A 50,076-nucleotide genomic window follows, 5' to 3' on the forward strand; every position below is an offset into this window, starting at 1 on the left:
CGCAACAGGAGCCCAACGCCATGACCACCCTCACCCTAAATCAGGCTCCGCTGCGTTGGTGGCAGAGCCGCGTGATGCGCCGCTTTATGAGCCACCGGCTGGCGCTGCTCGGGCTCGTGATGATCAGCGCGCTGACGCTGATCTGCATCATCGGACCCTGGCTGCTGCCTTATGACTCACTTTATATCGACCTGCGCGCCCGCTTTGCGCCGCCGATGAGCGGCCAGCATTACCTTGGCACCGATCCGCTTGGCCGCGACATCGCGGCGCGGCTGTTCATGGCCGGGCGCATCTCTCTGCTGGTCGGTTTCATCGCCATGGTGCTGGCAACGCTGGTCGGCACGCTGATCGGCGTGGTTGCAGGTTATCGTGGCGGCTGGATCAGCGCGGTTCTGATGCGGACCGTGGATGGTTTCCTGTCCTATCCGTCGATCTTCCTGCTGCTGGCGCTGTCGGCCGCGCTGAAGCCAAGCCCGTTGATGATCACCGTGATCATTGCTGTCACTGGCTGGATGGAGGTGGCGCGGATCGTCGAGGCAGAAGTGCGTTCCCTGAAAGAACGCGAATTCGTTCTCGCTGGCCGTATGCTGGGGCTCAGCCGGGCGCATATCATGTTCCGCGAGATCCTGCCCAACGTCACGGGCCCGATCATCGTCGCCGCCACCCTGACCGTGGCCCGCGCCATCCTGCTGGAGGCTTATGTCAGCTTCCTTGGCTTCGGTATCCAGCCGCCACTGCCCAGCTGGGGCAACATGCTGAACGGCGCGCAGCAGTATCTTGCATCGGCCCCGTGGCTAGCGATCATCCCCGGCATCGTCATCACCATCGCCGTTTCCAGCTTCAATTTCATCGGTGACGGGCTGCGCGATGCGCTGGATGTGCGCAACGACACGATCTGACGGCGGGGCAGACAGGTTTCACGAGTTTAACAGATTTGGGCCGCGCTTTCCGTGTTGGAAAGCGCGGCCCAAGGCATTTGAGGCGGGGCTGTCAGGGCGCTTAGGGCTGCCGCGTACGGGTCACCCACCCACCCGCGGCCCTGGCGCCCACCGTGGTCAGCGCCCGCTTTACAGCGGTGACAAAGGCGTCAACATGTTCGGCCTGACAGATCAACGGCGGGCGCACTTTCAGCGCATCCTCGTTGGCTCCGGTGGTGCTGACCAGAACGCCGTCGTCGCGCAGGGCATTCACCACGTCCAGCGCCATCGCGCGCCGGCCTGCCGGGTCCATCCCGTCACGCCCCATCTGGACGCCAAAAAACAGGCCGGCATTGCGGATCGCCTGAATTCCAGATTGCTGCCGCGCCACATCCTCCAGCCCGGCCCGCAGACGCAGGCCCATGGCCAGCGCGTTCTGCGCAATCTTGTCGCGTTGCAGGATGGTCAGCACGGCATCTGCCGTCGCAATGCCAATCGTGTTTCCCGCAAAGGTGTTGGAATAGCGGGCGGTGTTGCCAAAGCGGTCCATCGGCGCATGGCGACCAACCACCGCGCCAATGGGAAAGCCGTTGCCCATCGGCTTGCCAAGCGTCACCAGATCCGGCACGACGCCGTGCCGCTCAAAACCCCACATATGGCTGCCGGTGCGTCCGAACCCCGGCTGCACCTCGTCGGCGATCAGCAGACCTCCCGCTTCGCGCACCGCATCCACACCGCCTGCGATGAATCCGGGCGGGTCCACCCAGACGCCATCGCTGGAAAAGATGGTGTCGATCAGCAAGGCCGCCACGCCGATACCGCGACGTTTCAGGTCCACGATAGCGGCGCGAACCTGCGCCTCAAAGAACGCGGCGGCCTCAGCTTGTGGTACTCCCGCCGGGCCAGGCAACGCGATCATGCGCACATTCGGGCTGAGCATGACCGCGTCGCCAAGGTTCGGCGACACTGCGGCAACCGCAGCACTGGTGCCATGATAGGCATGTCCCGACACGATCACACCCTCGTTGCCACTGGCAAAGCGGGCGATGCGCAGGGCCAGATCGTTGGATTCGCTGCCGGTGCAGGTGAAAACCACCCGGTTGATTTCGCTGGGGAAGGTGGCGACCAGCCGCTCGGCATAATCGACCAACCGGGGCTCCAAATAGCGGGTGTTGGCGCTGATCCGGCCCGCCTGATCCGCCATGGCCGCGTTCACTTCGGGGTGGCAATGACCCAGCGAGGGCACGTTGTTGTAGAAATCCAGATAGGGTCGCCCGTCAGGATCATAAAGCCACATCCCCTCGCCCCGGATGAAATGCACCGGGCGGCGATATTGCAGCCGGTAGGACGCGCCCAGAACATTGTCACGCCGGGCGATCAGCGCCTCCTCACGTGGGGAAAGCGTGGCTTCGCCGGGCCGGTAACGGTTGGGCATAAGGTCTGTGGACATGTGCTTGCGCCTGTTTGGAAGGGTGTCTTGATGGGGTGGCGGATCTGCCGTTCGGTGATGTCAGGTGTGGCGCGACAGTGCTGCCTGAACTGCCGCCTCGCCAGAAACGGCCGTCAGGGCCGACAGGATGGCAAGGCCATGCTCGGCCCGCGCGACGTTCTTCTTGATATACTGGGCCTCGGACGGAAACAGGTGGGCACGCCAGTAATTGATCAGGATCAGCGCGCTTTGCCGTGCCCGCATCAGGCCGACGAGCAGTCGTGCCTCCAGTGCCGACAAGGGACTGACCGAGGCATAGCCGGAAATCAGATGTTCGGCCCCGCCAAGGGCAAGGCCAGGGTCCTGGACGACATGACTTGCCGCAATCGCCAGATCCTGAAGGCGCGGACTTTGGCAGCCATCGCCAAAGTCGATGAAGCCAAGGCCGTGATCCGTGGCCATCATGTTGAACGGGCTGGGATCGTTATGGGTGACCTGCCATTCCAGATCGCAGATCTGTGGTTCGATCGTTTCCACATAGTCGCGCATCGCATTGGCGACCTGTGTGGCAATCGGCCCGGCGGGCAGATGCGGCGCATATTCCATCAAGCGCGGCCAGCAGCCGATGTGCCAAAGGATCGGGCGGGTGGTCGCGGGCAGGGGCAGCGGTTCCAGCGCAAGGTCCAGCCGGGCCAACGCGGTGCCGGTTTGGTACAGCAGATCGGGCGTCGGCTGCGCCTGATGCAGCGCAGTGCCGTCCAGACGGGTTTGCAGATAGCCACAAATGCCGGGTTCCGCGAAGATCAGATCGCCGCCCAAAGTCGGCAGTGCCGCAGGGGCAACAAAGCCCGCCGCTCCCTGCAAACCGGCAATTGCGGCGGCCTGAAAGCGAAAACTGTCCAGCGCCTCGGGTCTGGCCGATGTTTTCAGGATCAGGCGGCGGCCATCCGCAAGGTCAACCGCAACCGTGCGCTCAACCTCAGAGGACAGGGTCGCCAAAGCTCCGGTCAGGCCATAATGGCGGTGCAGAAGGTCTGCCGAGTTATCCGGCTCTGTAACACCGACCTGCATGGCAAGGATTGCGGAAGCGGCCCGGAAATAAGCTTCGGTCGATACAACGGCTGCGGGTTGCGGGCCATGGCCCCCGGTTCCCCCAACGTCCGGAACCGTGCGGGCATTCAATTCGAACAATCCTCGTGCTACAGGAATTTGCTGTCTGTCGTTCAGAATGATGCGGCGCCCCGGCTACGGGACGCCCCAGTCTTTGCAGAGCCGGATCAGATGCCGAACACGCCGGGCAGATGCGATATGTCGGGGATTTCGGTGTATTCATAGAACGGGTTGGCGGGTTCATGGCCGCGGTTGACCCAGACCTTGCTTTTGATCCCCAGATCATAGGCCGACATCAGATCGTGCCGGAAAGACGACGACACATGGGTGATGTCCTCCGGGCCGCATCCCAGCGTGTCGAACATGTACTCAAACGCCTTGAAATGCGGCTTGTAGGCACCGGCCTCTTCGGCGGTCAGCACGGCATGGAATGGCGCACCGAGCTTGGCGATGTTCGACGGAATCTGCACCTTCATCGAGTTGGTGATGGTGACCAGAGGAATTTCCTTGGCTAGTTTCGCCAGCCCCGCCGGAACATCGGCATGCGGTCCCCATGTCGGGATGCGGTTGTAGATCATCAGCGCGTCTTCGGTGCGGAAGGCCACGCCGTTGCGGCGGCAGCTGCGTTCCAGCGCATTGTGGACGACATCGGCATAGGGCTTCCAGTCCTGCATCACCTCATCAAAGCGGTAGCCCTGAAAGTTGCGGATGAATTCCTCCATGCGCGGCGCGTCCAGAAGATGGGCGTAAAGATCCCGGGCGGCATCCGCCATCTGGAAGTTGATCAGCGTGCCGTGGGTGTCGAACGTCACGTATTTAGGGCGGAAGTGGTCCATGTGTGTGGTTCCTGTCAAGTTGACCTGTCAGACAAGAATAGGCGCAGACCCTTGGCAGAATGTGCCGCAATGCCGAAACGTGCAGCACAAGCCCCTCCAGTTGGCCGCCAAACCGGCACGGGCTTTTGCAGGCGGTTTGTGGGAAGTCCGGGCTGGCAGCGCCCGCCCACAGCCAAAGCGAGCGGGAACTGGGATTGACCACAACTGGATCGCGCTGTTGCAGGTTTGCGACATGTTTTAGGATCAGCGGGCGCGACCTGGCCCCGCGAAGCGCGGGGAACAGCCTGACGGTTGCCTACAGCTCCCTGGTCGCAGGTACCACTTGGTACCGCGTGCCCATGCGCTGCGGGAACTGGGCAGGCAACCTCAGGAATGAAAGTCGATCTGGCCTCAGAAGTCGCCAACCTGAATTTTCGACCGATCAGAAAACCGCGACAGGCGGTAGGGGGTCGGATCGGCACAGGTCGCGCCGCCTGCGACCAGATCCGCCGCCAGATGGCCAAAGCCGGGACCCGTGCCAAAGCCGTGACCGGAACAGCCGGCGGCGATAAACACACCGCCGATACTATCCACTGGCGAGATAACCGGCACCGAATCCGGTGTCGAATCTATATACCCACCCCAGGTGGACACTACGCCGGCATCGGCAACGGTTGGGAACCGGGTCTGCAGCCGGGACATGATGGTGGCCAGCGTCCGTTGGTTCGGCGCGGGATCGAGGACACGGAATTGCTCGAAAGGGGTCGGCTTGTCGAATTGCCAGCGCCGCATCGAATCCGGGCCCTCAAAGAACGAACGGCTGATGCCGACCTCTACCGCTGTCAGCCGTTTCATGAACATCGGCAGAAACGGCTTGGCATGGCGGATGGCCTGCGGGGTAATCTCAAGCGTTGCCCGAGCACTGATAGCGATCGTGTAGCCGCCGTCGAGACGGCGCGTCATGGCGAAGTCGGATGTAAAGACCGCCTCACCGAAATCCGGGGCAGGCGCGGTCCGCAACGAGGTCTGCCGGACGTTGGCCAGAGGAACCGATACCGCATGCATGCGCATGAAGGCCGATGCCCAGGCCCCGGCAGCGCAAAGCACCGCACTGGTCCGGATCAGGCCCTTTTCGGTGATGACGCCAGTGACGCGACCATTGGTGATGTCGAGGCCGCGGGCTGCGCAGTTCTGATGGATGGTCGCGCCATGCTTGCGCGCGCCTTCGGCAATCCGTGGCGCAGCGAGCGCCGGCTCGGCCTTGCCATCATTGGCCGCATGGACCCCACCCACCCATTTGCGCCCGCCCGCCGTCGGGACGGCGGCAGCGGTCTCGTCGGCGTTCATCATCCGCGTGGGGACGTCGAACTGTCGGGCCACCGGACGCCAATTGTCCCATTCGGCAAGCTGCTTGGGATTGGTGGTGGCATAGGTGAGCCCGCAGCGGCGAAAGCCCAGATCCTGGCCGATCTCGGCGGTCATATCGTCCCACAGGCGCATCGCTAGGTTGGCGACCGGCATCTCGCGGGCGTCGCGGTTCTGCCTCCGGCACCAGCCCCAGTTCCGGCTGGATTGCTCGCAGCCGACATAGCCCTTTTCCACCAGCGCGACCGACAGACCGCGCCGCGCCAGGAAATAGGCAGCGCTGGCGCCGATGATGCCACCGCCGATCACCACGACATCGGCCGATTTGGGGAGTGTTTCGTCACTGGTGATGTGGTGGATCAGGGGGGACATGGGGCCTCGGCAATCAATGAGAGGTTTCAGTATCGGTAACCGGCGCCGCAGATTGCACCGATTACTTTTTGGATTTCGGCATGATGAACTGCGTTTCGCTGCCCTACGATGCCGGTATGCGTTCTCTCCCGAACCCGCTGTAGGTGAGGCCAGAACTGTGGTGCGTGTTCAGGTGACGGTGACGTAGATCTTGCGGACCGTCTCGATTGTCTTCCAGATGCCAACCCAACCCGGTTTCAGTACGAAACTGTCACCTGCCACATAGGTCACCGGTTCGCCGCCTTTTGGGGTCAGTTCGATGTTTCCTGCCAAAAGATAGCAGAATTCGTAGATATCGGCCTTGATGGAATGTGTCACGCCGGCGGTTGCTTCCCAGACGCCAGTGTTGATGCGCCCATCCATGTCGGCATCCTGCGGCCAGCTCTTGAATTGCGGATCGCCCGAAATCAGCCGCTCTGGTAGCGCTGAGGATTTCTTCGGTGCGAAGGACGGGTTCTGTTCGATGGTCTTGAGAAAAGACATGATTGGTTCCTTCATGGCGAGATGTGAGACAAGAGGGGAAGCGGCTTTGGAACCGCTGAATCCAATGCCCGAGAAAGCAAAGACTTGCGCGTCGCTGTGGGTCAGGATCGCGCCCCGCAGACGAGGCTTTTGTGCTGTTCGTCGATGCAGGCAGCAATCGCTTGCAGCTGGCACTCCAGCGCCGCCCCCTCGGCCGGGAACTTCCCGTCCAGCGCGGATGTGCCGATGGTGAAGCCCGCGGCACCGCTGCGGCGGATCGTGTCGATCTGGTCAGGGCGGTCTACCGAACCGGCGACGATCACCGGCTTAGGGACCGCGCGGCACACCGCGTCGATCAGGGCCGGGACATTGACTGTCGAGCGGTAGGCAAGAAGGTCAAGCCCGGCGACACCGGGATGGCGAGCCAATGCCACGGCGCTGGCGACGATCTCGGCCTGCGAGCCGGCGAGGATGCTCGGATGTCCATGGATATGGCCGGGGAAGGGATAATAGCGGATCGAAGTTCCTTGCAACAGCGGCAGCACATCCTCGGCATGGGTGCCGCCAAGCAGGTAATCCACGCCAAGCCCGACCGCCGCCTTGACCGAGCGGATTTCGCTGTCGCGGTCCAGCGAGACCACTTCCAGATAGGTGCTGCCGCCGCCTTCGCGGATTTGCCGGGCAAGACCGGTTAACTCTTCGAAGGGCAGGCCGATGTCCTTGAAGCCGATATGGCGGATGCCGGCCTTGAGCGCGGTTGCGGCATGGATGGCGGCATCGGCGACGGTGCGGTCGTTGCGCGTAAGCATGAAGATGAAATCGAACTGTGTCATGGCGTTGCGGCTTTCTGCTGGGGGAGGGCGGCTTTCAGCCGGAGGGCATAGTCGAAGGCGATCTCTATGCTGGAGGGATCAGCCCTGCCGGTTCCGGCAATGTCGAAGGCGGTGCCGTGGTCAGGGCTGGTGCGCACGAAAGGCAGGCCAAGCGTGACATTCACGCCATGGTCGAGGCCCATGTATTTCACGGGGATCAGCCCCTGATCGTGATATTGCGCGACCACGATGTCGAAGCGGCCCTCACGCGCCTGCATGAACACGGTGTCACCGGGCCAGGGTCCAGACGCGTCGATCCCCTCGGCACGGGCAGCTTCAATCGCCGGGCGGATGATTTGTATCTCTTCATCGCCGAACAGCCCGCCTTCGCCGGCATGCGGGTTGAGCCCCGCAACGGCAACCCGAGGCCGGGCGATGCCGAGCGCCTTCGCCCCCGCATCGGCCAGCCGGATCGCGTCCATCTGCGCCGCGAAATCGCCGCGCCGGATCGCCTCGACCAGCGAGCAGTGGATGGTGACGAGGACCGTGCGGATTTCGTTATTCGCCAGCATCATCGCCACCTTGGTCGCGCCACCGTGGTCGGCCAAAATCTCGGTATGGCCGGGATAGTGCAGACCAGCGGCAGAAAGTGCTTCCTTGTGGATCGGCGCAGTGACGATGCCGCCGATGAGGCCGTCGCGCGCCAGCCGGATCGCGGCAACGATGGCATCATAGGCCGCCCGACCACTGATCGCAGAAACCTGACCGATGGGCGGCGGGCTGGTTAATTGCGAGGAGGCCAGCACATTCAGGCTGTTATCCGTGAAACGCGCCTCGTCGAGCGTGGAAATCCTGCGGACCTGAATCCCAGTATCAAGTGTGGCTGCGGCCTGTTCCATCACCAGGGGATCACCTACGACGATCCATCGCCGCTTGTCGGGACGGCGCTGATACATCTTGACGATGATCTCGGGCCCGATGCCCGAAGGGTCGCCCATCGTCACGGCGAGGGGATGTTCAGTCATTGGTCAGGGCCTTTCGTGAAATAGTGCCGCCCGACAGTGCGCGCGCGGCATTCAGCAGGGTCGCGGGCGTGCCAAAGCCACCCGCCTTCATCGCGATGGTCAGCAAGGTTCCGTCCATCTGTTCGGCGCGGCCAACCGGGAAGCCAGGCTCCATCTCACCGGCCAGGGTGAAACGGCGAATACCAAGCCGGTCGAGGATCGCCGCCATGGTCTCGCCACCTGTTGCGATCACCACGTCGTAGTCACGCCGGGCAAGGGCGGTGGCGGCCTGGGTGACAAGGTGGACCAGAACTGCAGCGGCATTCTGCCTTTCCGGCGGGGCGCGCAGGCACAGCACCGGCGCATCGCCGGGCGCCTCGGTAAGGTCGGTCACGACCCGCACCCCCTGCGCCTGCAGGGCATCGCATTGGCCATGCGCCACGGGGTTGGCGCTGCCGGCGACGATCAGCACGCGACATGCAATTTCGTCTTTTGTCGGCTGTCCCTTGGGCGCAGTGGCGACCAACGTGGCAAGCGCGATGGCCAGACCGGGGGAGCCGACCCAGAGAACGGTCTCAGGATCGGGGATACGCCTGACCTGCCAATTCAACGCTGATTGGCTGTCGGCATCAAGGATCAGCACAGGCGCGGTTACGTCGGAACCGACCTGGGAGAGGATCACCGGTTGCCCCAAAGACGGGTCAACCAGATCAGCGATGCGCGAGGTCAGCGCCGGATGCACCGGATCGCGCCCATACACACTGTCGCTGACGGGAACGCCGTTCACGTGCTGAATACCGCCGACGGTCAGCCGCCCTGCCTCGGGAAAGGCCGGGGCGATGACCAGCCGGGTGCGGCGGCTGGCGCGAAAGGCGGCGACGATCTCGGCGCGGACATGCCCGCGCAGTGTCGAGTCGATGGTCTTGAACAACAAACGGGCCTCGGCCAGCGCGGCGACCGCCGCCGCAGTTGCCATTTCCGCCATCTCGGTGGTCGAAGCGCGACTATGGGTGTCAATCGCGACCACGGCCCGCCGTTCAACCCCGCCGGTATCGCGGGCGATCAGTGGGGCATGGCCTTTCGCCAGAAAGGGCGCCGCACCATCGGTGGCGCTGGTCAGGTCATCGGCGATGATTCCGACGAGGAAGGGAGTGTTGTTGTCCACGTTGGTGATATTATCAGAACGGTCGGAAATGATTAGTCATATGAACTGACAGGTAATGGTGATACAGGATCACCAATGAAGAGATCTGACATCCCGTATCTAGATGATCTGCGCGCCTTTGAAACAGTGGCCCGCCTCGGCTCGGTGCGGGCTGCGGCTGGCGAACTAGCCCTGACCCATGGCGCGGTCAGTCGGCGGGTCACCAAACTTGCTGCCGATCTGAACCTGCGCTTGCTTGAAGTCGAGGGGCGCGGACTGCGCCTGACGCCCGACGGCGCAGTTCTGGCCGCTGCGACAGGCAAGGCATTCGGCCTGATTACAGGCGCCCTGGCCGACATCAGATCAGCCTCGACCCCGGTGCCGATCATCCTGTCTTGCGAACGATCTTTGGCGATGCGCTGGCTGATCCCCCGGCTGTCAGGGTTTCAGGACCGATACCCAGATGTAGAGGTGCACCTGTCGACCGGCGGCGGGGCGTTCGACTTTGCGCGTGACCGCGTGACCTTAGCCATCCGCCGTCTCGATTTTCCGGTCGACCCGGCTTGGACTGTCATCAGGCTGATGCCAGAGCGTGTCGGCCCGGTGATGGTGCCCGGCCTTTGCGAACGATTTGCGGCGGGCGACTATGTGGCGCTTGGCTCGCGCACCCGGCCCGGCGCCTGGGAGGGCTGGCTGAACACGCACCCACAGGCGCAAAGGCCGCGCAGCATCCGCCTGCTCGACCACCACTTCCTGATGACGGAAGCAGCCCTTGGTGGCCTCGGCGTCGCCCTTGCGCCGCAGGCCATCACGGCTGACGACGTGGCGAATGGACGGCTGGAAAGTCCCTTCGGCTTTGACCCGGACGGAACCGATTATGGGCTAATTCATCCCAAGGCCGGGATCGCGTCTGCCCATCTCGCGGCCTTGCGCGACTGGATCATCGCGCAGTCGGAAGTTCTTCAGACCGGGTGATATCCGGTGTCGACCGGTGCAAAAGCGCCTGTTCTGCCGTCAGCTGTCGGTCGAAGTCGATCCGAGTCGCGGCGGGCGCAAGCCCGGCCTTGCCAACATTGACCACATGTACTCCCCCACTGATTTGCGCCCCCGCCGCCGGAACTGCGCACCGGTCTCCTCGGGTCGCTGCGCTGCGTCCCGAAGTCGATAGCCGGATCGAAAGGTCAGCCGCAACTTCGCCACTGAAGGCCTGCGTTTGCGGAATCCTTGGGGCGGCACTGGCCCCAACCGCTTGATGAGCACCCCACCGGCCTCAACAAAGCGGTGGAGTGCGGGGTCGTAGTAAGAGGGGGACCAAGCTCGGCTAGGGTGGGCGATCTGCCGATAACAGGACGAAATGCCAATTGTGGAAGGCAGTTCAGAATATACTGCGCGCCTTACGCGCCAACTCAGGCTCTTTTGCCGGTGCAGAGCCGTCACATTGAGTGCATGGGTTAAGGTAGTACTTCCAGTGCCTCTGCCGCTCATCTGATCGCAAAGGAAGGTTCGCTCGTGAACGCCGCCAAGGTTGCAGAAAAGAATACGCCGTACTGGTGGGAAGCAGCGCCCGTCAAACCGCTGCCGAAGCGACCGCTGGCCAAGACACTGGATGTGGCGATTATCGGCGCAGGCTATGCCGGTCTCTCGGCCGGGCTGGCGCTTGCGCGCGAGGGACGTTCGGTGGCCGCCTTCGATGCGATGAACCCCGGCGAAGGTGCCTCATCGCGCAATGGCGGTGTCACCAGCGGCACGATCCGCCCGGACTATGCGACCATCACGCGGCGTTTTGGCGAAGCGAAGGCGATGGCGATTGAGGCCGAAGGCAAGATCGCCCGCGAGTTTCTGTATGATTTTATCAGGACGGAAGGGCTCGACTGCGACTTCCGACTGGTTGGCTCGTTTAAGGGAGCCCTTGGCTACAATCAATACGAGACGATGGCTCGCAACGCCGAAACGCTGGTGAAGCGGCTTGGGATTGACGCCTATGCCGTTCCGTACGCCGAGCAGCACAACTTCATTGGCACCGATTTCTACCGCGGTGGCGCGGTACGGACGGACATCGGCGGGTTGCACCCGGCCAAGTTCCACGCCGAACTGCTACGGGTTGCACTGGCCGCAGGTGTGACGGTGCATTCTCACACACCCGTTACTAATATCGAAAAGGACGGCGACGGGTTTCGCGTCACGACATCGGCCGGAACGGTAAGGGCGCGGCAGGTGCTGGTCTGCACCAACGGCTATACCGATGGTGCCAATCCCTACCTGCGCCGCCGACTGGTGCCGGTTCGCGCCCGGATCATCGCCACGGAACCGCTCCCGCCCGAGGTGATGGCGCGACTGATGCCGAAGCGGATGACGATAGGTGAGAACCGCCAGTTGGGCTTCTACTATCGCCCTACGCCGGACGGCAGCCGTATTTTGCTCGGGGGCCGCGACAGTTCGCGCGTGGGCGACCCGGCCGAGCCGACCTTGCGTCTACTCAGCGGGCTGGCCGAGATCTTCCCGGAACTGGCAAAGGTTGGCCTGTCGCACAGCTGGTACGGCAATGTGGCGATGAACCGCGACATGATCCCCCGCATCTTCGAGAAAGATGGCGTGGTCTATGCCACCGGCTTCTGCGGCTCGGGCGTGGTCTGGGCCCCCTGGGTCGGCATGCGGGCGGCGCACAAGTTGCTCGGCCATGCTGAACAGGCCCGCTCGGCATTCGATTTCCGCCCTCCGGCGGCGGTGCCATTCTATAACGGCAACCCCTGGTTCATGCCGGCGGTGATCAAGGGTTATGGCCTGCAGGACAAGATCGCCTGGTGGAAGACCCGCCGCTGATGACCAGAGCCGATTGTCCGCACACCAAGCGGCACTGCTGAACGATTGCAGCCACAAGGAAGCGAAGCCAATGCATTACCTCTCGACCCGCGGCCATCCAGAACGCAGAAAATTCTGCGATATCCTGCTGGAAGGTCTGGCGCCGGATGGCGGTCTTTATATGCCAGAATCCTACCCGCAGGTGGATGCCTCCAAGCTTAAAAGCTGGCGGGGTCTGGCCTATCCCGACCTCGCCTTCGAGATCCTTTCGCTTTTCATCGACGACATTCCCTCCGCTGACCTGAAGACTATCTGCGCGAAAAGCTACACGGCTGAGGTCTTCGGCACCGCTCAAATTGTACCGGTGCGCGTGCTTGAACCGGGTCTCCACATCGCGGAACTGTCAAACGGCCCGACGCTGGCGTTCAAGGACATGGCCATGCAGTTGCTCGGCAATCTACTGGAATATGAGCTGGCGCGGCGCGGCGAAGAGCTGAACATCCTCGGCGCCACCAGTGGCGATACCGGCAGTGCTGCGGAATATGCCATGCGCGGCAAAAAGGGCATCCGCGTCTTCATGATGTCGCCGCACGGGCGCATGAGCGCGTTTCAACAGGCGCAGATGTTCAGCCTGCAGGATGAAAACATCCACAACATTGCGATCGAGGGCGTGTTCGACGATTGCCAGGATATCGTAAAAGCGGTTTCGGGAGATCTGGCATTCAAGGGGCGCTATCGGATTGGTGCCGTCAATTCGATCAACTGGGCGCGGATTGTCGCGCAGGTCGTGTATTATTTCGCGGCCTATCTGCAGGTCAACGCAGAGACAACTACGGCGGTCGATGTCACCGTTCCATCGGGAAATTTCGGCAATGTCTGCGCCGGCCATGTTGCGCGCATGATGGGGCTGCCAATTGCCCGTCTTGTGGTTGCAACCAACGAGAACGACGTGCTGAACGAGTTTTTCTGCACGGGGTTGTACCGTGTCCGGGGACGGGCCGACACACATGAAACCTCTAGCCCGTCAATGGACATATCGAAAGCCTCGAACCTCGAGCGTTTCGTGTTCGATCTGGTTGGCCGCGATACAGAACGCACAAAGGCGCTGTTTGACGATCATTTGCGAAACACCGGATACTTCGATCTTGGCGGCGAACCCGCCTTCGCGCAAGCTGCAGACCGTTTCGGTTTCCGCAGCGGCAAGAGTACCCACGCCGACCGGCTGGCGACAATCCGCGACACTTGGCAGCGTTTCGGCACGGTGATTGATCCCCATACCGCGGATGGCCTGAAGGTGGCGCGCGAGCATGCCGATCCAAAGGTGCCAATGTTGGTTCTTGAGACCGCCCTGCCGATCAAGTTTGCTGAGACCATAAAAGAGGCTCTGGGCCGCGAGCCTGATCGTCCGCAGCGGTTCGAAGGCATCGAAGACCGCCCTAGACGGGTCGCCGTGCTGCCCGTCGATAAGCAGGCCGTCAAGGCCTATGTCGCCGAACGCCTTTTGTTCGCAGACCGCTGAAATCGCCATGGCCGTCTATACCGAGGTCTCCTTCGACGAGGTCGCAGCCTTCATTCAGGCGCTGGATTTGGGGCACCTGCATTCCGTTCGCGGTATCGCGTCCGGAATCGAGAACACCAATTACTTCGTAGATACCGGGGCGGGTGCCTACGTGCTCACACTGTTCGAGCGGCTCACGTTCGGGGAACTGCCGTTCTACCTCCATCTGATGCAGCATCTAGCGGCCCGAAACCTGCCGGTCCCCGATCCGGTGGCCAATCGCAAGGGCGAAATCCTTCACACGCTACAGGGTCGGCCTGCGGCGTTGGTCAATCGGCTAACGGGAGCAAGTGTAGCAACCCCGACTGATGAGCAGTGCCGTTCGGTTGGCGAGTTTCTGGCGCGCATGCATCTCGCCGGACGCGATTATCCGAGACATCAGGTCAATCCGCGCGGCCTTGACTGGTGGTGCGACGTGGTGCCGGTGGTCGGCCCACTGGTGTCGGACGAACAGCGGACACTGCTGGCGAGCGAGCTTGCCTTTCAGCAGGCGCTGACGGGTTCCGAACGCTACGGGCAACTCCCTAAAGGTCCGGTTCATGCCGATCTCTTCCGCGACAACGCGCTGTTTGACGGCGGGCGTCTGACCGGCGTTCTCGATTTCTATTTCGCCGGATGCGACGCACTTCTGTTCGATATTGCCGTGTGTCTCAACGACTGGTGCGTTGATCCAGCCACTGGACGCCCGCAGGATGCCCTGACCGCCGCCTTCCTTGGCGGCTACGAATCCATTCGTAAGCTTTTGTCCTGCGAACGGAGCATGCTTCCTGAAATGCAGCGGGCCGGCGCGTTCCGGTTTTGGTTGTCGCGTCTGTGGGACAAGCATCTTCCGCGGGAGGCCAAGTTGCTCACCGCACACGATCCCGGTCATTTCGAGCGCCTGCTGCGCGGGCTGCGGGAAAGAACAGCAACTTCATGACGATGCGGTCGAAAAGTTGGAGGTTTGGGGTAGATACTATAATGAGGAACGGCCACACGGCGCGATTGGGAACAAAGTCCCGATCGTGCTGACGAAATCGGGGGGTGTCACCGGCCCGTCACCCTGAACGAAGCCGGAAAACTCTGCCTTCGGGCGGTCCAAGGCAGAGCAATGTCGGTAATGGAATCCCGACTCGTGATAATGTCTGGTTATCGGAAGTGGGAGCAAGGACAACGCCGGGTCAGCGGGTCGGCAGCAGCCCCAGATCGGCAATGTCCCGCACTGGAACCCAATACGGATTAGGCCCCATCGCGGTCTGCAAAACGCCATGAAGCTCCCGCAAGGTCGACGACGCAGGCACCAAAACCCGTCGCCAGATCATCGGCGAAATCCCGAGCAACCGAACCTTCAGCTGAATAAGGTCACCAGACGCATCTATGGTCAGACCATGCCATCAATGCCCAAAATCAGCAACTGCGCCACTCTTTGCGGTACTCTCCCCGACGGCCGCCCCCATCCCTAGATGATGAAGATATCCGCCGCCGTCACCGTGGCTGCCGCATGCAGATCGGCGATCATCACCGCTGCACCTGCGTCATTGCCATCGGCATCATACCACAGCGTCCTGTCGTTGGTGCGGAAGATGAACCGGTCATCGGCGTCCTGCGCCAGGTTGTCGGCGCGGGTCCGGAACTGGCTGGCAGCCAGCGCGCCCGCCACCAGCCCGACGCCAAAGCCAGCAGCACTGAACTGGAACCGGTCGTTGTTGCCCACCGCCGAGCTGGAGAAATCCGTGATCACATCGCCGCATTCGGCAATGGTCATGTAACGGAAGGTGTCATTGCCCGAGCCGCCCGTCAGATTGTCCGCCGAGGGGCCGCCGCGCAGAGTATCACCGCCCCCTGCGCCGTTCAGAATGTCATTGCCGCCAAGGCCATAGAGGTAATTCGCCGCAGAATTGCCGCGGATGGTGTCAGCTTCGGTCGACGAGCCATAGATCCACTCAACCTGCGCATAGACATCGCCGACCGCCGCGCCGCCATTGCCGAACGCACCATCCAGCGCGATCACCACGCCCGGCCCATAGCGAAAATCCAGCACATCGGCATTGCCCGCGCCGCCGAAGAAGGTCTCCGCCAGATCCGCATCGCCGCGGAAGAGATCATTGCCCGCGCCGCCCAGAACCTCGCCCGAGACAAAGCCGTCGCGGTTGTCGAAGATGTCGTTGCCCGCACCCAGATCGACATCGCCATCAACCGCCCCGCGCCGGTTATCGAAGGTGTCCGACCCGTCTCCCATCAGCACATCGCCGATCATGTCCCCCCGGTTCGTGAGCTTGTCGATGTTCACGCTGCCAAGATAGCTGGTGACGAGGCCCGAGACCGTGCCGTGGTTTGTCACGGTGATGATGGACTGGCCAGCCGCAGCATCGTTCAGGTGTATGCCCACGCCGAGGGACGAGGTGATTATGCCATGGTTGGTGATGCTGCTGCCGCCCACAAGGTCGCGAAGGTCGATTGCAGCGGTGCGTCCGCTGATCGTTCCGCCAGCAAGGTTTGTGATCATCGTGTTCGGGCCACTGCCGGTATCGACTTCGCCAAACATCTGAACCCCGTAAGCCAAGGTGCCCGAGATCAGTCCGCCGTTCAGGATCACCGAATTGGCGCCGCCGTAGGATTCTATTGCGGTGCCGCCGCTGATCTGCCCGTAGTTCTGGATCTGATTGTTGGCGCCGCTTTCCGCCCGGATTCCAAAGGTAACGGCGCTGACGACACCTGCTTCACCGACGAAGATAGTGTTGTTGTTATAGGAGTTGATACCGCTCAGTGCGCCCCAGTAATCAATTCCTCTGCCGCCCGCGTAGACTTGGCCATAGATCTGCAAATAGCTGTCGTTGAAGGTCAAACTACCGGAGGGGATTGCGCTGAACCCATGTGTAGCGCTGGTCAGCAGCAAACCATTCGGAAGCACGACGGTATCGGTGCTGTCGACGCCATAGAACGTGCCTGGATTGCTGGTCAAAACTTCGAACGGCATGTGCCTTATCCTTTTGAAAGGGAATGTCTGGTTTCGATAAAAACTGTCGCGCAGACATGCCAGCCGCCAAACGACTCGGTCGGACAGGCAGCATCGCCTTCGCTACTGGATCGAATTTAACACCACTCGGTCTCGGGGTCGATTGGCGTGTCAAAGACATCGCAGTGATCAAAGATGCTGACCCTGCTTGCCTGCCGCGCGGGATGTGGATGGTGAGCTACTCCCCGAAGATCGGACAGTGACGCAAGCTGAACCGCCCCTTCGACGCGGCGCGCAGGCGTTCGGCCAAGCTCTACGGGGCTTCCCGTTCTTCTGATTACGTTTCTCTTTTATCTGATCGCTTATCACCGATCTCTTCTGCGACAACGCCTATAGGAAGCATCCCGCCACCTTAGGAAGTGGGAACAGGGGCAACGCCGGAGAGCCCATTCTCTGAAGCTTTTCTCAACTCAGGCGGACCCTGATCGCCATCTACAACTCATAATCCCTTCCTTTGTCCCGAAGGGCGCGGGTCTCTTTCGCCAGTTCCTCGGCCTCACGCGCCTTGTCTTGCCCTTCCACTTCCCGGCCCTGCCGAATGGCGGCAAGGCGGACGGCGATTTCTTCGTGGTCCAACCCTTTCGACGCGGCGCGCAGCCGGTCAGCCAAGCTCTGCGGGGCTGACCGTTCTTCTGACTGCGTTTCTTTTTTATCTGATTGCTTATCATCGATATCTGAACGCTGATCGCGCACTGCCCAAGCCTCACGCATCCGGGCAGCAAGATCCTGCGGGCGCTCTGGGCTATCGCCGCCACCGACATAGGCCAAGCCCTGCTCTGGCGGCTGCAATCTGTCAAAGGCACGCTCTGCCGCCCGCTCAAGCCAGGATCGCACCTGGCTCGCCAGCTCTTGGGCCACACGCGCCACCTCGGCGGCATGGGCCTTGACCTCATGCCAGACCCGGACGGCTGCAACCTCCTGCCCGCGCTCCTTCAGCTGCCACGCCCCCGCCGACAGTTGCGGCAACGGCGGGCGGTCCAGCGCCACGGCCCGGACGGTCTGGTGCAGGGCCTCAGCCTCGTCGGGAGTGGACAAAACTTGGGGGTCCTCGTTGCTACTCTTGCCCGTGCTAAGGTGAGTTCTTTGGGAGGGGAGCCGCCATGGATGTCCGGATTATGGTTGAAACGACCTTTGACAATGGTGAGAAACGCATTCACCAGCTTGACAGCATTTCTCGACCGTACCGGGTGACCTGCCCAGAGGGGTTCGGGCTGCGCCTCGAGGATGGGAAGAGGATCGTCGGACAAATTCAGAAGGCCGTCCTCAGCGATCAAATCGAGGAGATCAGTCGAGAGAGCCGCGTCTGTCCGACTTGTAGCCAGGTTCGCGCCATCCATGACTATCGCACACGGGTTCTCGACACGCTTTTTGGCCGGGTTCGGGTCAAAGCCGCACGGCTGCGCCGTTGTTCCTGTGTTTAGGCATGCAAAATTGACCCCGTAAGCGGGGTTATCGGCGTCCAAAATTGGCTCTGACTCCATTTCGATGCACTTCATGCCATGCCCACCAGCCTTGCGCGCAGGAGATCAAGGTTGGCGCGGCCGTACATCTGGCGTTTGACCAGCTTCAGCTTGGTGATCTGGCCCTCGGTCTGGCCATTGGACCACGGGCTCGTGATGGCGGCGGTCACGGCTGCCCGGTCGGCAATGATCCCGCGAGTGAAGGCGGCGAGCAATGTGGTTGCGCCTTCAATCCAGCGGTCGAGGTCTTCGGAACATCCCGTGCGGATCATGTGGTGGAAGTGTTCAACAAGGTCGCGCACCTGCCGCAGGTTTGGCAGTTCCGCCTCGATCAGTGTGACCAGCATAAGGTCGGCGCGCGACAGGCGTTCCGAGCCAAGCATAAGCAGCCTGGCGATCATGCGCGAACTTGGGCATCTGCGGGGCAACTCCGCCGCCTCATCTCGGCGTCGCCGAGTCGCCCATTCCGCCACGACGCGCAGGGATCCAGCATAGCCTCGGGCGCGCAGTCGCCTCCAGAGTTCCGCACCGCTCCGGCATCCGCCATCCCATTCGTAGGACAACCAGTCGAGGTGTCCGTTAAGGGTGCTGGCTCTTGGCCGGAAGATCTCAGACTGGTCGCCACGGGCGATGGCGCGAACGCATTTGCGCGACCGGCCCGTCCGGCGCATGATCTCTTTAATCGGCACCTTGGCCATCACCATGTCCATGATGATGGCATTTTCCGCCGATCTGCGCCGCCAGCCCTCGTATTGATTGCGCTCAACGGCGGTCATCAGCTTAGGGTCAAGCCGCCCCGTGCCCACAATCCGCCGGATGTCTCGCATCGAGTTGCGGACGACGCCAAGGAAGGCCGAGCTACAATTTTCCATGAGATGCCAGCGGTCTGCGACCTGTACGGCGTCCGGACGCCCGCGTAGACCAGCAGGTCCATAGCCGCCACCGCGATCCCGCGCGATGATCTCAATGGAGGGTCGTGCCGCCAGCCACGCCTGAACCGTCGCCGTTTCGCGATCCGGCAGGACATCGATGATCCGCCGTTTTTCGAGGTCACAGACGACGGTTCCATAGCGGTGGCCCTTCCGCCAGGCCCAGTCATCGATCCCGATCACTCGGGGTGCGCCATCCGTCGGTGGTGCCCTTCGGCGCACAACCCTGAGCAAGGTATCTCGGCTGACCGGAAGGACCAGTCGCGCCGCGCTCCGCTGCCCTGGCCTGCCACCAAGCGCGAGGCCTATGTGATGGACAATGCCTTCAAGACGCTCTGTCCGCCGCCCAAAACGCTGCGCGACAGCCGGGTCAAATTGCTCGGCAAAAATCTCCACCGGGCAACCGATCGACCTGCATCGGAACCGCCGCGTTCGAAGTTGCAAGCTGACCGCAGACCCATGCGAGGGCAGATCAGCCAGAGTTCTGACGTATCGGCTATGAACCGAAACCGATACCGCCGCGCATCGCGGGCAGCACGATGACTGCGACGACGATCGCGCCACCACCGTGATCTGGCCGTCAGACATTTCGATTGCTTCAACAACCAGCCCTTCCGGGGCCTCCACACCAGTTTTGTGCATCCGCGACATTTTGTTGGCCCTCCCGGGGCCATCACAACATGTCAAGCCACCAAAGATGCATCGAGATTGAGTCAGAGCCAGCTTTGCGTGCCGATTGACAGCACGCGGGCGAAGACAGATCGGATCGATGCGGAACTCATCGCACGGTTCATGGCATTCAGACCTGAGGTTGGGCGAGAGCTGCCAAATGAGAATCTGCGTGTTCTCAGAACCTTGACGACACGGAGAGGGCAGCTTGTTGATATGCGCAAGCGGCTCAAAGCCCAGATCGGCGCGCGCAAGAAACAGGCAGTTTCTGCCGATGTTGAGGTCATGGATGATGATCTTCAAGACGTGCTTGATGCACAGATCAATGCCATCGAACGGCGGATCGAAAACGTTATCGCCCAAGTGGAGCCTCTTGCCGCAAAGGCGAAGCTTCTGCGATCAATCCTAGGAATTGGTCCAGTCTCGTCGGCTATGCTGATCGCCGAATTGCCCGAACTCGGCCGAATGACATCAGGCGAAGCCGCTGCCATGACCGGGTTGGCACCTGTCCCACATGACAGCGGGGCGGTGCGAGGCAGGAGGGCGATTGCGGGCGGACGACGGTCTCTGCGACACGTGCTGTTCCAGGCCGCGCTCGCAGCCGCCTGCCACAACCCAGTTCTCAAACCAGTCGCAAAGCGCCTCAAGGAGCGTGGAAAGCCGCACAAACTCACCATCATCGCAATCGCACGAAGGCTGATCACAATCGCTAACGCCATCATCAAAACCGGCACACCCTGGCAGGTTCAGTCCAAAGAGTAGACACAGTTGCTAGGGACCAGCAGACGTCAGATAGTAGCTTCCGTCACTGTCCGATTTTCGGGAAGGAGCTCAGTATAACGGTTGTGTATCTTATCCACCCAATCTGAATCGTTTTGGCGATGCAGAGTTTCGGGAGCGGCTGCGTCGCAAATAACCTTAGTTTTCGCGCTTCCGTTTTTATCGTGCGGGCATATCAGCATCTCACAAATGAGACCCCTATGAGGGCCATGAAAGCCTCGAATCCGGGCCAGCTTTACCTTAATCACGATAGTTCAATCGACGATATGTCCCGCAATTTTCGACTTTCTTGGTACATATCCTGTCGAGGAGAGCGAAACGATCGTCAGAATGACCCAGCTGCCAACGTCTACGAAGGCTGCGCCCGGATACCAGATAATCCAGCAGCACACGATGGAGCGAAGCGGATACATAACGCGCAGTCTGCGGAGCGCCCAAAAAAGTGCCAGATTGAACACAACGCCACCAGCTATACCTAAATACATCCATTGCCACCAGAAGCCACTCGACATTAAATCTTGCGCGCGCATCATGGGATTGTTAAACCATGGGAAAAGGGCAAAGGCTCCAGAGTCGCTCCATATCTGAACAATAAAAGGTCTTGCTGCCTCACCATTGCCTATACCAACCCCGACGAGAGGATAGATCATCAAGGTTTCAAAAGCAGCCTGCGGAGCAACAAGTATTCGCCCGAAGAAACTGCCCGTTGCCATATGGTTTCCAGATACATCTAAAAATATATATGTCAGTTCGTCCCTAAGCAAGAAAGCTGCCCCTATAGCTAATAAGCTTGTAAGCAGCAATGTAGCCAGCTCCCGGACATTCTTAGGCCAGAAGCTCCAAATCAATAGTGCAATCAGAAAGAAACCATAGGTGAAGCTCGCTGCCAGCAAGTAAGATACGGTTGCCATCGCTAGGTATTGCAGGAACGCCCGCCACGATTTGGGCTGCGGATGTAGAACATAAGCCATAAACATCAAGACTGACAAGGTATTGGCTAGAAAGGATGGCTCACTTGCAAAAACGGTAGACCTAATCCTCCCGTATAATGCAATATCACGATCGGCTGCTTCATATACCCCCCGACCGCTCGCAGCATACAGCATATCACGCACGGTGTCGAATGCGGGCTTCAGACCAAGGCCTTCCAGAAATGCTAAAGCAATAAAGACAAACCAAGTAGTGACAACCAGCCTTCGCAACCGGTTGCGAGGCATCTTTTCTAAAGCGATGTACAAGCCGATCGACGAGATGATCGAAACAAAGAATGATACGAGTGATGGTATTCTAGATATGTAACCAGCTGACGGGGCTGTCGACACTATTGGCATAAAAAGAACCAACAAAATGAGAGCAAATAATGGCTGGCCGACGCGAGCTATGAGCTCGCGCCAATACATCGTGATCATAACTCCAGTGCTAAACAGAGTTAGGTAATAGGGCAACAGGGGTACATTCCCGATGAAAAGAGTCAGTCGTAAATGAAGGCCAATCACAGCCACGACAAACAGGGGAGCAACCAACCAAGTCTTTCTTACAACCCAACCACCATTCGACCGAAGCCAAGGGCTATGACTTTTATAATGCATCATTTTCCCTTTAACTTTGGATGTATCGCAGATTGAACATCCGGAGTGAAAGATCAAGTGGTCATCACAGGACTATGGTCAGGACTTCGGTAACGGGGGCCGTCCCAGTCAATCGCGGGAGTGGGCAAAACTTGGTGGTCTAGCGGCTATCTTTGAAACGGTCAGCCCACCGTCCAGGACTGCGGCCCTCGTGACAGCGGCCCGATGCGCCCCGTGCGGAGACCATCGCATGCGCCGCGGTTTGGACCCGACCTTCGGGCAGGCGCGGCCACGATGTGGCGCGGGTGAAGTTGGTGATCTTGATCCCGCCCTGCGTAGTGCGGACTTCCGGGGACTGACCGATGTTGCCGGCGAGGATGACTGTGCTTCGAGGGAGTGGACAAAACATGGGGGTCATGCGGCGCGTTTGCTGATCGTGACTTTCAGACTACCATCCAGGACGGCAGCTCTAGCAACTGTATCTGTCAGGACGTCGGGGCTGCCCATTTCTGACGGCTCTTGCACAACGCATTAGCGATGGTGACTAGCTTTCTGGCGACGGCGGTGATGATGACCTTGTGCGGTTTTCCGGCCTTGCGGAGGCGATCTGCGAAGGATCTCAGGCTTGGGTTATGATGTGCCGCGACCAAGGCTGCTTGGAACATCACATGCCGCAGGCATGGCGACCACCGGCGATGGCCCGTTTCCCGCGAAGTGTTCCGCTGTCATGCGCGACCGGGGCCAATCCGGTGAGTGCGGCAGCTTCTTCGCCGGTGATGGTGCCGATCTCAGGCATTTCGGCGATCAGCATTGAGCTGGCAACCGGGCCTATCCCCAGGATGGAGCGGAGAACGGTGGCCATTTCCGACAGGTGATCATCGCTTGCGATGGCCCGGGTGATCTTATCTTCCAGCTCCTTGATCAGGATATCGAAACGTTGCTTCAACTCAGTGTCGATGTCCTCGAACATTGCAGCGGTGCCGAGTTTCTGATGCGCGCGGAATTGGGCCAGCAGCCGTTTGCGCATCTCAACCAGCTGGGCTCGTTTTGACGTCAAAGCTCTAAGAAGGCGCAGCTTTTCGGCGGGAAGACTGCGGCCTGCTTCGGGCCGGAATGCGAAAAAGCGGGCGATGAGTTCCGCATCTATCCGGTCGGTCTTGGCGCGCGTGCCACGGCTTTGCGCAAACGCTTTCACCTGAGCGGGGGGCACCTGGCGGGCTGCAACGCCTTCTACCTCCAGAAGCGCCCAGAGCTGCCATTCTTGACCGCCAGTCGACTCAAAACAGACGACGGCATCTCTGTCCCGGGCAAGATCCGCCACAACAGCATGACCTGCCGGAGCGTTTGGCACTCTGCAGCGATGCCCGTCGGGCAGGCAATGAAGGTCCAGCCAGTCGCGGCTAACATCTATGCCGATGATGCGGCCATGTGATAGATTATCCATGCTCTCTTCCTTCTGGTGCGCGGTCCTGAAAAGGCCGCAATCAACTGTTCGAGACGATGAAGAGAGGCGGTGCCGACAGGCTAGAAAACGTGGTCTTGCCACAAGGGTCAGACGTCGCGCACCACCCCGCCATCGGCCCTGGCCGGGGCCGGTGACGGGGCCAGTTTAGCTGAACGCAGATACAGAAGGGTCAGGACTCGCTCTCGGGTCATAGCCAGAACATCACGGTGGCAGCGAGCGCGACGGCGGAGAGGAAGACCTTCGGGCATCTGTCGTAGCGCGTGGCAACCCTGCGCCAGTCTTTCAGCCGCCCGAACATGATCTCGATCCTGTTGCGGCGTTTGTAGCGGCGCTTGTCGTATTTGACAGGCTTGCCGCGAGACTTACGGCCCGGGATGCACGGGTTTATCCCCCTGTCTTTCAAGGCATCTCTGAACCAGTCGGCGTCGTAGCCCCGGTCCGCCAGCAGCCATTCCGCTTTTGGCAAGCTGCCCAGCAGGGCAGCAGCACCCGTGTAGTCACTGACCTGGCCTGCGGTCATGAAGAAGCGGATCGGACGGCCATCTGCATCGGTGACAGCATGCAGCTTCGTGTTCATGCCGCCTTTGGTTCGGCCGATCAGACGGTCCCTCTGATCGCCGGATCCCCTTTTCTCGACCGCAGGCTGGTCGCCGTACGGTGCGCCTTGAGGTAGGTCGCGTCGATCATCACCGTCTTCGGAACAGCCGCTGCGGAGCGAGGCCTTCCATCATCCGGGCGAAGATGCCCTTGTCGCTCCACCGCTTCCATCGGTTGTAGAGCGTCTTCGCCGGGCCGTATTCCTTCGGTGCATCGCACCACCGCAACCCATTGCGATTGATAAAGATTATGCCACTCAGAACGCGCCGGTCATCAACGCGCGGCTTGCCGTGGCTCTTGGGAAAGAAGGGCTGGAGCCGCGCCATCTGCGCCTCGGTCAGCCAGAAAAGATTGCTCATCGGTCAGTCTCCTTGCGGAGGCTGAATCATGCCGAGGGTGGAAGATCAATAGGTCCTGACCCTAATGCAACTCGGTCATAAGGTTCTGCTGATCCCTCCGCAGTATGTGCGCCCTTTCGTCAAGCGGCAGAAAAATGATGCCGTTGATGCGGAGGCGATCGTCATTGCAGCGCGACAACCAGAAATGCGGTTTGTCTCTCCTAAGACCGAAGGGCAGCAAGCGCGTGCGGCACTGTTCCGGGCCAGAGAGCGCCTTGTTCATCAACGAACCGAACTCGTAAATGCCTTGCGTGCCCTTCTCTATGAGTTTGGCCATGTTTTTCCGGCAGGTATGGGACAGATCGGTCGTGTTGCTGCTGTTCTCGATGCAGATGAAGGAACGCTCCCCCTGCTGGTGAGCGAGGAATGCAGAGATTTGCTGCAGCAAATTGCGGAGAAAACAGTTCGCATCGACGCAAGGACCCAGAAGGCACATCGGCTTGCTGAAGGTGCAGAGACGGCGAAACGCCTGCAAACCTTGCCGGGCGTCGGCCCGATCACGGCATTGGCTTTTGAGGCCTTTGCACCGGACATGAGAACCTTCCGACGCGGACGGGACTTCGCAGCCTGGCTGGGGCTTGTGCCACGTCAGCACTCTTCGGGTGGAAAGGAGCGATTGGGTAAGATCACGAAAGCGGGTCAGGCGGACATCAGGCGCCTGCTCATAATCGGTGCGATGTCGCGGCTTAACCGGTTGGGACGATCACGCATCCCGCAAGGTTCGTGGTTGGAGCGGATGCTGGCAAGGAAGCCCCGCATGCTGGTGGCGATCGCCTTGGCCAATAAAATGGCGCGCGCCATCTGGGCGATGATGACAAAACAGGAGGATTACAGGATCCTTGGGCCGAATGCAGCTGCGCCTTAAAGCGCAGCCGATAGCAAGCGGCACAGGGTAAAGAGGTGTGAGAAGCCGACGACCCCATGGGCAAAAGATCGACACGATCCGAATCGGGAAAACCAGATAGCAACTGCGAGCACTCGAGCTCGAGACACAGATGTGGACCCGCTTCGCTGATCACCATCCCGGCCAGCGGCTTCATGAAAGTGCCGCATATACAGGCCTGACAGAAGACCGCACTCGATCACCAAGCCCAGAAGTCAGAGCCCCTTGCACAATGGGCGGCAACCACAGAAGTTGCTAGAGGCGACGATGACCCATCAATTGTAGAAGGCGCGGCTTGAAGGGGCCGCAGGTATCTTTGAGCGTGGGGGCAAAGCGGCCGCCACGCAGAGGTCGCCGAAGATACTGTCCGTGATCTGTATGCCAAGATCGCAACTTCCGGCACTGTCCGATTTTTGGGGGAGAGCTCAGACTGGCACCCCCGAAACAATGGCAACTGGCTCGACAGGTCATCTGGTCTCGATACGCCAAGAAAGCTGCGCGCCGCTCTTGGCGTTCTCGCGAGGTCGAAGGACAATGTTGTGTGCCGCCAGACTTTGCAAATAGTGGCAAGCCCATTGACCTGGTTCACACGATTCGATCCAGCCGTGTCCGACCTGGATGACGGCGTCTCGCGTTTCGCCCGGTGAACATATGCAACGGAAGCGTGCTTCCTCCCCATCAACCCCAAGCAACTTCCACTGTTCCGGGATCAGAAGCCTTACTACGCCATCAGACAAGCCCTCCGACCAATGATCGCAAATAGACAGCCCGGCACCGCTGCCTAAAAGATGCACCTTACGCTGCACAAGGCCTTGAGCGAGCCGCAATTCTCCCGAAACTGCTCTGCCGCCGCCCTGAGCATTTGGGACGAACTGCGCCGCTACCATACGACCTACACGAAAACATCCATGATACTCCACAGGCACCAGCTCGTCACAGGTTGGCCCATTATGGCTTTGAGCTGCGCGCTCGAACGCCCGGCGCCGACCTGTTGAATACTGGAAGGTTCCGGGATCAACGATGAATCGGTGCTTCCAGAGATCCACCTCCAGCGAGAGAAAATCGGCATGTCCATGACCAGGGTTCCAACTCGGACCGATCGGACCAGCGTCCATGAGGGCAAAGACGTTACCATCGGACAGCCGGGCATATCCCGCCGCGGGCAGCATCTCGACTGGTGCAAGCGCGGGCATGTCAATAACCTCTCTGGCCTCTGGCACTTCGCCGAACCAACTATCGTTGAAGAGTGCTATGCCGCCGTCCGGGTGGGTCATCACTGCCCAGGCACGCTCGGCCTTACCTAAGCGCTCTTCCGCGAGGCTGCGTGTGCCGGGCGACAGGAAGGATGTAGCCGAAAAAACCTGCAGTGCCATGACGGACAGGCCCTGATACATGGCTGATCGCTCGGCCAGCAATCCGTCCTCTAGGATGCAAGCGCGGATAACCCCGGCCACTTCCCGATCCAAATGCCGCGCCAATTCCGGCGAGATCGATTCTGCATGGTTGTAGTAGAGGCAAAGCGCCGCCAGATTGCGCTCAACATGATTGTTCTTCAGTTCGTGCTCAATATTCGCTAAGACGAAGCCCACGTTCCAGCACAGGAACGCCTCGATCTGTTGACAGAACGCGGGAGGCAAAAAGCGACTTTCCCGGGCAATCAGATAGCCGCTCAGCAGGCTGAGAATTCGGTGCGAGACGCTGTAGGGGAACCAGTAGGACGAAAAGCAGCCGCTCCGATCGAACCGTGCCCGAGTACCATACGATTGGATCATCTTGCCAAGTGCTGCGTGATGCTTGTCGTCGCCCGAGATAAGCATGGCACATGAAAACCCCATGTGGCCAAGCTTCATCCGCCACAGATGCAGATCCTTTTCCGCCTCAAGTTCGTGATGCCAATCGATCTTGTCCGGTCCGCCGAAATCAACGCTTTGCCCGAAGAAGGTGAAGCAGCCCCGCATGGCGTCGTCAATGTGCTCGTGATACTCATCATGATAGAAAACAGCGACCTGCCGAAGCATTTCCAACTCTGTCACGCTGTCGCCAGCACGTTGCAGGGGCGGCACGCGCGCCGCGATTCGGTCGATATAGCCGCTATACACCGCAGGAAAATACTTGACGAACCGGTTACGTGCTGCGCGCTTGAGATGATAGCCGATCATTCTCGGCGATAGCCGCGAGGCGGCTCGAAGTGTAGACGTGATCACCATCGCGACGTTCCCTGATCTGTCCCTATCACCAGGATCCTGCGGAGAGTTGGGCTCTATGCCGCATCAACGGAATAACAATCGCTCAAACATTCGCGGTCGATTTTCGCCAATGTAGTTCCTTCCCGTCGATTTTCCGCCAGGAATCGGTCCGATAGGCGCGAAGCTTGTGGTTGGCCGCAGCGCAATCCCCTCCGTTCCCGCCCTCTGAATCAACAGAGTCAGTTCGTTGACATGCAGAATGAAATCCGGTGTCAGATACGCGGGGGCCCCTGATTTAATCTCGCGTGCCATTTCTGCGATGCCAAGGAACTTATCTTGTGCATATACTTCTCGGCGGCGCAGCCATTCGATCAGGCGCTGACGCATTGATGAGCGTACCTGTTGATCGGATTCGACTGCCGCGGACTTCCAATGACGAACCAAGCGCAGCTTCTTGCCGCCGATACCGAACAGCCGCCCGAGAAATGGATTATTGCGTAGAGTCTGGAACTTCCGCGCAGTTAAGCTACCTTTGGAGTAACGCTCGAGATGCACGGGCGATTGATACTGGCGGTAACTGTCCGAAATGACTTCGCCTTCAGTGCCAATCACCCTCATCCTGTGGTCACGCGGTGCCACTACGCTGCATGTGATCCGCGCCGTTGCACCATTCGCGAAATGCAAACAGGCCACTGAGTAATCGGGCGTGCCCACACGTGCCGGCAGGCCCAAGGTTTTGTGCTCGATCAGTTCACTGGAAAAAGCAATGACAGAGACTGCCGGCCCGAGAAGGCCACAGATCCAAACCAGATGGTATCCAACGTGCTCGAATGTGCATCCCTCATAGATTTCCTCGTCGAGAGGCCATGGGGCACCGGACGGGCTCCGGACCGTTTCGAATTCCATCAAATGAATGGGATTATCGTCAAGCTCCGCGTAAACCAACATCGGCTTTCCAATTCCACCCTGCTCCACCACATCGAAAAGCGTTCGCACGCTGTCACTGTAGATGTTGCAGGGTGCGCAGTAGAGCCTCACGCCATTCACTGCAGCCAATTCGAACAATTTTCGGGATTGTGCTGCATCGGTGGTTAGCGGCTTTTCTGAATAGACGTGCTTGCCAGCTTCGATAGCACGCTTTGAGACCTCGTAATGGGCGCCGATATTGGTCAGATTGATGATTGCCGTTACTTCAGTGTCGCGGAGTATTTCTTCATAGTTGGCATAGGCCCGAAAGCCATAATGTCGACTTACTCGATCCATCCGATCAGGGTTTATGTCAAAAACTCCGGCGACTTTCAGCTCGGGATGCGCGCCAATGGTCCGCATATAGATGTCGAACACGAAGCCACATCCAACAAAGGCAATTTTCATATTCGTCCTACGCCCTTGGTTCGCCTGCCGTGTCGCAGGACAAGTATATTCAAGACCAACCCCATGGATGATCCACGTATGGGAACTTCACCAAGTGTGACTGAAGAAACAGACCGCCAGTTCCACGTCGTGGATGAGGTCTGAATCTGCGCCGTCAGCTATCAAACCAAGCTTCACTGTCAAGTCCCCGGCAAACTGTCGCGACCGTCGCGACAGTAGGTATATTTTCGCCCTCCGGGCATTTCTTGCCACAAGGCGTTGCAGTGATCCTTCGAGGCTTGCAGTCGTTCATGGACTGGTCGCGTTGTCCAACGGCACCGCGATCAGACTGGGCGAGATCTGGTCAATCACGCGGTTCCATCGTGTCACCGGCTGTTCGGCTACGAAGATCACGTCGTCGGGACGCAGTTGCAGCCGTGTCGCCAGTATCATGCCGGTCGCCGTCGTGCCATCCAGGTGCAGCGCTGTCACGCTGCCAAAATCGCGCGGGTCGGGCGAACCGCGCAGAATGTAGATCTGCCTCGGGTTGCCAGTCTTGGCGGCAACCCCGCCGCCGGAGTAGAGCGCCTCGGCCAGTGACGTGCGTTGTTCATAGGGCAGCGGCAACCGACCGGGTGCTTTGACCTCGCCGGTCAAGTAGACGTATTTCCGTTGCTCAGCACCTAGTTCCAGCCGTTCGTTAAAGACCGAGCGCTGCTCGGCCAGCTCGGCCCGGCGCAGCGCTACCTCTTGCGTGAGGATTGACGCCGCGTTGGAGCGCGCGCTCTCGCGAACTTCGACCAGACGTATCTGTTCTTGAAAATAGGCTTGCGCCTTTTCCAGATCATATTGGGTGTCTACGAAGACCGAATCTCCGTCAATCAGCCTCAGCTTCTGTTGCGTGGGCGTCGTCAGGAAAGTTTTCACCGGCACTTCATACAACGTACCATCGCGGTAGATACGGATCACCGCAGTGGCCTTGTCAGTCACTGCTAGCCCACCCGCGCCGGCGATCGCGGCATCCAGTGTCAACGGTGTGAGTGTGATTGGAGCTACGCCGGGCTTGACTACTCCGCCGCCGATTGAAACTTTGCGTGCGTTGAATTCGGCCACTTCCAGACTGAAGGATGGGTCGATCTGGCGCTCAAGCAGCCGCTGGAACACGACGGATTCGGCTTCCTCCAATGTCATGGCAGCAATCCGTACCCTACCAACATCGGGAATTGCGATGGTGCCGTCGTCCTGCACCGTGTAGCCCTGCCGCCTATTTTCTGCTGCCAGCAGTCCGGACAGTTCGGCCACAGAATTCCCGGCCGATTTGGTTGCCAGCAACACCACGTCGCCCACCCCGATACGGTAGGGGTCATCTCCTGGAGGTGGTGGCAACTGCACCTGAAGCGAGACGGGTCTGTTTTCAGGCAGATTCGGCGAATTGGGCAGCGCCCCTACACCAACCGGCGATGAGCCCCAAGTGCCGGCGGTAGTGCGGAACGCGGCGGGCAGGCTCTGTGGGCTATAGGGTTCGCGGTTCGCGGCCAACACGGTTTCCGGCGTCAGAGCGATTACCCGGACCCTCGCGCCATCGACCACTCCTTCGCGGATCGACGGCGAGTGATATACGGCACCGCAGCCCGCCAGTAGGGCCGCGAAAACAAAAGGGGTCAAGGAATGCATTGGATCTCCGGGGAATTTCGGTCAGGGCAAGAAGCGCAACTGGATGCGCCCTATCTCGGGCCCAACAAACTGGATGGTCTGGTCGATTCGACTGTTGCGCAGCCAGTGGTGGTTTCTAAAGTTGCCGCTGGGGCCATGGCAAATCTCATCGACCCGAAGCGCCTGAACGGGGTTTCCGGCCGCATCCTTATAGATGGTCTCTATTCCTACCGGCGCGATGTCACAGACGAAAGCACGAATCACCAGACGGTCTTCGCCGTCCAACACCCGGTGGATGCGGATTGTTTGGCCGGTGCCCGCCGTCAAGATCAGCTTGACCGCATCGCCGGGGTCGGCGGTTATCAGGTCAAAGCCAAGGCCACGGGTACCGATGATCATGCCGTCGCGGGTATAGATCTGGGTGTTCTCAAGGCTGCGCCAGCGGGTCACGCCGTCTCGCATACCCTCGGCCAAAAGGCGCGAGGCGACGTCAGTGGTCAGCATCCAGATCCCGGCCGCAGGTGCGCCGACCGCCGCAAGGCGGGCCATCTGGTTGGGCGCCGTGTCCATCTGGGAGCCCGCAAGCCGTGTCACTGCGCGCGACACGGTTCCGCCTGACATGCATCCAGCCAAAAGCAGCGCCGCGATCAGCGGCAGGGTCCTCCCACCTAGCCGTGTCATCGCCAGAACCGCCCCCAACGGTCGCCATCGGCGGCGTCACGGTCGTCGCGGATTAGCTCATATAGGCGGTTCCTCGAGCTCAGCTTTGCTCCGCCATCGCGCAGTACTGGGCGGATAGTCATGCCGCTCTTTTCGCGCGAGGGCTGGCCGATCAACCAGTGCAACGGTACGCTAATGGTGACGCCCTTGTCGAACGAGCCTTCGCCGAATTTCTCAAACCCGACATCTGTCAGGGTGAAAAAGGCGCCCACTTCAAAGCCGTTGCCAAAGCGGCGCGTCAGCGAGAAGGTCGCGCCCCAATCCCCCGCCAGATAGCGGCCGACGTCGATCTGTCCCAGATAACCTTCGCCGAACTCGTAGTAGCCCGAAAGGTGGCCCGTCCCAACGGAATAGTCGAGGAATCCAATGCCATCATAGTCACGCTGGGTAACATAGTTCACATCCAGCCCCATCGCGTAGCGGCGGTTTTCGGGCGCCCACAGCAATTCGGCTGAGGCACCGCCATACATCCGCTCCAAGAGGCCGAAGCTAAGCCGTCCGTAAAGATTTTTCCGGGGATGCGTGAAGTATTCGGCGGTCAGATAGGGGATCACCGTGTCGCCGCCCCGGGCGTAAAGGCCGGAATCTGACCGGACATGCGGCAGTTGGGAGTTCGACTCTCGCGTCACGCTGTCCAAATTGCCGATCAGCTTGTGCCGCAGCGCTCCAGAGAAGTAGAGTCCAGGCGTAGGGGACCATTCGCCCCGCAATTCAAGTCCTGTATCGACCCGCAGTGGGTTGTCGGGGTCGAACAGCGCGTTTGCCACATAAGGCCGCAGGCGGTAATCAAACACCCGATCAGGCGAGATCCGCGGATCCGGCAAGGCGGCGGGATCTGCGATCCCGGCCCTGACAAAGGCCAGCCACGCCCCGTCAGGCGCGAATTCCAGCGCTTCAAGATCGGCGCGCGTCATGGTCAGGTCGGTAACCGCCATACCCTTGACTTGGCTTTGTACCCGGAAGGTCTGCACTTCGGCTGGCAATTCCGCGCTGAGAACGCGCATGGTCCGGCCCCAGGCCTGAGCGGCAGCGGGCCAACGCAAGTTGGTGACAGCGACCATCGCCGTGTCCCCTTCGATCCGCAGACCATCCAGCCTAAGGCCTTGCGCGGCCAACGCCTTTTCCAGCCGTTCAGCCTTGTCTGTGCCCGGAAGTGGCCCCCAGCTTGCCGCCGCTTCGCTCGAGCCGCTCATGATCGCAGGAGGTGCCGGTTCGCGCCCAGAAGGTGCCGCTGGCCGCGCCGGGTTCAGCGTCATACTGAAACCAAGGCTGACAGCCGAACCGTTCAGCACCGCCAGATCGACAACACCGCCGTTCTTCAGCCGGTATTCCAGGCCGATGTTGATCGGCGTGCGATGTTCGAAACCCAGTTGGGCAACCTCATCCTTCATCGCGTCAGAGGAGTACTCGACCGAAAGGCGCATACGGTCAGTCGCCTGCCAGTCCATCGCAAGAAACAGCGCCGCTTCGCCGCGAAAAAACCGGTCAAAGCCGACACGACCGGTTTCTTCGATCCCCGAGATCCTGCGCCGGTTATCAAACTTGTCCGAGAACACTGATAACGGGTTGCGGAAACTGCCATAGCTGCCGAACCGACCCCAGCCGATCCCTGCGCTTGCAGTGATTTTGGGTCCGAAATGCTTGGACGCAACCAGATATTCCGCCCCAAACACGCCGGTACCCCCGAAATCCTGAAACCCAACGGCGACGCTCGGCCGCCATGTGCTGGGTACTTCATCGACAAAACGGAACCGCAGGTCAAAACTGCGGTCGTACAGCGAATTTCCCGCGCCTCTGAAATCTTGCAGATAGGAATAGCGAAAGGTACCAGTGACCCGAGGAGTGATCTGGAACACCAGATTGCCGCGCGTCACATTGCCGTCGTGTCGGTTGACCGACAGCGCTAGCGTGCCGTCCGGCAGCGAAAAGGCCGAAGGCATCTCGACATAGCCGGGCACGCCGTAGAACGACAGGGCGGGCATTTCTTCGGCCCATGCCGCTACCGTGCCAAGTGCAGCGACGCCGCTCAGGGCTGCCTTGCGCCAGAACATATTGGTCACGGTGTCACCCCCAGCGTTATTCGCTCGGCATCTGCCATCGCTGGATCAATCAGCGCATAACTGAGCCGCCCAGTCGCATAGGCTCCAGTGTCCAGCGCGATGCGACCGCTGCGTGCAAAAGCACGCTCCACAACAACATGACCATGTGCGACCCAAATCCCATCTTTGCGCGGTATATGGTCAAAGTCGGGGTGGCCCCAAGTCAGCACTTCGGTTCGCTGCGCCTTGATCGGGCGGGCGGGATCAAGTGCGGCATGGACCACCACAAGGTCGCCACTGCGCCAAAAATACGGTAGTCTGCGCAGCCAAGCCTCAGTCTCACATCCCAGTGCCGCACGCAAATGATCACGGATTTCCTGATGATCTGCGGCATCACGGGGAATTCCGCGCAAACCGAAGCTTGCCAAAGTCTCCAGCCCGCCATGCGCCAGCCAGCGCTTCGCCTGTATCGTCGGATCGTCCAAAAACGCCAAGAGCATCGCCTCGTGATTTCCCGCGATGCAAACGGCGCCTGACGTGGTCTCATTGCGCAGCAAAGCCAGTACTTCGGCGCTATTTTCACCCCGGTCGATCATGTCGCCTAGTATCACCAGCCTTGCATGCGGAAAATGCCGCTGGCGCAGCGTCATAAACCGCACCAAAAGATCAGCTCGACCATGAATGTCCCCGACAAGGCAGACGGGCTCATGCGGCGTGGGCGGTGCCTGACACAGGCCACGCAGTACTTGCAATTGATCTTGCAACGCCCCGAATTCGGAGGCACGCGTTGTGCGTTGAAGTGATGACAGGTACGCGCGCAAGGACATCCTCCGGGTGGTCCGCAACCGGTCGACGAGGAAACTCCCAGCAAGTCTAGGCCATTCCATGAAGTCGGATTTTCAGAGCTTACGGCGTCGAGGGCGTGGAAGAGCTGGAATCGCCGTCGCCAATCACCAACGCAAGTCCCACGGCAACCACTGTACCCACCACTATCACCTCTTCGGTCAATAGGGCGGGGGCCGCAGGAGCATCGCCCCCTATTGCGCCTGTATCTTCGGGTTGCTGTGCGTGGAGGGCCGTAGGGGCCGCAAGAACGATAGCAAGCAGTAGCGAATAGAACTTATTTGGCATGATCTTGGCCTCCAGTATTGCAGAGTGACGCGCTGTCCCGCATGCGATTCATCTATTGGATGTATATATATATCTTAGGAAATTAACACCAGTCTTTTGTCGTGATTGACTGCCTGGTGTAGAATTAAATACGCTGGCCGTTCGGGCTGCCCAAGTTCTTTGCTAAAACGCCCAAATCTTGTGCAAAGGTGTACACCACGGCTCTATCCGAACACCGTTCTTCTGCCATCATTGCAACGTCCATCAAGGAGTTGTTGAAACCACCAATCAAGTCCGCCTTGGCTACCACTTTCCGGGTGATGGACGAAACCTCCACGACGAATCAGTCAACGTTCTTGGGGAGCCTGATCGAGGGCATCAAGGACTGAAGCTGTGTGCGCGGTGCGGCTGGCACGTTGGACCTCGATCCGGCGGGACTAGATGTCAATGACGAAGACCACATAAACAAAGCCTGCCCAAGTGGCGACGTATGTAAAATCCGAGTCCAACAGAACGTTAGGGGCTGGTTCTTTGAACCGTCAGTTGACATGCCCCGATCGAGCACAGCACCGCTTTGTCCTCAACCGTATTTTAAACGGGCTTTCCACTGATAGCCCAGTATAATATTATTCCCTGAACCAAGTGTTCACCAGTGCAGCGGGCAACAGCGGAACCGTGAGTTGGTCGTTAGATTGTGTGGCGCAAAGGCATACCGAAATAGCCCGCGCGAGCTGACGACCGCAGGTGACGGCAAAGTTACGCCCCAAAATTTTCCAGCACGGCCACTTGATAGCGGCACACAAGTTCGAGTGTGGGCTAAAACACTGATCGGCCTCATGCCCCGCCAAATACATCTGCACTGTCCTGACTTCAGAAATAGACAGCTTCGCCCTCGATTTGGTCCACCAGATGCTGGGGCAGAGCAACTAACGTCCGGTCCGGTTAAGGACCGCCAATGCGGTTTTCGCGATGATGAGAAGGTCAAGCAGTAAGTTCGCGCGATGAAAATATTCTTCGTCCAGATCGACGCGGCGTTCGTACGATACAGAGTTCCGCCCTGACACCTGCCACAGACCTGTTATGCCTGGGCGCATAGACCTGTAGATTCCGGCCCGGCTTCCATACATCGACAGCTCAGGTGCCGTCACCGGACGAGGCCCGACAAGACTCATTTCTCCGCGTAGAACATTCCAAAGCTGGGGCAGTTCATCAAGCGAGCTTCTGCGTAGGAATTGCCCCAGTTTAGTAATGCGGGGGTCATCGTCCAGCTTGTAATCCCTTTGCCATTGCGCGGCGGCCTGGGAGTTTTCGGCCAGATAGATCTGCAAGCGCACCTCGGCATCGGGCACCATTGATCGCAGCTTGTAGCAATTAAAGTGCTTACCATGCCGTCCGACTCGGTTGTGGCCAAAGAATCCGGGCCCACCATCGCTGCGGACAAGCAGCCAGAGCACTACGATTAGAGGTACTAACACGGGTGCCATCAGCATCGCGAGGCACAGATCCAACAGGCGTTTGGGCAAACTAAAGTAGGATTTCACATTGGTCGCAAGGCGGGGCTGCAGGGCTTGCTGGCCGATTGCCTCGATCTCTTCAGAGGCGATCGCCTGTCGTCGGTCAAAATGCGTCATCAAGTTCTTTCCCGTTGAATTTCTTGTCCAGATACTGATTCCATACTTTCGAACTAAAACTTTATCTTTAAGATATTGTAAATATTCTTTAGATATGATCAGGTTGAAATGCTGCTGCGAGCGACGAAGATGTTCAAATAGTAGGCGACACAGATGCTCCTAGAGGCATGACTGCCCTCTAGGCGGTTGCGGGGACCTACAGTTGCACGTGACCTCGGGGAATTAGCGGTGGCGCAGACACCTGCGGAGCGGGCTAGGTGGATTGCGGGCGCCAAGATTTGCTCGGGCAGCGACGTCGGAACAATTTTTGTTCGGCGGAGAATATATTCTGCGTCGGTACCGACTTGCAGTTGATTACGGAGCTTTCGGCCAGTGACCTTGAATATTCCTCCTCCTTCCGCGCGCAATGCGATTTCGTCGCAGCGTGCAACGCCTCCCGACAGTGACGACACAATCGATCTGATCGCCCTGTTCCGTACGCTGTGGCGCGGCAAGGTCACGATCTTGCTTGCAACCATAGCCGCAGTCTTGATCGGTGCTGCCTATGCGTTCTTCATCGCAACGCCGATCTACAATGCGACTTCAGTTGTCATGCTGGAGACACGGCAGGGATCGATCACCGGGTTGGATGCGGTGTTGGGGCAGTTGAATTCTGATTCATCGGCAGTGAACACCGAGGTTGAGGTCCTGCGCGGGCGAACCCTGATGGGTCGGATCGTGGATGAGTTGAACTTAACCGCAGATCCGGAGTTCAACACCGCTCTGCGCGAGCCCGGTCCACTCGCGCGACTCAAGGCCGTGATGTTGGGAACAGAGTCACAGCTTGAGGGGGATGAAAGAACTGCTTGGGAACGGGCCGAGACTGTGACGGCTCTCCTGGGTAACATCCAGATAAAGAACCTGCCCAACAGTCTCGTTTTCCAGATAAGTGTCTCTAGCACCTCCGCCGAGAAATCCGCACGGATTGCCGACACCGTTTCCCGACTTTACATTGCCGATCAGTTGCGCACTAGGTTTGAGGCAACGGAAAACGCGACAACTTGGCTGACCAATCAGGTGGCAGACCTTCGTGTCGCCTTCGAGGCTGCTGAAAGCAAGGCGCGCGAATTTCAAAGCAAAACTAGCCTAATCGACGCCGAAACGCTTGGGGCGCTTGACCGACAGGTAAAAGAAAGCCGCCGCCGGATCGAGCAGATCGAAGGCCAGATCGCCGGGCTGGACAATCAGCTAGAACGTATAGCTAAGACCATCGAGCCGGCTGGCAAGGCGTTAGCCGCGGGCAGCGACCAGCTTGCCCGCCTAGCGCAGCGCACCAATCAGGGCGACGCTGCGGCTGCAACCGACTTTGACACAGTGCTTGCCCGTACAGTGATGCAACTTGGCCAGGATCGAGATCGCCTGATTCAGCAACTTTCGTCGCTCAAAGAGGCTGATCGGACGCTGGTTTCCGACATCGACCGGCAGTCGCGTGACCTGATTAAACTAGAGCAGCTACAGCGCGAGGCGGAATCGAGCCGCCTTTTATATGAATACTTTGAGACCCGGTTGAAGGAAACCTCGGCTCAACAGGGCATACAGAAGGCTGACAGCCGCATACTCTCGGATGCGGTGATCGTCCACGCAGCGGCAGCACCGCGTAAATCGTTGACGCTGATGACAGCCGCTGTTCTGGGACTGGTGTCTGGCATGGTGCTGGTGTTGTTGCAGGAGATGCAGGCAAATCGCGTCCGTAGCGCAAGTGAGTTGGAAAACCTGACCGGTCGTATTGTCCTGGCACAAGTGCCGCAGGTTTTGGAAAACAAACGTCGCGGCGTGCTGACCTATCTTCAGAAGAACCCAACCTCGGCCCCGGCCGAGGCGATCCGCAACCTGCGCACCTCGATCCTACTATCTTCAGTGGATAGCGCGCCCAAGGTCATTGCGTTTACTTCCTCGGTTCCTGGCGAGGGCAAGACGACTACAACGCTGGCGCTCGCGCAGAACCTTACAGCCATGGGCCGCAAGGTTCTGGTGATCGAGGGCGATGTACGGATCTGTACACTGAACCAGTATTTTGATGCCAGCAATGAGGGGTCCACGATCCTAAAAGCGCTGAGCGGCGAGGTTTCATTGGCCGAAGCAGTGCGAACAGTGCCCGGCGTGGGCGACCTGCTTCTCGCCGAGAAAGTTGCGGCGAATGGCGCTGATCTATTCTCGTCCGAAAAGTTCGCCAAACTCATTGCCACGGCTCGCAACCGCTACGACATGGTTCTGATCGACACTCCGCCTGTCCTAGTGGTTCCTGATGCCAAGGTAATCGCCCAGCAAGCCGACACGACGGTGTTCGTGGTCCAATGGGATCGCACCGAACGCGACCAAGTGACAGAAGCGCTGCATCAGCTTGACCTTGTGAACATCCGCGTCGCCGGGCTGGTACTCAGCCAAGTCAGCCCCGAGGGTATCCGGCGGTATGGATACGGCAGCAGCTACGGTGCCTACGCCTCATATGGGGCTAAGTACTACACGTCCGGATAGGAGGCTGCAAATGCGCAACCACAAGGTTACCGTCCACGATGCAGCTTTGCTGTTTGCTGAAAATCCATCCATATCCCCCTCGGCGTGGCTCGCTGGATGGAAAAATTCAAGAAAGTTGCGCATGTTGCTGATTGAAGTAGAATCTGGAAACCATTTCGAAAACGGAATGGCGAGCGTACTTGAGTGTGATCGGTCAATGGGCCGCGCAATAGAAATGCTCTGGCCTAGAGTGCCTAGGGAGCTTCAGGCGGTGAACGGCAGCCCGCACAAAGCACTACCGTCTGCCAACATCTCCACCGCGCCTTGGGCGTGGCGCTCGGAGGTTCAGGCATGTTTGTGATGGCCATTATCCTGACCGTGATTATATTTGCGTGCGGTTTTTTGGTTCTTTACCCCTATGCAGTCTACCCATTCCTGCTTCGCCGCCTTCCAACGAAAGCTGTGACTCCGGACCCTAGTGCCACTTGCAGCTGCACGCTGGTCTTCTGTGCCTTCAATGAGGGTCGCATCATGTCGGAAAAATTGGCGAACATCGCTGCACTCAAGGCGCGCCATCCAGATCTGCAGGTTCTGGCTTTCGATGATGGTTCGAAGGATGATACTGCTGCGCAGATTCTGGCGCGACCTGATTTGCTGGAACTTGTCCAAGGCGGCGGTCGGAATGGTAAGGCGCATGGCATGAAGCTTCTTGCAGCGCGCGCCACAGGCGACGTCATTGTCTTTACCGATGCCAACGTTGTCCTTCAGGAGGATGCAATCGACTGCATCCGGGCTTGGCATGGTGATCCGAAAGTGGGCGGGTTGTGCGGCACGCTCCGCTACATTGGTGCTCAGGAAAGCGTCACGGCATCCGTAGGCGGAATATATTGGCGTCTTGAAGAATACTTGAAGATGCAGGAATCACGCAGCGGAAATGTGATGGGTGCGGACGGCTCGATCTTCACAATTCGCCGAGCGCTGTACCCTGACTTTCCCGATACCGTGCTCGATGATCTTACAGTGTCCATGGCGACTGTGTTTGCGGGCAAACGGCTTATAAAGGTCGATGATGTCGTAGCCTATGAACGGCTGGTGGCAGCGAGAGGCGAAGAATTTGCGCGCAAGATACGCATTGCTGCCAGAGCCTATCACACTCATTTGCATTTGCGTCCCCAGTTGGCGCAAATGGCGGCAGTCGACCGCTTCAAATACGCATCACGCAAGATAGTTCGATGGTTTGGCGGCTTGTTCCTGATTCTTGGAACTGCTTCTTTCCTGCTGCTGTGCACCATAGTTTCGCTTTGGCTGGGACTGGCGGCAACGACTGGGCTGGCGGCAATGATCTGGCTTGCGCCTCGGCTGGGGTTCAAGCCGCTCGATACGGTATTGGAAATTAGCCTTGCGCTTATCGCCACACTGCTGGGCGTCATCAAGGCCTTACGGGGCCAGACGATCGTCACTTGGACACCTGCGAAAACACGATGACCAGATCCGCATCAAGTCAGAATAGACCAACAAGCGACGAAAGCCCGCGTCAAAATGTGCTCGTCCTTGCAATGATCACGCCCTTTCCCCCGGCCAATGCCGGGGATGCTGTCTATTCTCGGGGCGTGATCCAATCGCTTGCACCATACCTGAATCTGACGGTGCTTTGCGCCGATGGCGGTGGTGCCCCCCAGAACAAACATTTCATCGACTGGCGAGTGAAAGGGTCGCAAAGGCGCGGCCAGGCCAGTTCGGTTGTGTCGCGCTGGCCGCTGCAGGCCTGGAAAGGTGCGACGCCTGATTTCCACGCCGAACTTGACCGCCTTTTACAGCGAGACTGGAGTGCGATCATTCTGGACAACCTTGGCACAGTTCACGCGCTGCCGAAACTTCTGAGCTACCGCCGGATCCATCCAGATACCAAGCTAGTGTACGTCTCGTACGAATATGAATACGAGACCCGGCGAAGCAAATATGGTGCCTATAGTATGGGTATGGCAAAGCGGGTTGCCGCCGCGCTAGATCTGCGCAAAGTGGGGCGATCCGAAGCAAGGCTTCTACGTGAGACAGATATTGTAACTGTGATCAATCGCAACGACCTTCTGCCCTTCCGACGCATCGCCCCCGACCAACGCTATTTCACCCTTACCCCAGGCTATGACGGTCCTGTTTCTGTGGCTCGCACAATTGACGCGGAAGTGCCACGCCGGGTGCTGCTTCTGGGTGGTCGGAAATCGCAGCAGAAACGTCAGATCCTCTTGGACTGGATGCGCGCGGGCTATGGCCCGCTTAGCGAAGCCGGGATCGAGATCGTCATCGCTGGCGACATGGACGATGATCTGCGGGCAGAATTGCAGCGCAACTGGCCGCTGGCACGTGTTCTCGGCTTTGTCGACGATCTGGATGCTCTGATCCGCTCTGCTCGGATCGGCCTCATCGCGGACACGATGGGCGGAGGCTTCAAATTGCGGCTGCTGTCGCATGTCTTCCAACGCTTGCCTATAGTGGGCTTGGACTACGCAGTTGATGGCTTGCCTACTGCAGAAGGCCGCGGCTATCTGGGGGCGGAGAACCTGACCGCCCTCGTTCGGCTTGTTGTCGATGTCATTGACGATACGGCTCGGTTGGATGCCTTGCAGAAAGCAGCATTTGACGATTGTAGTGCCCGGTTCTCATGGGCGACCCGGGGTGAGCAGCTGGCCCGTGTGCTGACGGCGCCGCACCACGCCACTGCGGATCTATTACTGGATAATCAGACAGAGGTTGGGACTGAACCATGAAAGCGGTCATTCTGGCAGGAGGTCTTGGTACGCGCCTTGCCGAAGAAACTTCGTTGCGCCCGAAGCCCATGGTCGAGATCGGAGGGCAGCCGATCATGTGGCATATTATGCAGATTTATTCTGCGCATGGCATCAATGACTTCGTCGTTTGTCTCGGCTACAAGGGCTATTACATCAAAGAATACTTCGCGAACTACGCGATGCACAATTCGTCCGTTGCAGTGGACATCCGCAAGCGTTCACTCCAGTTCCTCGGTGATAACGATCTCCCGCCGTGGAAGGTCCAATTGATCGACACCGGTGCCGAGACACTAACCGGCGGACGACTGAAGCGGGTGCGTGACTATCTGGATCCAGATGAGCCATTCTGCATGACCTATGGAGACGGTGTCGCCGATATCGACATTGGCGGACTTCTCGCATTTCACAAGGGCCACGGACTCGACGCCACGCTGACGGCAGTACGGCCGTCAGGCCGTTTCGGTGCTACGATGATCGAGAATGGCCGCGTCACCAGCTTCGAGGAAAAGCCTGCGGGTGATGGAGCTCAGGTCAATGGTGGCTTCTTCGTGCTGCATCCCCGGGTGATAGACCGCATTGCGTCCGACGATACTATCTGGGAACGCGAACCGTTGGAAGGCTTGGCACGCGATGGCCAGCTGGCGGCATTCGATCATGCCGGCTTCTGGCAACCCATGGATACGCTGCGTGACAAGCAGTATCTTGAGGGACTGTGGGCCAAGGGCAAGGCGCCATGGAAGGTTTGGGGCTAAGCTATGCCTGATAAAAATTTCTGGGATGGCCAAAGGGTTCTTCTCACCGGACATACCGGGTTCAAAGGCAGCTGGACAGCGCTCTGGCTGTCGCAGATGGGGGCAGAGGTGCTAGGCTATGCGCTGGTCCCAGAGACCAAACCTGCGCTTTTCGACCTGCTATCGCCTGTCCCGGGACTAAACTCGGTTGTTGGCGATATCCGGGATCCCGCACCACTCAACAGCGCTGTGGCGGACTTCTCTCCCACACTCGCAATCCACATGGCCGCGCAGCCGCTCGTCCGGCGATCCTATCGTGAGCCTGTTGAAACCTATGGCGTCAATGTCATGGGTACAGCCCATGTGCTGGAGGCCCTGCGCCGCGTGCAGGGGCTGAAGGCGGCGCTGGTCATCACCACCGACAAGGTTTACCGTAACGACGACTCCGGCCGGGCCTTCCGCGAAGTAGACCCGCTGGGCGGCCATGATCCCTATTCCAGCTCGAAGGCCGCCTGCGAGGAAGTCGTCTCAAGCTGGCGCCAGAGCTATTTTGAGAGTCTGGGCATTCCCTTGGCCACCGCACGGGCCGGCAATGTGGTGGGCGGCGGCGACTGGTCCGAAGACCGGCTCGTTCCCGACATCTGGCGCGCGATGGTTGAGGGCAAGTCTGTCATACTGCGCAACCCGGAAAGTGTTCGGCCCTGGCAGCATGTGCTGGATCCGGTGAGCGGCTATCTGACCTATGTCGAGGCGCTGGCCTCTGGCAGGAGGGATCTGCCCCATACACTAAACTTCGCTCCTGCGGCAGACAGCCCGATGACGGTGCGCGAAGTGACTGAAACGCTTGGCGCCGGCCTTGGCATCGAAAAGCCATGGCAACTAGCGGAGGGCGCGCAGCCGGTCGAGATGAAACTTTTGACGCTCGATGCATCATTGGCGGCCCATACGATCGGCTGGCGCCCGCTGTTGACAGGTCGGCAAGCGATCGAATGGTCGGCTGAATGGTACTTGGCACGACACCGAGGTGAGGACGTGAAGGCCAAGACGGTCGCGCAGATCCAGCGCTACGAGGCGCTGGCCGACACCGCTGCCACGACATGATCAAGGAAATGGGACGATGAAATTCACCGAAACCGATCTGCCCGGCGTCTTCCTGATCGATATTGAACCAAAAGGCGACGAGCGCGGTTTCTTCTCGCGTATTTTCTGCATCGATGAATTCATAGCCCGTGGGCTGGAAACCCGTTTCTTGCAGTTTAACACTTCGTTCAGCAAGATGAAGCACACGCTGCGTGGCATGCACTACCAATTGGGCGATGCGGCCGAGGTCAAAGTCATTAAATGCATCCGCGGTGCGCTGTGGGACGTGGTGCTGGACCTGCGACCGGATTCCTCCGCCTTTGGCAAATGGACCGCCGCCGAGCTGAGCGCGGAGAACCGACGGATGATGTATGTGCCGCATGGATGCGCGCATGGCTTCATGTCACTGACCGAAGATGTAGAGATGATGTATTTCGTTTCTGCCTTCTATGATCCTACGCAGGAACGTGCGGTACGCTGGAACGATCCTGTTTTCGGAATTGACTTCCCATTTGCGCCTGCCCTCATCTCGGAAAAGGACGCATTCATCCGTGACTTTGATCGCACTTGGCATCTGGGGGAATAGAGTGATGCGGATTCTACTGACGGGGGCGACCGGGCTGATTGGACAAGCCCTCCGCGCAAGGCTGGGAGCAACGCATGAAATCGTGACACTTGGACGGCGGGAGGGTGCAGATATTCACGCGGATCTGTCGGACCCGGCTGCAGTTGCAGCGCTAGACCTGCCGCCCATCGAGGCACTGTTGCATTGCGCAGGCGTGATCGACGAGGACTTCCGCGACGATCCTCAGCGCGCGATGACCATGGCAGTTTTCGGGGCGGAAGCGCTCGTCGCACGGGCGCGGGCCAGTGGAGCAAAACGACTTGCCTATGTGTCTTCGGCGCATGTTTACGGACCAATGGTTGGCACGGTGAATGAAGTGAGCCCCTTCAACCCAGTCTCCAATTATGCAATCGCACATTTCGCTACTGAGCAGGTGTTCCGCCGTTTTGTGGACGGTGAAGTCGCCGCATTGGCGCTGCGCCCCTGCGCTGTCTTCGGCGATCTCGCCGATCCCGACCGCTTCCGTCGTTGGTCCCTGATCCCTTTCTCTTTTCCGCGTGAGGCGGCTCTGGATCACCGCATCACTATCCGCTCGACCGGTGAGCAGCGGCGGAATTTCGTTGGCACCGACGATATCGCAGCGACATTGGCCGCTTGGCTGGCCGCACCGCCAGAGGGGTGGAGCGCCATCAATCCGCTTGGCACCTTCACTGGCACAGTATTCGCCTTTGCAGAGCTTTGTGCCGAGATCGCGCAAGAGCTGACAGGCAAGCCCTGCACCGTCACCCGGGTACGGCCTGAAGGGCCCACCATGGGCGATGACTACAATTACACCAGCCTCTCTCCACTGGCGCATGGAAAGCAGGATCCGCGTGTAGTCCTGACGCGCCTGATGACTGCCGCACTGGAGGAATAGCTATGCCCCGCCTGACCATCGGACTGATCACATATAACGGCGCGGACACTATCGAGCGCAGCATCGACAGCCTCCTGGGGCAGAGCTTCGGTGATCTGGAGCTGCTGATCTTCGACAATGCCTCGACCGACGAAACCAGCGCGATCTGTGCGGAATATGCCGCGCGCGATCCCCGCGTCCGCCATGTTCGCCACCCGGAGACCTTGCCGCAAAGCGCGAACTTTCGGGGTGTCTTGATGGCCGCCGGGACCGAACTGTTCATGTGGGCCTCGGATGATGATATCTGGGGGCCACGTTTCGCCGAAATCTGTATTGCTGAGTTGGACCGCGATCCGCAGGTGGTCTCAGCATGCACTCAGGTCCAGTTCCGGCGCGAGGATGATACAGAGTATCCCGCACGCGGCACATTCACGATCCGCGGTACCGTGGAAGAGCGCATTCGGATTTATTTGTCAAACCCGCGCGACAGTGCCCGGCTTTACGGCGTCTACCGCACGGCGAGCCTGAAGCGGGCCTATCCCAGCGACGTGAATTTCTTTGCCTACGACTGGCTGGTGGTAGGACTGTCGATGCTGGAGGGGGCGCATGTCGAGGCCAACGGTATGGAACTGGTGCGGAGCGCCAATCCTCCGGGCAAGTATTTTGAGAAGTACAGCCGCCACTTCGTGCGGGAAAAAGGTCTGGTGGGTCGGCTCTCTTATTTTCTACCACTGCTGCCGCTGACCCGTGAATTCAAGCGCCGGCTGCCCACGGCGGTCTGGAAGGCGGCGCGTGGTAAACTCATGCGGCTAAACCTGCATCAAATGTTTCTGCTGCTGAAATGGAAGTATCCCGTTTTCGAGGGGCTGTTCCGTACCATCCGCAGGATGGACCGGGCAATTGGGAACAGTTGGGGCTGACTGGAATGATAGCAGTCACGGATCCGAGATCAAACAACTTCAATCTTCTGCGACTCGTCGCGGCGAGTTCAGTCATTTTTTCGCATGCAGTGGATATTGTGACCGGAAAGCCGGACGGGATCGAGTCGCTCATTGGCCATTCAGGAGGTTGGATCGCGGTATCAGCCTTTTTCTCGATGAGCGGCTTCCTGATCTATCGCTCTATCCAGCGCAGCGCAAATATCATGGAGTATATTTGTGCCCGTTGCCTACGGATTTTGCCAGGGCTATGGGCAATGCTGCTGTTGACGACTCTTTTTCTGGGGGTTTTCTTGTCCAGTCTGCCTCTATCAACCTATATCGTCCATACGCAAACGGGCGGCTATATTCTTGGCAATGCTCTGCTCTATTGGCCTAATTACCTGCTCCCCGGCGTGTACGAAACTAATCCCCTTCAGGCGGTCAATGGATCTATCTGGACATTGCGATTTGAATTTACCTGTTATCTTTTGACGCTTTTGCTGTTTCTTATCGGAGCCTACCGAAGTGAGCGGGCATTCCTCGTCCTAGTGGGAACGACTCTAATCGGCTATTTGGGGATGATCGCTGCTGCTGCATCCATGGGCCGCTTGGACAGTCTGCTGCATGACGGATCTGACATCGGAAAACTGCACAGGCTTTGGTTTGCCTTCTTCATCGGGATTGTGATCGGGCGCTATGTGGAGATTCTTTGGTTTCGTTTCTGGATGGTTGCTCTGGCTGTGATTGTCAGTATTGCCCTATTCAGGACCCCACTTTTCGAAACTGTGCTAATCCTATCCATCGGGCTCGCTGTATTCTGGTTCGCATTCCAGCAAGCCACTTGGCTAGCACCATTCCGCAGGATGCATGACTATAGCTATGGCATCTACATCTACGCCTTCCCCGTTCAGCAGGCAGTTGTTCATCTTGCGCCGAATCTATCGCCAATGGGCAATGCTATTGTAAGTCTCGTGGTAACGGTTCCTATCGCAGCACTTTCGTGGCACTGGATTGAGAAACCAATCTTGGCAATGAAGTCTTTCTTTATTCGCAAGCCGCGGGTCGAAGGATGACACTTCGCCGAAATGCAGCCTTCTCAGTCATCGAAGTTGTAATTTCGGGCCTTGGTCTTTTCTTCATCTACCGCAGTGTGCTGGCTGAACTGGGCTTGTCTATGCTGGGCGTATGGTCGCTGGTGCTGGCCACCACTGCCTTTGGGCGGATGGCTGATGTTGGCATTGCGGCAGGGCTCGCCCGCTTTGTTGCCGGGGCGCTGGCTGAAGAGGCCCCGGAGCAGGCCATCCTTTATATGCGGACCGCATTCATCGCTGTATCGGGACTAATGGCACTTGTGGCATTGGTACTTTGGTATCCGCTGTCTCGGGCCTTGTCATTGGCGCTTTCTGATACAGAACTAGCGCTCGCGCGCGATTTGCTGCCTTGGGCGTTGCTCACCTTCTGGGCTCTCAATCTCAAAGGCGTCCTTGATGCCTGCCTGATCGGCGCGCACCGCGCTGATCTGAAATCCCTTGCTACCATGGCGGGCATGGGTCTGCAGATCACAGCTTCGCTGTTGCTGGTTAGCGGCTTTGGTCTCTTTGGTCTTGCCTGGGCGCAGGCCGGACAATATGCACTTTCAATCGCGCTCTCCTTCGCGTTCATTCGGTTCCTTCCAATTCTGAGGGGTGGCGCGGGTGGCTGGTTCTCCGGCCCGCTGTTCCGCGAGATGCTCGGCTTCGGTATGAAGCTGCAGATTGGTACTATCGCCAATCTGTTGTTTGAGCCTGCATCGAAGATAGTACTTGGCCATGTGGGCGGTACAGCCATCCTCGGGCTTTATGAAATGGCCTATCGCATGGTTTATCAAGCGCGCAGCGTGGCGATCATGGCACAAAGCACCGTGTTGCCGCGTCTTGTCGAACTGGGGCGTCGTGCCGATGGAGATCTGAGGCAGTTCTTCCTGCGCACCTGCCAGATCTCGGCCTTGGCTGCGGGAGGGCTGATGCTGGCGACACTCGCTGCCGCACCTGCCATCTCATGGCTATGGATGGGCAGTATCAATGCGGATTTCCTGCACATGACCGCATTATTGTGCCTGTCCTGGGGCATCAATGTGCTCGCCACGCCCGCCTATTACCTAGGCATCGCCACCGGACGTGTAATGCCCAACGTGATTGGCCAGTTACTCGCCGGGATTTTGGCCCCCGTGTTGGCATATGGGCTCGGGCTTGGCTTTGGTGCCATGGCCGGTATTTGGGGCGTCGCCATCGGGCGGCTGATCGCCGACTTGCTGCCCGCAGTCTACAACCGCCCTGACGGACGCTGGGACAGTGCCGTCATTAGCCTTAGGGCAAATCTGCTCGCTGTCCTTCTTATCGCAGCCGCAAGCACTACCCTTGCTCTAAGTGCGGTATCACTTGCAGGGGGTACGTCATGACACATCACAGCGGAGAACGTATGATCTCGACAATCCTGCCGAATGGAACATTGCCCCTTGGTCTTGGCTGCAGTCGGCTCGGCTCTGTAAACGGAGCCTCGGGCGACGAAGCGAAAGCCTTGCTAAGTCTTGCACTTGATGAGGGAGTACGTTTCTTTGACACTTCTAGTATATACGCACAGGGCGATAGTGAACGTTACTTAGGCCAGGTTATTGGGCCGCGAGACGACTGTCTGATCTGCTCCAAGGGGGGTAAATACCTCAGTCTGCCGAAACGTCTTCTTGTGCCATTTAAGACGACTCTGCGCAGCATAGTCCGACGTTCGGCAAGTGCGCGCGGCGGCGTGGCCAAGGTGCGGTCCTGGCCACTGCCGGCCCGTTGGGAAGCCGAATTTCTGATGCGAGAGCTGGAAGGTAGTCTGCGACGTCTTCGGCGTGAAAAGATAGACATTCATATGCTGCACAGCCCCGACGCTGCAATCCTGTGGCGGGGCGACGCGGTGGGTACTCTGGAGAGCGCCCGGTTGGTCGGAAAGATTGGCCTTGTCGGGGTCTCGGTTGACGATCCCGAAGCCGCTGGCGCCGCGCTGGCCGATCCGAGAATTCGCGTTCTGCAGCTGCCGCTTCACGATGGCGACCGGCGATATGACTTGCTTATAGACACCGCCGCAAAGCGCGGCGTATCTATCGTCGCCCGGGAAGTGCTGAGTGGCCCCTGGGCAATCGCTGATACGGTTGATATCAGGGGCACCGCCGCGCGGCGGATCGCCGAGGTAGTGCGCCGCAATGATATTGCTATGACCCTAGTCGGAACGACGAAAGCCGACCATCTACGCGAGGCAATCGCCGCTGCATCCTTTGGGTATAATCTGCGCTGAGCAGATATTGGCGCGCCCCCTTCAGGCTGAAGCATGAAGCTAAAGACTGATACGCTGAATTGGCCTTGCTTAGAGAAGGCTCATGACATAAAAAAGTTCCTACTGGTGGCATTCGACGCCATTGAAGCTCCAACTCTGCCATGACATCCGCGCCGAGACCTGCTCGACTACATCGAGTTTATCTATAACCCGCAGCGCAAACACGTTAGGGTCTGATAGCTGTCGGCCAAAGACTTCGAACAGCAGCAGAACTGAAGCGGTGGGCTATTCACCCGCCGCTGTCATATTCTGGAAATCGGAGAGGCCGGCTACGGGCTCATGGCCAACTCAGCTGTTGCCAGAATGAAAAAGGGGCAATCCTGGCCTTGACGCCCGCCCAATCCATAGAACATATTATTCAGACAGTTCAATTCTCGATGAAAGAATCGAGGCAGATCCGCGCGGAAATCTATAGTGACTGAGTATAAACACAACGTCGCGACCTTCGTTGATTCAGACACCGGCGTTGAGCTTAATAGCCTCCTTATTAAGCGCTATCGCATTGAAGATGGCGCTCAGACCAGAACCGTACTGAAGTATTGGAAGCTCGGCATTCCACGCCACATCATTGCCGCTATGATGGGTGTTGATCCGTGTGAAGTTTGGAATCTGCTCGACGGAACGCCGGGTGACCTGCCACGGGTTTTTTCCTCCAAATTCGACTAGAGGGTTTTGTCGCGAAGTTTTGGTTGGAAGAATCTAGGTCTATGTTTTTCCTCGTCTATGCAGCCAACGCTTCAAATTGGGCAAACGGACAGATCCCGGGCGCTAATTGTCCTTTGCGGATCATGTTTGCGACCTGGTTGCCCTCGGTAATCCCCCCCGGCCTAGGACGACCCCGTTACCGAAGTCTGGAGCCTTGACTCGGTTTTTTGGGAGCGGTTCAGTTCTCATAAAATTGGCATTCGATTCACGAGACATAGTTTCTCAATTGTGGGGCCGATAGCATCCTTATCCTCGACCATCGCCCACGTGACGTGCACGAGGCCA

Annotated in this window: 42 protein-coding genes and 4 pseudogenes; 23 read left to right on the plus strand and 23 right to left on the minus strand. The window is 59.1% G+C overall.

Annotation, left to right across the window (positions count from 1 at the left end):
• The first annotated feature begins 20 nt into the window (after nt 1–20).
• Nucleotides 21–899, plus strand: coding sequence for an ABC transporter permease (locus U1A24_RS03535; RefSeq protein WP_322320646.1), 879 nt, complete (start codon nt 21–23; stop codon nt 897–899).
• Nucleotides 900–999: 100 nt separating this feature from the next.
• Here the strand turns inward: U1A24_RS03535 and U1A24_RS03540 are convergent, their stop codons facing one another.
• The 8 genes from U1A24_RS03540 to U1A24_RS03575 form a co-directional block, all read right to left on the minus strand.
• A complete protein-coding gene (locus tag U1A24_RS03540; protein WP_322320609.1) occupies nt 1,000–2,367 on the minus strand; it encodes an aspartate aminotransferase family protein in 1,368 nt (455 codons plus the stop codon).
• Nucleotides 2,368–2,427: 60 nt separating this feature from the next.
• Nucleotides 2,428–3,417: a phosphotransferase enzyme family protein gene (locus tag U1A24_RS03545; RefSeq protein ID WP_322320610.1), complete on the minus strand. Its 990-nt coding sequence runs from the start codon at nt 3,415–3,417 to the stop codon at nt 2,428–2,430.
• A gap of 206 nt (nt 3,418–3,623) precedes the next feature.
• Nucleotides 3,624–4,292 (minus strand): haloacid dehalogenase type II, encoded by a 669-nt coding sequence (locus U1A24_RS03550; protein ID WP_322320611.1) that lies wholly within the window; start codon nt 4,290–4,292, stop codon nt 3,624–3,626.
• Between the two features lie 390 nt (nt 4,293–4,682).
• Nucleotides 4,683–6,008 (minus strand): FAD-binding oxidoreductase, encoded by a 1,326-nt coding sequence (locus U1A24_RS03555; RefSeq protein WP_322320612.1) that lies wholly within the window; start codon nt 6,006–6,008, stop codon nt 4,683–4,685.
• Nucleotides 6,009–6,176: 168 nt separating this feature from the next.
• Nucleotides 6,177–6,530, minus strand: coding sequence for a cupin domain-containing protein (locus U1A24_RS03560; RefSeq protein ID WP_322320613.1), 354 nt, complete (start codon nt 6,528–6,530; stop codon nt 6,177–6,179).
• A gap of 101 nt (nt 6,531–6,631) precedes the next feature.
• Nucleotides 6,632–7,342, minus strand: coding sequence for a hypothetical protein (locus U1A24_RS03565; RefSeq protein WP_322320614.1), 711 nt, complete (start codon nt 7,340–7,342; stop codon nt 6,632–6,634).
• Nucleotides 7,339–8,346, minus strand: a complete 1,008-nt coding sequence (gene pdxA, locus U1A24_RS03570; protein ID WP_322320615.1) for a 4-hydroxythreonine-4-phosphate dehydrogenase PdxA — start codon at nt 8,344–8,346, stop codon at nt 7,339–7,341. Before pdxA ends, U1A24_RS03565 begins: the two co-directional genes overlap by 4 nt.
• Entirely contained in the window at nt 8,339–9,490 is a 1,152-nt protein-coding gene (locus U1A24_RS03575) for a four-carbon acid sugar kinase family protein (RefSeq protein ID WP_322320616.1), read from the minus strand. The genes pdxA and U1A24_RS03575 overlap by 8 nt, the downstream gene beginning before the upstream one ends.
• A 75-nt stretch (nt 9,491–9,565) precedes the next feature.
• Here U1A24_RS03575 and U1A24_RS03580 point away from each other — a divergent pair, with 75 nt between their 5' ends.
• The 5 genes and pseudogenes from U1A24_RS03580 to U1A24_RS03600 form a co-directional block, all read left to right on the plus strand.
• Nucleotides 9,566–10,444, plus strand: a complete 879-nt coding sequence (locus U1A24_RS03580) for a LysR family transcriptional regulator (RefSeq protein ID WP_322320617.1) — start codon at nt 9,566–9,568, stop codon at nt 10,442–10,444.
• 534 nt (nt 10,445–10,978) lie between these two features.
• Entirely contained in the window at nt 10,979–12,289 is a 1,311-nt protein-coding gene (locus U1A24_RS03585; RefSeq protein ID WP_322320618.1) for an FAD-dependent oxidoreductase, read from the plus strand.
• A gap of 70 nt (nt 12,290–12,359) precedes the next feature.
• Nucleotides 12,360–13,787, plus strand: a complete 1,428-nt coding sequence (gene thrC, locus U1A24_RS03590; protein ID WP_322320619.1) for a threonine synthase — start codon at nt 12,360–12,362, stop codon at nt 13,785–13,787.
• 7 nt (nt 13,788–13,794) lie between these two features.
• Nucleotides 13,795–14,745, plus strand: coding sequence for a homoserine kinase (locus U1A24_RS03595; protein WP_322320620.1), 951 nt, complete (start codon nt 13,795–13,797; stop codon nt 14,743–14,745).
• Nucleotides 14,744–14,872, plus strand: a pseudogene (locus U1A24_RS03600) (integrase core domain-containing protein); the annotation flags it as partial. The gene U1A24_RS03595 and the pseudogene U1A24_RS03600, both read left to right, overlap by 2 nt.
• A 114-nt stretch (nt 14,873–14,986) precedes the next feature.
• Here U1A24_RS03600 and U1A24_RS03605 read toward each other — a convergent pair.
• From U1A24_RS03605 to U1A24_RS03615, 3 genes are all read right to left on the minus strand, one after another.
• The gene (locus U1A24_RS03605) at nt 14,987–15,190 is read right to left on the minus strand and encodes an IS1096 element passenger TnpR family protein (RefSeq protein ID WP_322320647.1); all 204 of its coding nucleotides are present in this window, start codon (nt 15,188–15,190) and stop codon (nt 14,987–14,989) included.
• A gap of 74 nt (nt 15,191–15,264) precedes the next feature.
• The gene (locus U1A24_RS03610; RefSeq protein WP_322320621.1) at nt 15,265–16,782 is read right to left on the minus strand and encodes a calcium-binding protein; all 1,518 of its coding nucleotides are present in this window, start codon (nt 16,780–16,782) and stop codon (nt 15,265–15,267) included.
• A gap of 471 nt (nt 16,783–17,253) precedes the next feature.
• On the minus strand, nt 17,254–17,856 hold the full coding sequence (locus U1A24_RS03615; RefSeq protein WP_322320622.1) for a hypothetical protein: 603 nt from the start codon (nt 17,854–17,856) through the stop codon (nt 17,254–17,256).
• Nucleotides 17,857–17,921: 65 nt separating this feature from the next.
• On the opposite strand from U1A24_RS03615, the pseudogene U1A24_RS03620 reads away from it, so the two are divergent.
• Nucleotides 17,922–18,236, plus strand: a pseudogene (locus tag U1A24_RS03620) (ISKra4 family transposase); the annotation flags it as partial.
• Nucleotides 18,237–18,313: 77 nt separating this feature from the next.
• Here U1A24_RS03620 and U1A24_RS03625 read toward each other — a convergent pair.
• Nucleotides 18,314–19,861, minus strand: a complete 1,548-nt coding sequence (locus U1A24_RS03625; protein WP_322320623.1) for an ISL3 family transposase — start codon at nt 19,859–19,861, stop codon at nt 18,314–18,316.
• A 141-nt stretch (nt 19,862–20,002) separates the two neighbouring features.
• On the opposite strand from U1A24_RS03625, the gene U1A24_RS03630 reads away from it, so the two are divergent.
• Nucleotides 20,003–20,641 (plus strand): transposase, encoded by a 639-nt coding sequence (locus U1A24_RS03630; RefSeq protein WP_322320648.1) that lies wholly within the window; start codon nt 20,003–20,005, stop codon nt 20,639–20,641.
• A gap of 272 nt (nt 20,642–20,913) precedes the next feature.
• Here the strand turns inward: U1A24_RS03630 and U1A24_RS03635 are convergent, their stop codons facing one another.
• The 4 genes and pseudogenes from U1A24_RS03635 to U1A24_RS03645 all read right to left on the minus strand — a co-directional run bounded on the left by U1A24_RS03635 (nt 20,914) and on the right by U1A24_RS03645 (nt 24,648).
• Nucleotides 20,914–22,068, minus strand: coding sequence for a hypothetical protein (locus U1A24_RS03635; RefSeq protein WP_322320624.1), 1,155 nt, complete (start codon nt 22,066–22,068; stop codon nt 20,914–20,916).
• 424 nt (nt 22,069–22,492) lie between these two features.
• A pseudogene (locus U1A24_RS21650) lies at nt 22,493–22,636 on the minus strand (single-stranded DNA-binding protein); the annotation flags it as partial.
• 255 nt (nt 22,637–22,891) lie between these two features.
• Nucleotides 22,892–23,671, minus strand: a complete 780-nt coding sequence (locus tag U1A24_RS03640; protein WP_322320625.1) for an IS110 family transposase — start codon at nt 23,669–23,671, stop codon at nt 22,892–22,894.
• Nucleotides 23,672–23,879: 208 nt separating this feature from the next.
• Nucleotides 23,880–24,648 (minus strand): annotated as a pseudogene (locus U1A24_RS03645) (IS5 family transposase).
• A 64-nt stretch (nt 24,649–24,712) separates the two neighbouring features.
• Here U1A24_RS03645 and U1A24_RS03650 point away from each other — a divergent pair.
• Nucleotides 24,713–25,552 carry an IS110 family transposase gene (locus tag U1A24_RS03650; protein WP_322320626.1) on the plus strand — a complete coding sequence of 280 codons (840 nt, stop codon included), beginning with the start codon at nt 24,713–24,715 and terminating at the stop codon, nt 25,550–25,552.
• A 485-nt stretch (nt 25,553–26,037) separates the two neighbouring features.
• Here the strand turns inward: U1A24_RS03650 and U1A24_RS03655 are convergent, their stop codons facing one another.
• The 6 genes from U1A24_RS03655 to U1A24_RS03680 all read right to left on the minus strand — a co-directional run bounded on the left by U1A24_RS03655 (nt 26,038) and on the right by U1A24_RS03680 (nt 34,348).
• On the minus strand, nt 26,038–27,729 hold the full coding sequence (locus U1A24_RS03655; RefSeq protein ID WP_322320627.1) for a heparinase II/III family protein: 1,692 nt from the start codon (nt 27,727–27,729) through the stop codon (nt 26,038–26,040).
• Between the two features lie 111 nt (nt 27,730–27,840).
• Nucleotides 27,841–29,130, minus strand: a complete 1,290-nt coding sequence (locus U1A24_RS03660; protein WP_322320628.1) for a Gfo/Idh/MocA family oxidoreductase — start codon at nt 29,128–29,130, stop codon at nt 27,841–27,843.
• Between the two features lie 288 nt (nt 29,131–29,418).
• Nucleotides 29,419–30,783, minus strand: coding sequence for a polysaccharide biosynthesis/export family protein (locus U1A24_RS03665; RefSeq protein ID WP_416173453.1), 1,365 nt, complete (start codon nt 30,781–30,783; stop codon nt 29,419–29,421).
• Between the two features lie 21 nt (nt 30,784–30,804).
• On the minus strand, nt 30,805–31,332 hold the full coding sequence (locus tag U1A24_RS03670; protein WP_322320630.1) for a YjbF family lipoprotein: 528 nt from the start codon (nt 31,330–31,332) through the stop codon (nt 30,805–30,807).
• A 107-nt stretch (nt 31,333–31,439) separates the two neighbouring features.
• The gene (locus tag U1A24_RS03675) at nt 31,440–33,533 is read right to left on the minus strand and encodes a YjbH domain-containing protein (RefSeq protein WP_322320649.1); all 2,094 of its coding nucleotides are present in this window, start codon (nt 33,531–33,533) and stop codon (nt 31,440–31,442) included.
• Between the two features lie 5 nt (nt 33,534–33,538).
• Nucleotides 33,539–34,348, minus strand: coding sequence for a metallophosphoesterase (locus U1A24_RS03680; protein WP_416173454.1), 810 nt, complete (start codon nt 34,346–34,348; stop codon nt 33,539–33,541).
• Between the two features lie 492 nt (nt 34,349–34,840).
• Between U1A24_RS03680 and U1A24_RS03685 the strand changes: the two genes are divergently transcribed.
• A complete protein-coding gene (locus U1A24_RS03685; RefSeq protein ID WP_322320632.1) occupies nt 34,841–35,020 on the plus strand; it encodes a hypothetical protein in 180 nt (59 codons plus the stop codon).
• A gap of 537 nt (nt 35,021–35,557) precedes the next feature.
• On the opposite strand, the gene U1A24_RS03690 is transcribed toward U1A24_RS03685, so the two are convergent.
• Nucleotides 35,558–36,262, minus strand: coding sequence for a sugar transferase (locus U1A24_RS03690; RefSeq protein ID WP_322320633.1), 705 nt, complete (start codon nt 36,260–36,262; stop codon nt 35,558–35,560).
• 372 nt (nt 36,263–36,634) lie between these two features.
• Between U1A24_RS03690 and U1A24_RS03695 the strand changes: the two genes are divergently transcribed.
• The 13 genes from U1A24_RS03695 (at nt 36,635) to U1A24_RS03755 (ending at nt 49,752) form a co-directional block, all read left to right on the plus strand.
• On the plus strand, nt 36,635–38,776 hold the full coding sequence (locus U1A24_RS03695) for a GumC family protein (RefSeq protein ID WP_322320634.1): 2,142 nt from the start codon (nt 36,635–36,637) through the stop codon (nt 38,774–38,776).
• 10 nt (nt 38,777–38,786) lie between these two features.
• Nucleotides 38,787–39,116, plus strand: a complete 330-nt coding sequence (locus tag U1A24_RS03700; RefSeq protein WP_322320635.1) for a hypothetical protein — start codon at nt 38,787–38,789, stop codon at nt 39,114–39,116.
• The gene (locus U1A24_RS03705; RefSeq protein WP_322320636.1) at nt 39,107–40,240 is read left to right on the plus strand and encodes a glycosyltransferase; all 1,134 of its coding nucleotides are present in this window, start codon (nt 39,107–39,109) and stop codon (nt 40,238–40,240) included. Before U1A24_RS03700 ends, U1A24_RS03705 begins: the two co-directional genes overlap by 10 nt.
• Nucleotides 40,237–41,520 carry a hypothetical protein gene (locus U1A24_RS03710; protein ID WP_322320637.1) on the plus strand — a complete coding sequence of 428 codons (1,284 nt, stop codon included), beginning with the start codon at nt 40,237–40,239 and terminating at the stop codon, nt 41,518–41,520. The genes U1A24_RS03705 and U1A24_RS03710 overlap by 4 nt, the downstream gene beginning before the upstream one ends.
• Nucleotides 41,517–42,293, plus strand: coding sequence for a glucose-1-phosphate cytidylyltransferase (rfbF, locus tag U1A24_RS03715; protein ID WP_322320638.1), 777 nt, complete (start codon nt 41,517–41,519; stop codon nt 42,291–42,293). The genes U1A24_RS03710 and rfbF overlap by 4 nt, the downstream gene beginning before the upstream one ends.
• Nucleotides 42,294–42,296: 3 nt before the next feature.
• Nucleotides 42,297–43,373, plus strand: a complete 1,077-nt coding sequence (gene rfbG, locus U1A24_RS03720) for a CDP-glucose 4,6-dehydratase (RefSeq protein WP_322320639.1) — start codon at nt 42,297–42,299, stop codon at nt 43,371–43,373.
• Between the two features lie 16 nt (nt 43,374–43,389).
• Entirely contained in the window at nt 43,390–43,938 is a 549-nt protein-coding gene (rfbC, locus tag U1A24_RS03725) for a dTDP-4-dehydrorhamnose 3,5-epimerase (protein ID WP_322320640.1), read from the plus strand.
• 4 nt (nt 43,939–43,942) lie between these two features.
• Nucleotides 43,943–44,833, plus strand: coding sequence for an NAD(P)-dependent oxidoreductase (locus U1A24_RS03730; RefSeq protein WP_322320641.1), 891 nt, complete (start codon nt 43,943–43,945; stop codon nt 44,831–44,833).
• A gap of 2 nt (nt 44,834–44,835) precedes the next feature.
• On the plus strand, nt 44,836–45,732 hold the full coding sequence (locus U1A24_RS03735; RefSeq protein WP_322320642.1) for a glycosyltransferase family 2 protein: 897 nt from the start codon (nt 44,836–44,838) through the stop codon (nt 45,730–45,732).
• 5 nt (nt 45,733–45,737) lie between these two features.
• The gene (locus U1A24_RS03740; RefSeq protein ID WP_322320650.1) at nt 45,738–46,805 is read left to right on the plus strand and encodes an acyltransferase; all 1,068 of its coding nucleotides are present in this window, start codon (nt 45,738–45,740) and stop codon (nt 46,803–46,805) included.
• A complete protein-coding gene (locus tag U1A24_RS03745) occupies nt 46,802–48,169 on the plus strand; it encodes a lipopolysaccharide biosynthesis protein (protein ID WP_322320643.1) in 1,368 nt (455 codons plus the stop codon). Before U1A24_RS03740 ends, U1A24_RS03745 begins: the two co-directional genes overlap by 4 nt.
• Entirely contained in the window at nt 48,166–49,047 is an 882-nt protein-coding gene (locus U1A24_RS03750; protein WP_322320644.1) for an aldo/keto reductase, read from the plus strand. Before U1A24_RS03745 ends, U1A24_RS03750 begins: the two co-directional genes overlap by 4 nt.
• Nucleotides 49,048–49,500: 453 nt before the next feature.
• Entirely contained in the window at nt 49,501–49,752 is a 252-nt protein-coding gene (locus U1A24_RS03755) for a hypothetical protein (protein WP_322320645.1), read from the plus strand.
• The last annotated feature ends 324 nt before the right edge of the window (nt 49,753–50,076 follow it).

The organism is Cypionkella sp. (genome assembly GCF_034376685.1).
Taxonomy (GTDB): domain Bacteria; phylum Pseudomonadota; class Alphaproteobacteria; order Rhodobacterales; family Rhodobacteraceae; genus Cypionkella.

Coding starts and splice junctions, on each gene's coding strand:
- U1A24_RS03560 (WP_322320613.1), bottom strand. CDS start 6,530: ATGTCTTTTCTCAAGACCATCGAACAGAACCCGTCCTTCGCACCGAAG.
- U1A24_RS03610 (WP_322320621.1), bottom strand. CDS start 16,782: ATGCCGTTCGAAGTTTTGACCAGCAATCCAGGCACGTTCTATGGCGTC.
- U1A24_RS03735 (WP_322320642.1), top strand. CDS start 44,836: ATGCCCCGCCTGACCATCGGACTGATCACATATAACGGCGCGGACACT.
- U1A24_RS03545 (WP_322320610.1), bottom strand. CDS start 3,417: ATGCAGGTCGGTGTTACAGAGCCGGATAACTCGGCAGACCTTCTGCAC.
- U1A24_RS03630 (WP_322320648.1), top strand. CDS start 20,003: ATGGCATTCAGACCTGAGGTTGGGCGAGAGCTGCCAAATGAGAATCTG.
- U1A24_RS03540 (WP_322320609.1), bottom strand. CDS start 2,367: ATGTCCACAGACCTTATGCCCAACCGTTACCGGCCCGGCGAAGCCACG.
- U1A24_RS03740 (WP_322320650.1), top strand. CDS start 45,738: ATGATAGCAGTCACGGATCCGAGATCAAACAACTTCAATCTTCTGCGA.
- rfbG (WP_322320639.1), top strand. CDS start 42,297: ATGCCTGATAAAAATTTCTGGGATGGCCAAAGGGTTCTTCTCACCGGA.
- U1A24_RS03655 (WP_322320627.1), bottom strand. CDS start 27,729: ATGATCGGCTATCATCTCAAGCGCGCAGCACGTAACCGGTTCGTCAAG.
- rfbC (WP_322320640.1), top strand. CDS start 43,390: ATGAAATTCACCGAAACCGATCTGCCCGGCGTCTTCCTGATCGATATT.
- U1A24_RS03595 (WP_322320620.1), top strand. CDS start 13,795: ATGGCCGTCTATACCGAGGTCTCCTTCGACGAGGTCGCAGCCTTCATT.
- U1A24_RS03730 (WP_322320641.1), top strand. CDS start 43,943: ATGCGGATTCTACTGACGGGGGCGACCGGGCTGATTGGACAAGCCCTC.
- U1A24_RS03745 (WP_322320643.1), top strand. CDS start 46,802: ATGACACTTCGCCGAAATGCAGCCTTCTCAGTCATCGAAGTTGTAATT.
- U1A24_RS03650 (WP_322320626.1), top strand. CDS start 24,713: ATGCAACTCGGTCATAAGGTTCTGCTGATCCCTCCGCAGTATGTGCGC.
- U1A24_RS03665 (WP_416173453.1), bottom strand. CDS start 30,783: ATGCATTCCTTGACCCCTTTTGTTTTCGCGGCCCTACTGGCGGGCTGC.
- U1A24_RS03555 (WP_322320612.1), bottom strand. CDS start 6,008: ATGTCCCCCCTGATCCACCACATCACCAGTGACGAAACACTCCCCAAA.
- U1A24_RS03690 (WP_322320633.1), bottom strand. CDS start 36,262: ATGACGCATTTTGACCGACGACAGGCGATCGCCTCTGAAGAGATCGAG.
- U1A24_RS03580 (WP_322320617.1), top strand. CDS start 9,566: ATGAAGAGATCTGACATCCCGTATCTAGATGATCTGCGCGCCTTTGAA.
- U1A24_RS03675 (WP_322320649.1), bottom strand. CDS start 33,533: ATGTTCTGGCGCAAGGCAGCCCTGAGCGGCGTCGCTGCACTTGGCACG.
- U1A24_RS03535 (WP_322320646.1), top strand. CDS start 21: ATGACCACCCTCACCCTAAATCAGGCTCCGCTGCGTTGGTGGCAGAGC.
- U1A24_RS03625 (WP_322320623.1), bottom strand. CDS start 19,861: ATGTCGCGGATGCACAAAACTGGTGTGGAGGCCCCGGAAGGGCTGGTT.
- U1A24_RS03640 (WP_322320625.1), bottom strand. CDS start 23,671: ATGGATAATCTATCACATGGCCGCATCATCGGCATAGATGTTAGCCGC.
- U1A24_RS03750 (WP_322320644.1), top strand. CDS start 48,166: ATGACACATCACAGCGGAGAACGTATGATCTCGACAATCCTGCCGAAT.
- U1A24_RS03550 (WP_322320611.1), bottom strand. CDS start 4,292: ATGGACCACTTCCGCCCTAAATACGTGACGTTCGACACCCACGGCACG.
- U1A24_RS03705 (WP_322320636.1), top strand. CDS start 39,107: ATGTTTGTGATGGCCATTATCCTGACCGTGATTATATTTGCGTGCGGT.
- thrC (WP_322320619.1), top strand. CDS start 12,360: ATGCATTACCTCTCGACCCGCGGCCATCCAGAACGCAGAAAATTCTGC.
- U1A24_RS03565 (WP_322320614.1), bottom strand. CDS start 7,342: ATGACACAGTTCGATTTCATCTTCATGCTTACGCGCAACGACCGCACC.
- U1A24_RS03670 (WP_322320630.1), bottom strand. CDS start 31,332: ATGGACACGGCGCCCAACCAGATGGCCCGCCTTGCGGCGGTCGGCGCA.
- U1A24_RS03710 (WP_322320637.1), top strand. CDS start 40,237: ATGACCAGATCCGCATCAAGTCAGAATAGACCAACAAGCGACGAAAGC.
- U1A24_RS03635 (WP_322320624.1), bottom strand. CDS start 22,068: ATGATCACGATGTATTGGCGCGAGCTCATAGCTCGCGTCGGCCAGCCA.
- U1A24_RS03680 (WP_416173454.1), bottom strand. CDS start 34,348: ATGTCCTTGCGCGCGTACCTGTCATCACTTCAACGCACAACGCGTGCC.
- U1A24_RS03700 (WP_322320635.1), top strand. CDS start 38,787: ATGCGCAACCACAAGGTTACCGTCCACGATGCAGCTTTGCTGTTTGCT.
- rfbF (WP_322320638.1), top strand. CDS start 41,517: ATGAAAGCGGTCATTCTGGCAGGAGGTCTTGGTACGCGCCTTGCCGAA.
- pdxA (WP_322320615.1), bottom strand. CDS start 8,346: ATGACTGAACATCCCCTCGCCGTGACGATGGGCGACCCTTCGGGCATC.
- U1A24_RS03660 (WP_322320628.1), bottom strand. CDS start 29,130: ATGAAAATTGCCTTTGTTGGATGTGGCTTCGTGTTCGACATCTATATG.